Below are 57,671 nucleotides of genomic sequence, written 5' to 3' on the forward strand. Positions count from 1 at the left end.
TCGAGTTACTTACTTAATGACTACGATTTGCTTCCAACCCTGATGCGGATGTGAGACTAATCGTTTGAATATATTATCAAAAATAGAATCTTTGTAAATTGACCTGTTCAGTCGATAAAAATATTCATCTAAATATTTTTGGAGATGTTCCTTTTTGACGTGTGATTGAATCGTTCTTATTGCAGTTTTTACCTGATGAATAATAGTGTGCATTTCTTTGAAGTTTTTCCCAGGAACGCTTTTTTCTTGGACGATGTTATAGCTCTTTGCTATTATTTTGTAAGCTGTCCATTGGTCTGTTTTAATATTCGCATCTTTACTTATATGCTCGTCAAATAATGGTTTTATTGACTTTGCAGAATAATCATCAATAACATTTGCATAACCTCTTTTTATCTTTCCTTCATCTGTCAGCTCAACAGCACAAGCAACTTTTGCCTTTTTGCTATCGTAACTTCTACCTTGTTTTCCTGTTTCTTTTCCGCCAACTACAAATTCATCAACTTGTACATTTCCTGTCATTGGATACTGTTTTGAGGACTTCATCGCAAGTCTTACTTTTTGCATAAACAACCAAGAAGTCTTTTGAGTTATTCCATAGCGTTTTGCCGCTTGAGTTGAGGATATTGATTTGGTTGTACAAGTCATTTCAAAGGCAATACAAAATGCTTTTTGAATTCCAAATTTAACTCTATGAAAAAGAGTTCCTGCCGTTGCACTCTCTTTATATCTACATTTGGTACACTCTCTTTTATTGTGTTTTTCAAAATAAACATACTTCGTATTCTCGCAACGTTTACATCTATAGCCGTCTTTCCACTTCTCATTGGCTATAAATTCACGGCAACTTTGGTCGTCTGGGAATGTCTTTATGAACTCTAAAATATTCTCCCCCTGAAATATACTTTCCATATCCTTGTATTTACTATAAATATAAGTGTTTTTTAAGTAAGTAACTCTATAATAAAATAGCCATTTGTTTTATTGATGGAGAGTTCACCGTAAAGCGAATGAAGGTAGAAAAAGATTGTTTGTATCTCATGCCAGAAAACCCAAATTATCCACCCATAAAAGTCACTGAGGAAAACGAACTCATCATTTGGGGTATTGTAACCTACGTGATTAAAAAGCTGTAGTTACGAAAGACTCTTAAATTTTTGGTTCAAAAAAAACGACCTGCATCTATAAAGAGCAGGTCGTTTGTTATAATGTGAGAAAGTGTTAATGTTTTGGAGTAACTCCGTCCTCATTTAATTCTCTGTGGTCGTAATCAGCGATCATTTCGGCTTCATAGTCTACTTTTTCACCTTTAGAAACTCTGTTTATTATTTTCTCCATAATTTGGTAAATTACGGGAACCACAACAAGCGTTAAGAATAAAGACGATATTAATCCACCAATAATTACCCAAGCCAGTCCGTTTTTCCATTCGGCTCCAGCTCCTGATGCTAATGCAATAGGGAACATACCAAAAACCATGGCAATTGTGGTCATCAAAATAGGACGTAGTCTAGCATGATTGGCTTGAATTAAGGCCGTTCTTACTGTTTCACCAGCTTTACGTCTTTGATTGGTATAATCTACAAGCATGATCGCATTTTTACAAACCAGACCAATAAGCATGATGATACCCAAAATGGTAAATATGTTCAGCGTATTATTGGTCAAGGCCAAAGCCAACATTGCTCCAATAAACGAAAGTGGTATGGCAAACAATACTACAAATGGATGCACAAAACTGTCATATAAAGAAACCATAACTAAGTAAACCAAAATAATAGCCGCTAATAATGCAATTCCTAGCGTTCCAAAACCTTCGGACTGGTTTTCTTGATCACCGCCCCAAATGTAATTTACCCCAACAGGTTTTTTAAGCTTATCAATTTTTTCTTGCCATATTCCTACAATAGTACCAGAAGCAACCCCTACGTTTTGACCCTTTACCGTTACCGATGCTGATTTGTCTCTACGTTCTAGTTGGCTTGGTCCTGAACCTTCGGTTACGGTTGCAAATTGATTCAATTTAATTTGCTGACCCATATTGTTTATGAAGATCAAGTTGCTCACATCGGCAATACTTTTTCTGTCAAAAGCGTTGTATTTGATATTGATATCGTATTCGTATTCTCCCGCTCTAAAGCGTCCGTCGGTATTTCCGCTAAACGCCGTTTGCATCGTAATACCTACTGTTTGTAAGCTTAATCCAAGAGCAGCCATTTTATCACGATCTACTTTTACATTCACTTCTGGATTACCGTCTTCTACAGATAATTCAATTTCTGTAGCTCCAGGAATTGTGCGTAATTCTTTTTCGGCTGCTTTTGCAAATTGCATGGCGCTAGCTACATCGGGACCAGTTACAATTAAATTCAAAGTAGCATCTTCGGCAGTACCTAAAATACCAACAGGAACTGTTTTTACCTTGGCACCCACTAAAACTTTTTCTAGTTTACGTTTAGTTTTAGCAGCATATACGCTAGCTGGCTCATCACGTTTGTCTAGACCTACCATTTTGACGTTGATTTCTGATTTGTATGCGGTAGCTTGAGAAGCACCTAGTCCAGTACTGTTTTGACCCACAGTAGTAATTTGACTAAAAACATACTCTTCTTTAGCCAAGAAATCTTCGGCTTTTTGAGTCATAAAGTTGGTTTGTTCTAATGAAGCATCTTTTGGCATTTCTATTTGAACTAAGAACTCCCCACTATCTGATGTAGCAAAAAATTCTCCTCCAATAAATCCGCCTCCTAATAAGCTAATCATCGATCCAAAAAAGAGAACAACTACAATTATTACAGTTTTCCAGTAATGATCTAAACACCATTCTAATAACCCAGAAACCCAATTTGTAAAACGAGTCAAGTAACTTTCAAACCCAAGAATAACTCTTCCGAAAAGGTTTTTACCAGTGATGTGTTCTAATTTTCCGTATCTGGAAGACAACCACGGAATAATAGTAAACGATGCTACTAATGACAATAAGGTTGAGATAATTACCGTAACACAAAATTGTGTGATAATGTTTGAAACTAATCCTGTACTCATTGCGATAGGTAAAAATACCACCACAATTACTAAGGTTATCGATATTACGGTTCCACCAATTTCGGCAGTACCATCATAAGCAGCTCTCACTTTGTTCTTGCCCATTTCCATGTGCCTATAAATATTCTCCAAAACCACAATAGCATCATCTACCAGAATACCTACAACAAGAGACAATCCTAATAAACTCATTAAGTTTAAGGTATAGCCCATCAAATAAATCCCGATAAATGTAGCAATTAAGGATGCAGGAATAGACACCATTACGATCAATGAATTTCTAATACTGTGCAAGAAAAACAACATTACAAGCGCTACAAGAAGTACCGCAATAAGTAAATCATGAACTACTGCATCAGCAGCTTCAAGTGTAAAAATAGTACTGTCTTTGGCTACCTCAAGTTGCAGACCTACTGGTTTGTAATCTGTTTCTAAGAGTGCTAATGTTTTAACTAATTCCTCGCTTACAGCAACAGCATTTGCATCCGATTGTTTAATGATTTGAAGGATGATAGCACTTTTTCTATTTACACGTGCTACTTTTTCCGTAATCTTTTGAGCATCTTGTACATCAGCAATATCGCTTAGACGTACTTGGATGCCGTTTCTAGAAGAAACAATTAGATTTCTTAATTCGTCAACAGTTTTATATTTTCCGGCTAAACGAATTAATATTTTTTGCTCCCGAGTTTGAATGTTTCCGGTAGGGAAATCCAAATTTGAAGATAAAATATTTTGTTGTACCTGCGGAATAGAAAGTCCGTAGGCTTGCATTTTTACGGCGTCAAGATTTACCTGAATTTCTCTTTCTTGTCCACCAATGATGTTTACCTGCGCCACACCTTCAACACGTGAAATAACAGGAGCTAATTTTTTGTCAACAAGATCGTAAAATGCTACTTCGTCCATTTTTCCATTGGCACCAATGGTCATAATTGGTAAATCACTCAAAGAGAATTTTGATAATGAAGGTGTTTCAACATCTTCAGGAAGATTTCCTAAGATAGCATTTATTTTACGTTGTGCATCGTTCATCGAAATATTAACATCGGCCGATGAAGTCAGGGTAATAGAGACCGTAGATAAACTTTCGTACGACTTGGAATCAATTTTTTTGATGTTTTCAAGAGATGCAATCGCATCCTCAATTTTTTTAGTAACGGTATTTTCTACCTCACTAGGCGATGCTCCAGGGTAAATGGTAGCAATAGTAATTACGTTCGTTTCAAATTTTGGGATCAATTCATACCCCAAATTGCTGTAACTGAACAGTCCACCAAGTGTTAGGATTGTAAATAATACAATCACTAACGACGGACGTTTTATGGATATTTCTGCTAATTTCATATGTTTTAGTTTCAGGTTTCAAGTTTCAGGTTTCAAGTTTTGTAACTTTAAACTTTAAAGTTGAAACAAATTTTTAATCTATTTAATAACCTCCACTTTGCTGCCGTCTTGCAAATTGATTTGTCCGGTAACAATTACTTGTTCTCCATCTTCAAGGCCGTTTAATATCTCTACTTTATCACCTAGAATTCTACCAGCAGTAACTGTTTTTAACTTGGCACTTCCATTTTCAATTACAAATATTTGGTTGCTGCTCACACTACCTACAAAAGCATTTCTTGGAACAATTTTTAAGGATTGTTTTTGTTGGTTAGATGCAAAAGCAGCAGTACCATACATTCCAGCTTTTAGGTCTTTGTTCGCATTGTTTGTAATTTCTATTTCTACAGGGAAGTTCAGAGTTTCATCGGCTTTTGCAGCAATGAAAGTTATTTTTCCTGAGAAAGTTTTATCAGGATACACACTAGCAACCACTGTTGTAGCGTTTCCTACTCTTAATCCAGCTACTTGACTTTCATTTACGTTAACTTTCAATTTTAACTTTGATACGTTTACAATATCAAACAATTGTGTTGCAGGCATTCCTGTAATGATGGAACCTACTTCAATGTGTTTTTTATTGATAAACCCACTTATTGGAGCTTTAATTCTAGTGTCACCTACGTTGATGTTGGCTTGTGTCAATTGTGACTTAGCATTTACCATTTGTAGTTTTGCTTGGTCTAATTGTTGCTTGGTTATTCCACCGGTTTTAAACGCATTTTCAAATCGGTTGTAATCAGCCACTGCGTTTTGATAGATAGCGTTTGCGTTTTGAGCATTCACATTCACTACATCACTGCGTACAATAGCAAGAGTTTGTCCTACGCTCACGTAATCACCTTCTTTTGCAAGTATCTTAGTGATTTTGCCTGACTTTTCTGCTGAGAATTTTAATTCTTGTACTGGTTCAAAATTTCCGTTAGAAACAAAGTCAAGAGATACATCTTCTGTTTTAACAACATCTGTTCTTACGGATATAGTTGCATTTTTCTCAGCTACAATTGCAGTTTTAGCCTCGTTCTCTTTTTTGTTATTGGTAAGTACGTAAGTAATAATTCCTAAAGAGGCAGCAATTACAACTACGGTTATGATAATTTTTTTCATTTTGATTATTTATTGGTTAATGTTTTAAGTTCTCCTTTTGCTTTTATTAATTGTATTTCGGCTAATTTGTAATCTAATAGCGCTGATGTATAATTGTTTTGAGCAACAACCAGTTCGCTTTCTGCTTCAAGTAAATCAGTTAATGATGCAAGACCTTGTGCATAGTTGTTGTTGGTATTAGTCAAAACCTCTTGCGCTAGTTTTGCGTTTTCTTTTTGATTGTTGATCGATACAATACTATTCTCGATTTGCGTATTTGCATTACTGTATTGTAAATCCAATGCCAGTTTTGTTTCCTCCAAATCTACTTTTATTGAAGCAAGTTTGTTATTAGCTTGGCTTACTCTTGCTTTTGTTCCAAATCCTGAAAAGATAGGTATACGTAAATTCAGTCCTACTGAAGCAAAGTCTGACCAATAAACTCCATCTGATGGTTTCTTGAACCAAGGCATCTCTGGACCTTGACCAATGAAGTTATACCCACCCGTAAGTGATAAACTTGGGTAATAAGCTGCCTCTATAGATTTTTTTTGGTATTCCAATAATTGTTCGTTCTTTTTAAGTAACAAATATTCAGTTCTTGTTGTTGTATCTGGAGTAAGTGAAAGTGCGCTTGGAGTAATCTCAAATTCTGTTTGTGGAATAGAAATACGAGTATCTACAGGTAAACCCATAAAAAATTTCAAAGCGTTTTCTTGCAGTGTAACAGCGTTCAGAGTTTGTTGACGTAGTGTATTGATGTTTGAGATACGAACTAGCGTTCTGTCTAAATCAATTTTTTTAGCCAGTCCGTTATCATATTGTCCTTGAATGATGTCCTTAACTTTTGTGGTGTTTTTAAGGTTGTTATCAAGTACAGTTAAGTTTTGACGCGTTACATAAACTTGGTAGTATGCATTTGCTACGCGCTCTATAACTTGCTCTTCAGTTAATTGTGCGTTTATTTGGTAAAACTCACGAGTTGATTTTGCCGCCTTCAAGCCTATAAATACGGCTTGGTCATACAAAGCTTGATTAAGAGAAACTCCTGCAGTTGAGCTCCATTTTTGACCAAAAGCAGCTTGAATTGTAGTTCCAGGTTGGCCGAATCCAGCTCCGTCAATTACAGTAGTTTGTAAAATTGGGTTGTAATTTAAGCTACCATTTGCTGCAATTTGAGGCAAAGCCCTTGAACGAACTTCTTGAATTTCGTATTCCCCTCTTTCTACTTGTAATCTTGCTTTTTTTGCATCGGCTTTGTTTTCAAGTGCATACGTAATAGCATCTTTTAAGGTAAGGCTTTTTAGTTCTTGTGCATTGATGCTTAAGGAAAGCAGCACGGTCATTAGTATAATTGTTTTTTTCATTTTATAAGCTTGATTTGATTAAATTTTTCTCTAGTTCCAGTATGCCCTTGTTTGTTGCCATGGCTCTGGTATGGTATTCTAGCGCTTCCATTTCAAGCGCGAAGGCTTCTCTTTCGGACCGAATATTTTCGTTAATTGAAAAAATTAAAGTGTAGTAAAACTTGATGTAAGCATCTATATTTAAGTCATCTCGGTATAAACCTTCTGCTATTCCTTTTTCAATGTTTTTCCTAAAACAGGACTCGCATATTTCTACTTGATCAGATAATACTTTTTGATACACTTCTGGGTAGTGTTTTTTTAATTGGTATACCGGCGAAGTATCAGTGGTTTTGAACATATCATCAAACATTCGTCTAATTTCAAAATTCTCTTCTATGGCATTAAAATCTTGTGAGGTTATCGTGTTTATAATCGTGTTTACTTCAGTATGAATTACTTGAACACTCTCTTCGATAAGTAACTCTTTGTTAGCGAAATATTTGTAGATTGTTTTTTTTGAAATACACATTTCGCCTGCGATATCATCCATAGTGATGCTCTTGAAACCCAGTTTCAAAAACATGTCCTTAGCTTTTGATATTATTTTTTCCTTCATTTTTTTAACTTTTTGCATTGCGCCAGTCGCATTGGGATGTATTTCCCCATTGGTTTATTTTTTATACCGTGAATTCTAAGTTTGCAATTAATTTTAATTCTTTGTTGTTATATGCTACGCCATAAGTGCTAAGTGGATTTTCAGAAATATTGAAATCTTTTCTGTTTATTTTGCCAGTAATTTCAAAAGCAGCTTTTTTATCACCATTGTAGGCATTGAATCCTATAAACTCTGCATCAAGTTCTACCGCTTTTGTAACATTTTGTATGGTTAAATTTCCTTTTAAGAAATTGATATTGTTTGTAATTTTTTCAAATGATGTTGATTGAAAACGAATTATTGGGTATTGATTAACATCAAATAAATCATTCATATTTTGATGTTTTTTCGCCGTATGTAGTGGTTTTTTTTTATTGTTGACATCAAGTAAAAAAGCTATTGATGCATCTTCGATGGTATTGTTTTCAATGTCAATATAGCCGTCAAACGTATTGGTTCCTCCAGCAAGATAGGCTATAACATTGTGTTTCGTTTTTATTAAAACATCCGACTGCGTTCCGTCAAGTCTCCAAGTTGTTTTCATGAGGTGGTTCGTAATTAAGTATGATCTATAGAAATGATTTGTTCAAAATTAACTTTGATGGTAGTTAAATTTCTTTGCAAATATAGATAGGAAACTTTGAATACCAAATAAGTTTCCTTGGTATTTACATTTATTTAACATTTGAGGAACTTTAACATTGGCGGAATTTTCAAGTTTTTTGAGTTTCTTTGTATTCAAAAGTTTTGTAGTCAAGGCAAAAACAAACTTTAATTTTCTTAAAATAAAAAAATAACAATGCACAATATCGTTCAGTATCAAGAGTTCCTTTCTGCTTATTTACATTCTCAATATGAAACCAAAGAACCTAAAAACTTATATGAGCCTATACATTATATTTTAGATCTTGGTGGTAAAAGAATGCGTCCGGTACTGACTTTGATGAGTGCTGAGATATTTGATGCCGATTATAAAAAAGCGCTTCCAGCAGCCTTAGCGGTTGAGGTTTTTCATAATTTCTCTTTGGTACATGATGATATTATGGATGATGCCCCGTTGCGTAGAGGTCATGAAACGGTGCATGAAAAATGGAATATCAATACTGGGATCTTGTCTGGTGATGCAATGTTAATTCTTGCATATCAGTATTTTGAGCAATACGAGCCGTTAATTTTTAGAGATTTAGCCAAGTTATTTAGCAAAACAGCTCTTGAAGTTTGTGAAGGGCAACAATGGGATGTTGATTTTGAAGATCGTACAGATGTTACTATTTCTGAATATTTAAAAATGATTCAGTACAAAACAGCTGTTTTAGTGGCAGCAGCTATGAAAATGGGTGCTATCATTGCAGAAACCTCAGTAGAGAATGCAAATTTAATTTATGATTTTGGTCTTAACTTAGGATTGGCTTTTCAATTGCAAGATGATTTCTTAGACGCTTTTGGAAACCCAGAAACTTTTGGAAAACAAGTAGGAGGAGATATCATTGAAAACAAAAAAACCTATCTATACCTTAAAGCAGTTGCTTTTTCAAATGAAAAAGAAGCGCAGGAATTGAAAAGTTTATTTTCAATTCAACCAGAAGATAGCACTGATAAGATTGAACGTGTAAAGGCACTTTTTAATAGTTCTGGTGCTTCAAAAGCTACTCAGGATGCGATACAGGAATTTACGTTTAAGGCGTTTCAAACGCTGGACAAAATGAACATTAGTGCAGAGAAAAAGCAAATGTTAAGAGCCTTTGGTGAAAACCTAATGGGAAGGAAAGTATAATTCAAATTCAAAAACAATTTTAAATTTCAATAGCATTGTTGATATTGAAAATTGATAATTGTTATTTAAAAAGAAGTAAATTATACATAATAGCAATATTGAAAGTTAATTTTAATATTGTTATTGAAATTTTTAAAAATATGTTTGTAGCGCCTAAAAACACCGATTTACTACTTTCTGAAGCAGAAGGCGACAATTTGTATTTAAAATTAGTAGAACAATTGAACAAGGATTTTAATTTAGCTAATGAAGCTATAGATTTTCCGTTGAGTACCTCTCCAGCTGAATTGAAGTTGCAATTACATGAAAAAATCTACCGACTCATTCAATACAAGTTTGCTGAATACCTCAATTTACTTTATATCATTGATGTCTCCGAAGATGAAATTAAAAAACTCGACGGATCAGATTTGGTAATTCTAGCGGAACAAGTTGCTTTCTTAATTCTAAAAAGAGAATGGCAAAAAGTATGGTTTAAAAACAAATACAAATAAGCTTTAAAAGCAAAGGTTTAAGTAAATTCAAACTAAAAATAAAACCTCACAAAAGGCATAAAACGGCTTCCGTAAATATTGTTTTCATCTTGAAGTACATTGTAGCGCACACCCATAGTCGCACCTCCCGAGCGATAACCTGCTCCCACGAATAGACCTGTGTTCCAGAAACTTTGAGAATTGCTATTAGATCCGTCTAAGTTTACGTTTACTCTAAGTTGTTCTAATTCTGCAGAAAGCTGGATTTCTGGTAACGGATTTAATAACCCGATAACGCTTCCTCCGTATAGGTGTGAGGCAAAACTGTTTTGTTGCTTCAAGTATTTATACTGCAAACCAAGTCCTATAGATCCATATTCATTTATATTGTAGATGGCACTTGGAGCTAAAGAAATATCTGTAAACCCCGATCCGAAGCCAAGACCTATTCCGCCACCAAATTGTACTTTATCCCAAAATTGTGTGGGATGATTGATATCAGAATTGTTTTCTTGTGCTGGTGTTTCATTTAAAAAAAACAAGGCAAATAATACAAAAAGGTTTCTAAAACGATTGAAAAAACATTTCATAGCTATAAGTTTTTAGTTTTTTAACAATATTGAACGTAAAAGTATCTTAAAATAAATTATAAATTTATTGTATTATCGTACTTTTGCCAAACTATTTTAACAAAAAAGTATATTCACTACATATTATGGATAGGTTTTCATTTTTAAACGCAGCACATACCGAATTTTTTGCACAGTTATACGATCAATATTTAGAGAATCCAGATAGCGTGGAGCCAAGTTGGAGAAGTTTTTTTCAAGGTTTTGACTTTGGGATGACAACTTACAATGAGGAAAATCCAGTAGCACAGTTGGCAAATTTTGCCTCGACAAATACTGATGTAAGTTTAGTTTCGGATAAACTACAAAAAGAATTTAATGTTCTTAAACTGATAGATGGATACCGTACCAGAGGTCATTTGTTTACAAAAACAAACCCAGTAAGAGAAAGACGTACTGCATCGCCTACTCTTGATATTACTAATTTTGGCTTGTCAGTTGCAGATTTAAATACTGTTTTTGATGCTGCAAAAGCAATCAATATTCAGCCGTGTACGCTTCAAGAAATTGTAACACACTTAGATACTATTTACTGCCAGCACATAGGTATTGAGTATATGTACATTCGTAAACCTGAGGTTGTAGAGTGGATCCAGAAAAAATTAGGGGTTAATGATAATCAACCTAAGTTTTCTGCAGAGGAGAAAAAAGTAATTTTAAATAAATTAAACCAAGCTGTTTCTTTTGAAAACTTTTTGCACACAAAATATGTGGGGCAAAAACGTTTTTCACTTGAAGGTGGAGAATCAGTTATACCAGCACTTGATGCGCTTATCGAGAGAGCAGCAGAGAAAGGTGTTGAGCAGTTTGTAATGGGAATGGCTCACCGTGGTAGATTGAATGTCTTGGCTAATATTTTTGGAAAATCTACTCAAGATATCTTTAGTGAATTTGACGGTAAGGATTATGATCAAGAGTATTTTGATGGAGATGTTAAATACCATTTGGGTTTAACTGCTGATAAAGTTACCAGATCAGGGAAAAAAATAAACATCAATTTAGCTCCAAATCCTTCTCACTTGGAGACTGTAGGAGCAGTTATTGAAGGAATTACGCGTGCCAAACAAGATAAATATTTTCCAGAGGATTTCTCTAAAGTACTGCCTATTGCTGTTCACGGTGATGCGGCCATTGCAGGACAAGGAATTTTGTATGAAATTGTTCAAATGGCACAACTGGACGGATACAAAACAGGCGGAACCATTCATATTGTTATCAACAATCAAGTAGGTTTCACCACAAATTATCTTGATGCCCGTTCATCTACGTATTGTACCGATGTTGCCAAGGTTACACTTTCTCCAGTATTGCATGTAAATGCTGATGATGCAGAGTCTGTTGTGCATGCTATGCAGTTTGCATTAGATTTCCGTATGCAGTTTGGGTGTGATGTATTCATTGATTTACTAGGATATAGAAAATATGGGCATAATGAAGGTGACGAACCTCGTTTTACACAACCCGTTTTGTATAAAATTATTGCAAAGCACAAAAATCCTAGAGATTTATACGCTGAAAAATTACTATCAGAAGGAGTTATTACTGCTGATTTAGTAAAAACATTAGAAAAAGAATACAAAGACGATCTAGATCAAAACTTAGAAGCTTCTCGTAAAAAAGATTTAACAATCATTACCCCTTTCATGCAAAATGAATGGGATGGATACGAGCAGGTTTCTAATGATGTGATGCTGCAAAAAGTGGATACAAAGGTTGATAAAACAACTTTAGACTCTATTATTACAACGGTATCAAGTTTGCCAACAGATAAAAAATTCCTTAACAAAATCACAAAAATTGTTACTGATAGAAAAACAGTCTATGATAACAATACCATTGACTGGGGAACTGCAGAGACTCTTGCATATGGATCATTATTGACAGAGGGTTATGATATTCGAATTTCAGGGCAAGACGTTGAGCGAGGTACTTTTTCACACCGTCATGCAGTAGTAAAAGTGGAGGATTCAGAGGAAGAAGTAATTTTATTGGATCACATCCAAAACAAAAAAGGAAACTTCCGTATTTTTAATTCCTTCCTTTCGGAATACGGGGTACTTGGTTTTGATTACGGGTATGCACTAGCAAATCCTAATGCACTTACCATTTGGGAAGCACAATTTGGGGATTTCTCCAATGGAGCTCAAATCATGATTGACCAATACATTTCATGTGGCGAAGACAAATGGAACAACCAGAACGGTATTGTTTTATTGTTGCCTCACGGATATGAAGGGCAAGGAGCAGAGCACTCATCAGCAAGAATGGAGCGTTATTTACAACTTTGCGCGCGTCACAACATGTACGTTGCCGATTGTACTACGCCAGCCAACTTTTTTCACTTGTTGAGAAGACAAATGAAAACCAATTTCCGTAAGCCGCTAGTTGTGTTTTCACCAAAAAGTTTATTGCGTGATCCAAGATGTGTTTCTACAGTTGAGGAATTAGCCAATGGAGAATTTCAAGAAACTATAGATGACGCTACAGTAAACAAAGCAGAAGTTAAAACCCTAGTATTCTGTACGGGTAAATTTTACTATGATATTGTAGCCGAAAGAACCAACAACGGTCGTAATGATGTAGCTGTAGTTCGTGTGGAGCAATTGTTTCCATTACCGGTTGACCAACTTAAAGCGATAATTGCACAGTATCCTAATGCAGATGATTATGTTTGGGCACAAGAAGAACCTAAGAACATGGGAGCTTACAGTTATATGTTGGTGAATTTTGATTTGGTAAAATGGAGATTAGCATCTCTAAAAGCTTATGCGGCACCAGCAGCAGGAAGTTACACCAGAGCAAAAAGACGTCACGCTGATGCAATTAGAATGGTATTTGACAAAAATTTATTTAGATAAAAAATAGTTTAAAGTTTAAGGTTTAAAGCTACTCTTGGGTGACTTTGAACTTTAAACAATTCACACCTTAAACAATAACAAAGATGATTTTAGAAATGAAAGTCCCTTCGCCAGGGGAATCTATAAAAGAAGTTGAAATTGCAACTTGGTTAGTAAAAGATGGAGATTATGTAGAAAAAGACCAAGCAATTGCTGAGGTTGATTCAGATAAAGCAACACTTGAATTACCAGCTGAAGCTAGCGGAATCATTACATTAAAAGCAGAAGAAGGTGATGCTGTAGCAGTAGGAGCAGTAGTTTGTTTGATCGATACAAGTGCTGCAAAACCATCAGGCGATGCACCAGCGGCAGCAGTTGATCCCGAGACTTCGGGACCAAAAGCAGTTGTAGAAACTGTAGCTCCAAAAGCGGAACCAGTGGCACAAACACCACCATCAGCAGCTGAAGGACATGCATCTCCAGCAGCAAGAAAAATATTAGACGAAAAAAATATAGCGCCAACCACTGTCTCTGGTACAGGTAAAGGCGGAAGAATTACAAAAGAAGATGCTGTAAATGCAGTGCCATCAATGGGAACTCCTACTGGAGGATCTAGAGGTACAGAGCGTACAAAGTTGTCTATGTTGCGTCGTAAAGTGGCAGAAAGATTAGTTGCCGCTAAAAACGAAACAGCCATGTTGACTACTTTTAATGAAGTAAACATGACGCCAATCAACTTGATTCGAAATGAATATAAGGATGTTTTCAAAGCAAAACATGGTGGAGTAGGATTAGGTTACATGTCATTTTTTACAAAAGCAGTAACAAGAGCATTACAATTATATCCAGATGTTAACTCTATGATGGATGGCGATCATAAGATTGCTTTTGATTTTTGCGATATTTCAATTGCAGTTTCTGGACCAAAAGGATTAATGGTTCCTGTGGTTCGTAATGCAGAGAACTTGACTTTCCGTGGAGTTGAAGCTGATATTAAAAGATTAGCAATCAAAGCGCGTGATGGTCAAATTACAGTAGATGATATGACTGGTGGAACGTTCACAATTACTAACGGAGGTGTTTTTGGAAGTATGTTGAGTACGCCAATTATCAATCCTCCACAATCAGGGATTCTAGGAATGCACAACATTATTGAGCGTCCAATTGCTGTAAATGGTAAAGTTGAAATTCACCCAATGATGTATGTGGCACTTTCTTATGACCACAGAATTATTGATGGTCGTGAGTCTGTTGGTTTCTTAGTAGCAGTAAAAGAAGCTTTAGAAAACCCAATGGAATTATTGATGGATAACAATCCTAAAAAAGCTTTGGAATTGTAGTAATAAAGCTATTCTAATTCAATATACCCCTTTTAGGAAACTAAAAGGGGTTTTTTTATTTCAACAAATACAAACAATTGTTAAAGTAGTCAATGATTCCTTTTCCTTTCATCAAGATATCAGCACCTATTATTCCGTGAACGGGTTTGGCTTTGTGGGCCAATAAAGCCGTGTTTACGTGTGATAAATCAAAAATAACCAGATTGAAATGGTTGTCTTTCCATGTACCTAATTGAAGTTTGTTTTTTAATGCCAGTTGGGTTTCCATTCCGGTGGCGCCAGCTCCAGAGGCTTTAGTCTCTGAGTTCTTAGGTTGCAATTGAAAGACTTCTATGCTTTCAAAACCTATGCAGCTGTTTGAGGCACCAGTATCTAAAATAAAATTCCCTTTTATCCCGTTGATTTTTGCTTTTATCAACAAGTGCTGCGTTTTCATAATCTTGAATGGGATTTTCTTGTAGCTTACTTTTTTGAGAATTTTATCTAAGTTTTTCATAGTTTCTGTTGGGATTTTGAATCTTTATTTTGCGATAAAAAGTCGTTGAAATTAACATCTTGATAGTTTATAGGTATGGGAAACTACGTCTAATAATCGTAATTTTGCATCTCAAACCTGAAAAAATACACTTGGAAACAAATATAGTCATCACTGACACACATACACACCTTTATGCCGAAGATTTTGATCAAGATAGAGACCAAATGATTCAACGAGCCATTGATGCTGGTGTTTCGCGTTTTTTTATTCCTGCTATAGATTCTACATGTACGCAATCTATGTATGATTTAGAACAGAATTACCCGGATCATATCTTTTTAATGATGGGTTTGCATCCTACTTATGTTAAAGAAAATTATGAGCAAGAATTACAACATGTTGCAGACGAGCTCTCAAAACGAAAGTTTTATGCTATTGGCGAAATAGGGATTGATCTGTATTGGGATAAAACTCATTTACCACAGCAGCAAATTGCTTTTAGAAAACAAATACAACTTGCAAAAGAGTACAAACTCCCTATTGTGATTCATTGTCGCGAAGCTTTTGACGAAATATTCGAAATTTTGGAGGAAGAAAAATCTCCAGAATTATTTGGTATTTTCCATTGTTTTTCGGGAAGTTATGCACAAGCATTACAGGCTATCTCGTATAACATGAAATTAGGAATTGGAGGTGTAGCTACTTTTAAGAACGGAAAAATAGATCAGTTTTTAAATCAAATTGACCTTGAGCATATTGTTCTAGAAACCGATTCTCCTTATTTAGCACCCGTACCGTATAGAGGAAAAAGAAATGAGAGCAGTTATATTGTAAGCGTTGTAGAAAAGTTATCTCAACTTTATGGCCTTTCGGCAAATGAAATAGCGGCGGTAACTACCGCAAATTCTAAAGCTATTTTTGGGATTTAAACTAGATTTTACCTTATTTTAATATTTTTTTTGTTCATTTGCCCACACAAAAATTGAGAACCAAAATGCAGAAATTTGACGCTATTAGGCCCTTTTATGATTCGGAAATAAATGAAGCACTTCATGATGTGGTAAATCATCCTATGATGAAGGCATTGATGAATTTTACATTTCCAGAAGTGGCAGATGAGGTATGGAAAGAGCAACTGAAAAAAACGCATTCTATTCGTGATTTTCAATGTAATTTTATATATCAATCTGTACAAAGAGTGCTAGAGAAAAGCTCTGACGGCCTTACAACTTCGGGATTTGAAAACTTAGAGGCTAATACGTCTTATATGTTTATTTCAAACCATAGGGATATATTATTAGATACAACCTTGTTGAATACAGCTTTGTTTGAACATGGTTTAGTAATGACAGCATCGGCAATTGGTGATAATTTAGTTAAAAAATCATTTTTAAAAACATTAGCAAAACTCAACAGGAATTTCTTAGTTCAAAGAGGATTAACACCAAGAGAAATGTTGCAAAGCTCTAAATTATTATCTGAGTTTATGGGTAATTTGCTTTTGCATGAAAATCGTTCGGTGTGGATTGCACAACGCGAAGGAAGAACAAAAGATGGTAATGATGAGACAAATCCGGGTGTTTTAAAAATGATTGGAATGGCATCTGATGAGAAAAATGTGATGGACTATTTTAAGAAAATAAAAATAGTTCCTGTTTCTATTTCTTATGAATATGATCCTACTGATGCCTTAAAAATGCCTCAACTAATGGCCGAAGCTAATAATGAAGTGTATGTAAAGGAGAAAAATGAGGATTTCATGACTATTCTTAGCGGTGCTTTAGGCCAAAAGAAACGAATTCATATTCATGTAGGTACTGTTTTGGATGCTGAGATTGATCGTGTAAAAGCGGATAATGACAATTCAAACAAACAAGTCGCAGCACTGGCGCAAGAAATTGACGATACGATATTGAGTAATTACAAATTGTGGCCTACTAATTTTATTGCGTATGATATTGTTAACAAAACAGATAGATACGCTCACTTGTACACTGAAAATGAAAAATCATTGTTTGAACGCCGATTAGAAATGCGTATAGATCATGATAATCCTGTGGCACTTGATGGTTTTTTAGCCATGTATGCTAATCCTGTTGTCAATAAATTAAAATACCATGACATTGTATAAAGCTAAAATACTTTTAATTTATACCGGCGGAACCATTGGTATGCGCAAGGATTTTGATACAGGAGCACTCAAAGCCTTCAATTTTAGTAAATTATTGCAAAATATCCCAGAGCTAAAACAATTAGATTGTGATATTGAAACAGTTTCATTTGAGGTACCCATAGACTCCTCAAATATGAACCCAGCCGAATGGTCAAAAATGGCAACCCTAATTGAGCAAAATTACAGCTCCTATGATGGTTTTGTAGTACTTCATGGATCAGATACCATGTCATACTCTGCATCGGCATTGAGTTTCATGCTCGAAAATTTAGATAAACCAGTTATTTTTACGGGTTCTCAATTGCCAATAGGTGATTTACGAACTGATGCCAAAGAAAATTTAATTACTGCCATACAAATAGCGTCGTTACGAGATGAAAACGGACCTTTGATACAAGAGGTTTGCCTTTATTTTGAGTACAAGTTATACAGAGGAAACCGCACCACAAAGATAAATGCCGAACATTTTAAAGCATTTACCTCTCCTAATTATCCTGAGCTGGTAGAGTCTGGTGTACATTTAAAAATTAATCCAGAAATGTTTTTGCCAAAAAGTGCCAATAAAACGTTTCAAGTTCATAAGAAATTAGATAATAATGTTGCCATCATAAAAATGTTTCCGGGCATTAGTGAAGCTGTTTTAGCAGCTATTTTCGATATTCCAAACTTAAAAGGAATTGTTCTAGAAACCTATGGATCAGGAAACGCACCTACCGAAGACTGGTTTCTTGACTTATTACAAAAAGCAATCAAAGCAGGATTGCATATTGTGAATGTAACACAATGCTCTGGCGGAAGTGTAAGTATGGGACATTATGAAACCAGCACAGGAATGAAAGAAATAGGAGTGATTTCAGGGAAAGATATTACTACAGAGGCCGCAATTACAAAACTGATGTATGTGTTAGGTCAAAATATTGCTAACAAGGATTTTAAGGCTTTCTTTGAAACACCATTGCGTGGCGAAATGATTTAAAGTCAGATTTTGCTTTTCTAAGTCAGTTTTTTTTAAGTTATTTGCAAACCTAATTAGAGAGGTGTCCGAGTGGTTGAAGGAGCTAGCCTGGAAAGCTAGTATATGGGTAACTGTATCGAGGGTTCGAATCCCTTCCTCTCTGCGATAAAAAACCGTAAAGCACCATTAATATAGGCTTTACGGTTTTTTTGTATTTATATTTTCCGACATAGTCTCCGGGATACTCGAAGTGTAAAATATATATTCTTAAAAACTGTTTGCTGCTGGCTAATGTCTTTGACCTCGCGCCCAAGTTAATAGGCAACAAACACAATTTTTTATTGAGAAGTTAAATAATCATATTTGATATAAAGCAGTTTTATGTATCGTACATGTTGAACTTTTATGATTTCCTTTTTAAGTCACCCGCGTTGCAAACGGTCGCCAGATGGGGTAATACATGCTCATTTTTAGATTCATAAATGTAAACTTAGCTGTTTTTTATATTCAATATAATAGTAGCTATTTTATGAAGTGAATTGTTTTAATACAGTAATAAATGTGCTCATCATACATAGGAAACACTATCTTTGTTAATGTGACTGCAGTGCAACCTAAGATGTATAATCGATTAAATTAAGGAGGTTAGAATGATAAAAGTTTTTAAAAAATATAGAAACAGTTTTATTATAGGATGTGTCTTTATTAGTATCTCTGCTTTTGGTCAAGAGAGTGAGTCTCTTGATGAAAAAGCAGTTGTAAAACTGGACTCGGTATATAGAGAAGATCAGTTTTATTTCGCCATAACGTACAATTCATTGGTAAATCGTCCTACAGGAGTAAGTCAAAATAAATTTTCTTCGGGAGTGTCATTGGGGTTTTTAAGAGACATGCCTGTTAATAAAAAAAGAACTTTTGCAATAGCCACCGGACTGGGATTTACGTATAATAACTTCAATCAGAATCTTTTTGTTTCTGAGCAAGAGGGCTCATTTGCCTATAAAATTATTTCTGCTGATGTTCGTTTTGATGAAAATAAGTTTTCCCAACTCTCGGTCGATTTGCCTGTTGAGTTCAGGTGGCGTACGTCAACATATGATAGTCATAAGTTTTGGCGCATATATACGGGTTTAAAATTTAGTTATTTGTTGTTTGATCGCTCTCTTTTTGTCGGAAGTTCAGATCGTATCGTAGTTCAAAATAATGCTGATTTTAATGCACTTCAATACGGGGCGTATATTGCCACGGGCTACAATACTGTAAATTTGTACCTATATTATGGTTTAAATCCTTTGTTTCAAAAAGCTACATTAAATGGGGCTTCTGTGAATATGAGAGCATTTAATTTGGGGATTACCTTTTACATTTTATAACCACAAAAATAATAAAAACAATTGCGGTGCAGCGCCTAATGCAAAACCAATAACGAGTTCTTTATAGGTGTGCGCGTTCATTACCAATCGGGACGATGCTATAAGTCCGTTCAATAAAATGAGTAATGCAACGGTAATTGTATTTTGCAATTGCAAATGCATGCTTAAACCTATAATAAAAACAGTCAAAGAGCTTATGCTTAGTAGGTGTAAGCTTGCTTTAATGTTCATAAAAAGCAAGAGTAATGCAATTAAACTACTAAAAAGCCCGCCAATTAAAAAGAAATGCAATTCAGGATAACGATCAATCACGATTGTGTTTTTGATTAGCAAAATAATTAAAAAACAATGCAATAATAACGGAATCTTTCGTTGTGCAATTTTATAAACCATTACAGAATCAATTTGTCCAGAAACCTTTAGGATAAAAAAGCCCAATATAGGAATACACAAGGTTAATAAAGCCACTTGAAAGAGCACAAATAATTTTTCTTGAAACTGAAACGTGTTTCCACTATACCACATATATAGTAAAGCTGCTATAGTTGGTATAAAAACAGGGTGAAAGATATAAGAGAAAATAGGAAGAATTTTTTTCAAGACAATTTTTTTTGAAAACAAATATAATGAATCTTATAAGTGTAAAAAACACCCTTTTTCTTTTGCTACTTGTTTTTTGAATTCTAGAGGCTTTATCCTAGAATGAGCGTATTATTTTTGTGTATTTTTGATAAAAATTAATGCTTAATTGCAATTTTAAGCAAGATAATAAGGAGAACTATGAGTCGAAAAATTTTAGCAAGTTTGCAAACAATTCAATCCGTGCGTCATGGCGATTTTGGTAATGATGACTTAGATGCAGTTTCTATTGATAGCCGTTCGTTACAAAACGGAGTTCAAACACTTTTTTTTGCTTTGGTTGGCGTGCAGCATGACGCGCATGACTACATCGATGATCTTATTGTATCGGGTGTTCAAAACTTTGTAGTCACTTTTATCCCAAAAGAGTGCGAGGGAAAAGCAAATTTTTATGTCGTTTCGAATACGTTGAAAGCCTTACAAGAGTTTGCAGCATATTACAGAGCGCTTTTTCAAATTCCAGTTATTGGATTAACGGGAAGCAACGGTAAGACTATTGTTAAAGAATGGCTCAATTTTTTATTGGCCCCAGATTATAATATTATTCGAAGTCCAAAAAGTTATAACTCACAAGTTGGCGTGCCTTTGTCTGTAATGGCAATCAATGAAAAGCACAATTTAGGCATTTTTGAGGCAGGTATTTCAACTCGTGGCGAAATGCAAAACTTAGAAAAAATCATAAAGCCTACCATAGGAGTGCTTACCAATATAGGTACTGCTCATGACGAAGGATTTGCCAATACAACTGAAAAAATTAAAGAGAAATTATTATTATTTCAAAATGCTGAAGTACTAATTTATAATAAAAAAGAAACTGTTGAAGAGCACTTACAGCCAGACATACAAAGATTTTCTTGGAGTTTTTCAGATCCCTTAGCAACCGTACCTGTTACTAAAGAAGTGAAGGATACCAATACTATTTTACGCATTCATTACGGAGAAGTGGTTTTTGATGTCAAAATTCCTTTTTTTGATGAAGCTTCAATAGAAAATGCCATTTCTTGTATTTTAGTTTTGTTGTTTTTACATGTTGAGGTCAATACTATTCAGGAGCGTATAGCGCAATTATATCCTGTTGAAATGCGCCTGAAATTAAAAAATGGTATTAACAACTGCAATATTATTGATGATAGTTATAGTAGTGATTTCCAGTCATTGAAAATTGCATTGGACTTTTTAGAAAATCAAAAACAGTCTAAGAAAAAGACTTTAATTTTGTCAGATATTTTTCAAAGCGGTTTGTCTCTTGAGGAGTTGTATGATAAAGTTTCGCATCTCATCAAGGTAAATAATATTGATCGGGTAATTGCTATTGGTGAAACTATTAGTAGATTTCAAGATAAGTTTACCAATGCACTTTTTTTTAAAAACACAGCCGAGTTTATTGCTGCAATATCACAATTGGATTTTTATAATGAAACCATTTTAATAAAAGGAGCAAGAGCATTTCAATTTGAAGAAATAGTGTATTTACTCGAAGAGAAAACACACGAAACTGTTTTGGAAATCAATTTGAATGCCATATCGCACAACCTAAATTTTTTTAAAGCTAAGCTTAAGCCAAATGTAAAAATTATGGTAATGGTCAAGGCTTTTGGATATGGAAATGGCGGTCTTGAAATTGCAAAATTGTTAGAGTTTAATAAAGTAAACTACCTAGGTGTGGCCTTTGCAGATGAGGGAATAGCATTGAAAAAAGGTGGGATTAAAGTTCCTATTATGGTTCTTAATCCAGAAAGCACCAGTTTTTCAGCAATTATCAAACATAAATTAGAACCAGAAATTTACAGTCTAAAAGGACTTTACGCCTTTTTAAAAATTGCCAACCAAAAAGGATTGGAGAATTTTCCCATTCATATTAAGATGGATACTGGAATGCATCGATTGGGTTTTGAAGCGGCTACAATAGACGAATTGATTTTGGCTTTGCAAGGAAACAAAACAGTACAAGTCAAAAGTATTTTATCACATTTAGCAACCAGTGATGATCCTTCTCAACACGATTTTGCTCGATCACAAATAGCGCTTTTTGAACAGTTATCGTCAAAACTGATGGCTCAATTGCCAAATATTCCATTGCGACACATCTTGAACACATCTGGAATTAGTAATTTTCAAGATGCTCAATATGACATGGTTCGGTTGGGAATTGGTTTGTATGGAGTTTCTAATGACAACGAGGAACAACATAAACTTGAAAATGTAGGGACACTCAAATCCATAATTTCACAATTACGGACTATTAAAACAGGAGAAAGCGTAGGGTATGGCAGGCGATTTGTAGCTCTAAAAAATACAGTAATTGCCACCATACCTATTGGTTATGCCGATGGAATTTCAAGAGGATTGGGCAATGGTGTAGGTCATGTGCTAGTGCGCAATACTAAAGCGGCCATTGTGGGTAGTGTCTGTATGGATATGTTGATGCTTGATGTGACTGGAATTGATTGTAAAGAAGGAGATGTAGTAGTGCTTTTTGGAGAGCAGCTCCGAGTGAACGAAATTGCAGAAAAACTCAATACGATACCGTATGAAATATTAACGAATGTATCTCAACGGGTAAAACGTGTCTTTTATAGAGAATAGTTATAATTCTGTTAATTATTTGCTTATTCGCATTAAAAATTTATTTAAGTTCGTACTCACAAATAAATATTAACTTAAAACAGAAACGTATGGGAATGATTTCAGAATTTAAAGAATTTATTGCAAAAGGTAATGTTATGGATTTAGCAGTTGGAGTTATCATTGGAGCTGCTTTCAGCGCCATTGTAAATTCATTAGTAGCTGATGTAATTACTCCTGCACTATTAAATCCTGCACTAAAAGCAGCACAAGTTGAAAATTTAGCTGAACTAAAAACGGATGGTGGAATTTTATACGGTAAATTCCTTGCGGCAATAATTAGTTTTCTAGTAATTGCTTTTGTAGTTTTTCTTATTGTAAAAGCAATAAACAGCATGAAGAAAAAAGAGGTAGTGGCTCCTGCTGCTCCAGCTGGTCCTACTCAAGAAGAGTTGTTAACTCAAATTAGAGATTTATTAAAAAAGTAATTTCTGCTACATTATATATTCTAACTAAACCGCCACGTAATTGTGGCGGTTTTTCTTTGTTTAAATTTGCTTCTGCATTTGTTTTTTGGCATAAGCCAAATGGAGCATGTTTAATAAAAAGTTTGTTTTGTAACATTTTGTTATTTTTTGTGAACGGTGTTAAAATGTTTTTAATATTAATTACTTTTGTTCTTCAAATGTAAACCTAGAAAAAACACATACGATGAAAATAGCAGTTGTAGGAGCCACAGGAATGGTAGGCGAGATCATGTTGAAAGTTTTAGCCGAAAGAAACTTTCCAGTAACAGAATTAATTCCAGTAGCATCAGAACGTTCTGTAGGGAAAGAGATTGATTTTAAAGGTCAAAAATATACTGTTGTGGGCTTGCAAACTGCTGTTGACATGAAAGCGGATATTGCTTTATTTTCAGCTGGTGGTGAAACTTCTTTGGAGTGGGCTCCAAAATTTGCTGCAGCCGGAACTACGGTTATTGACAACTCATCGGCTTGGAGGATGGATCCTACCAAAAAGTTGATTGTTCCAGAGATTAATGCGGGTCAACTTACGGCTGATGATAAAATTATCGCCAATCCAAACTGTTCAACTATTCAAATGGTGTTGGTATTAGCGCCATTGCACCGTAAATACAATATCAAACGTGTGATTGTTTCTACTTACCAATCCATCACAGGAACGGGAGTTAAAGCAGTACAACAATTAGAGAACGAGTATGCAGGCGTACAAGGTGAAATGGCCTATAAGTATCCTATTCACCGCAATGCGATTCCACAATGTGATTCTTTTGAAGAAAATGGATATACCAAAGAAGAGATGAAATTGGTTCGCGAAACACAAAAAATATTAGATGACAGAACTATTGCTGTAACGGCTACTGCTGTTCGTGTCCCTGTTGTAGGCGGACACAGTGAGGCTGTGAATGTGGAGTTTTCAAACGACTTTGATGTGAGTGAGGTAAGAGCTATTTTACACCACACTGATGGAGTTGTTCTTCAAGATAACATTGATGCTTTTACTTATCCAATGCCACTTTATGCCGAAGGGAAAGATGCAGTTTTTGTAGGTAGAATTCGTCGTGACGAAAGTCAAGAAAACACTTTAAATATGTGGATTGTTGCAGATAACTTGCGTAAAGGAGCTGCTACAAATACCGTTCAAATTGCTGAATATTTAGTGGCTAATAATTTGGTATAATCCTGTTACGTATTTTACTAAGCACCTTTTGAAACGTGCAAAAATTTATAATCCATTTGTTTTTAAAAATGTAAATTTTTTGAAACAAATGGATTTTTTGGTGAAGGATTGTTATATTTGCGATTCATGAAAAAGAAACTTTCTATATTGCGTTTGCTTTTTACGGTTTCAGTATTGGTGTCCATGCTGTTTCAATCGTTGCACAAGTATGAGCATATAGCACAACAACTTGCTCATGTAGAATGTGTTCATGAAAAAGGAGATGGTCCAGAAATTACACACCAGCACCACAGTTTTGAATTGTGTGCCGTGTGTGATTATAAATTAAGTGGTTTTATTTCGCAAGATTTTTTATCTCTTGACACTTTTCATTTTGACAACTTTAAAAACACAATAGATGCGGAGTCTATTGTATCTATTTCCTACTTTAAAGGAAGCCTTTTCGGGCTTAGAGCACCCCCTTTAGTTTAAAATTAGTACACACAACAATAGCATTTTCATATCTTGGAAATGCAAGTGATGTTTATATATTTTGAACAAAAAAAATGCACACAAAAAACTTTCTGTTTTTCTGTATCTCTTTGTTTTGCACCATAGGTTTTGCGCAAAGCACAGTACGCGGAAAAATAACTACTACAGCTGGAATACCACTTTCTGGAAGTCACATACATATTGGTAAAAAGACAGTATCTTCAGATGCTGCGGGCAATTATGTCATTAAAAAACTGCCTTTGGGTAACCAAAAAATATTTGTTTCTTACATAGGTTTTCAATCTGTGGATACGCTTGTTACTTTATCGGGTGACCAAGTATTTGATTTTGTTTTAAAAGAAAAAGCCGATGACCTTCAAGAAGTGATTGTGAGGCAAAAAATAAATACGCTCAACAAATCCTTATTGGAACAAAAAATTAAAACAGAAACTATTGAAAAATATAGCAATCAAACACTAGGAGATTTACTTAAAGAGGTAGCGGGAGTTTCTAGTTTAAAAACAGGAAGTAATGTTGTAAAACCAATGATCAATGGATTGTTTGGGAGTCGCGTTCCTCTAATTAATAACAACGTACGTTTGCAAGATCAAGAATGGGGCACAGAACACGCTCCTAATTTTGACGTGAATGCAGCAGGAAAAATTACGGTAATCAAGGGTGCATCGGGTTTGCAATATGGTGGTGATGCCGTGGGTGGCTTAGTTATTATTGAGCCTATTCAGGTAAAAAAAGACACACTTTATGGCAAATCAATAGTGAATCTAGCCTCAAATGGTAGAGGTGGTTCTATGAGTTCTAGTTTGCACAAAGGCAACGAAAAGGGATGGAGTTGGAACGTATTAGGGACATTTAAATATGCTGGTGATAGAGAAGCTCCGGATTATGTATTATCAAATACAGGAAATAGGGAAGCAAATTTCTCTGGCGATTTAAAATTTACAGGTAAAAAGTATGACTTTGCTGGTTTTTATAGCTATTACAATACTACTATTGGGATTTTGAGCGCTTCACATATTGGTAATGTTAATGATTTGTACAACGCAATAACGAATAAAGTTCCTGCTGTGGTCAATGATTTTACCTATTCTATTAAAAATCCTAAGCAAGAAGTACAACATCACTTGGCAAAGCTGAATTACAACTATTTTTTCAATGAAACGGCTTCATTGGGGGTACAGTATTCTTTTCAGTTTAACAAAAGGTTCGAATTTGATTTACGCAGAGGCGAAAATAAAAACAAACCAGCACTTGATCTAGAGTTAGCAACTCATGCCATTAATGTTGATTATAAAAAAGTACTGCATGACTGGACATTAAAGACGGGAACGGTAGCTGCATTTCAAAATAATTTTGCGAATGTAGTCACTACAAATGTTAACCCTTTGATCCCAACATACAACAAAATAGATTGGGGAACATACGGCATTGCAACTTATGACGTTTCTGAAAGTTTAGTCTTTGATGCGGGACTTCGGTATGATTATTCTCAAGTAGATGCTGCCAAGTTTTATTTAAAATCAAGATGGAATGAACGGGGTTATCAATCGCAGTTTTCTCGTTTTATAACTGGCGAAGATGGTGATAAATGGCTCGTAAAACCCAGCTTTGCTTTTCACAACCTATCAAGTAGTGTGGGATTTCACAAAGAGTTTGAGAAAGATTTAAATTGGTATGCCAATGTTAGTTTGGCTACAAGAAATCCAAACCCATCGGAGTTTTTTAGTGATGGTTTGCATCATTCTACTGGAGTTATAGAGATAGGAGACTTAGCATTAAAAAAAGAACAATCTACCAAGTTTTCTACAACGCTGCAAAAAAAATGGACCGCTTTTTCTGTTGAGGTAAACCCTTATATTAATTACATTCGTAATTTTATGTTCTTGCGCCCAGTGGGTTTTGAAAATACCATTCGTGGTGCGTTTCCAGTGTGGGATTACCAGCAAACAAATGCGCAATTAGCAGGTTTTGATGTGCAAACCCATTGGAAAATAAACAACCATTGGCAACATGATTTTACAATGTCTTATGTAAACGGCAAAGACATATCAAACAGAGAAGCCTTGATAGACATTCCGCCTTTTGCCATGACTCAAAAAGTGCAGTTTTCAAAACCAAGTTGGATGAACCTAAAATTGGAGCTAAAGTATGAAGCACTCCTAAGGCAGAACAGATTTCCTGATAATAATTTTGAAACAAATATTATTGTAAACAATGAGTTGTTTCCGGTTCAGGTAGATATCAGTACACCGCCAGATGGTTTTCAATTGTTTCATTTTTACTCCGAAATTAAGTTCAAAAGCATTGGTAAAACCCGGACAACCTTAGCGTTTTCTGTTCAAAATATAACAAACACCACGTACAGGGACTACTTAAACAGACAGCGTTTTTTTGCTGACGAAATGGGTAGAAACTTCCAAATTCAATTAAAATTAAATTATTAAAAAATTAAAAAAATAACAAATCATGAAAAATTCAAAATTCGCAGCAGTAGCATTAATAGCTCTTTTTTCTTTTACCTCTTGTGAAAAAGATGATCCTATTGCAGTAAATGAGGAAGAATTAATAACTACAGTGACCACAACACTTGTGGCTGGAAATCAAACGGTAACATTAACCTCAAAAGATCTTGATGGCGATGGGCCAAATGCACCCGTTGTAACCGTATCAGGTGATTTACTTGTGAATACTACTTATACAGGAAGTACCACGTTCTTAAATGAGTCGGTTACGCCAGTAGACAACATCACTGCCGAGGTTAAAGAAGAGGGTTATGAGCACCAATTGTTTTATCAAGCGCCTACAACAATAGGAGTTTTCACGTATACAGATGCGGACAAAAACGGAAAACCTGTTGGGTTAACTTTTTCATTAAGAACAGCAGCAGCTCCAGCAACTGGAACCTTAACAGTAGTACTTAGACATGAACCAAACAAAGACGCTGCAGGAGTAGCTACTGGATCAATCACTAATGCAGGCGGTGCCACAGATGCTCAGGTGACTTTCCCAGTTCAAGTTAAATAAGGTTAAAACCAATTTATACCCAAAAAAACGCTATTCGAAAGAGTAGCGTTTTTTTGGGTTTAAGTGCAAAAAGTACGGGTTACTATTTCAGTTCTTTTTTTCGTATTATTGTATGTGTAATCAAGTTAAAACTTTTATTATCTAAAATAATGATGCTACAAAACCAATCTGTAATTCCTGATATTAAAGCCATTATAGCAGCTTCAAAAGACAGAGCAATTAGAGCAGTTGACAATGAAAGAACCTTGATGTACTGGCATATTGGGCAACGTATTTTCGAGGAAGAACAAAACGGAAAGGACCGTGCTGATTATGGAGAGTATCTAACGAAGTATATTTCACAACAGTTAGAACCTGAGTATGGAAGTGGTTTCTCAAAACGCCAAATAGAATTATTTAGACAGTTTTATCGCTCGTTTCCAATTGCGAACGCATTGCGTTCGCAATTGAGTTGGACGCATTATAAACTAATTATTCGTCTTGATAGTCAAGATAAGATTGATTTTTATATAGCCGAAACTGTAAAAAATAATTGGAACACAAGACAATTAGAGCGTCAGATTTATAGTAGTCTTTGGGAACGTCTTTTAATGAGCAATGATAAAGAAAGCGTACTCGCCGTTGCCAAAAATGAAAAACTGCCTTCGGATGCTAAAGAGATTATAAAAGATCCAATGTATCTTGAATTTCTGGGGTTAAAACGGGAAGCGGCTTACTATGAAAAAGATTTAGAAAGTGCTATAATTACTCATTTGCAAGATTTTTTATTGGAACTAGGAAATGGATTTTCATTTGTAGCAAGACAAAAAAGAATACACATTGATGGTGATGAATTTTTTACAGACTTAGTTTTTTATAATCGAATATTACAATGCTTTGTCATTATCGAAATCAAAACAGATAAACTTACGCATCAGGATATAGGACAATTACAGATGTATGTCAATTATTACGATCGAGTAGAAAAACTGCCTCGTGAAAATCCATCTATTGGTATTTTGCTTTGTGCAAATAAAAATGACGGCGTTGTAAAATTTACGCTGCCGGAAAACGAGAAAAATATTGTAGCCAGTCAGTATAAACTATACCTGCCTACTGAACAACAGTTGCTGGAAGCTGTGAATATAGAATTGCAAAATTTTGAGGAAGCCAAAGAAAATAATTGAGGAAACGACAGAACTTTAGAAAATACTTTACCCGAAAGAGTAGCGTTTTTTTTAACTTTATTTAAGACTTGGTCAAGTCTAGAACACTAACTATTTCCTTATTTTTGTAACAACCTAAAAAATTAACTAATGAAGAAATCCTTTTTAATAATGGCTGTAACCTCTGCAATGGCAACTTTTGGCCAAAATAAAAACGAAAAAATAACATACCCAACGACCAACAAAGGTACTACGGTAGATGCTTATTTTGATGCAAAAGTCCCAGATCCCTACCGTTGGCTAGAAGATGATAAATCAGCTGAGACCGGTGCTTGGGTCAAAGCCCAAAACGAAGTAACCTACGGGTATCTCAACCAAATTCCGTTTCGTGATGCGTTAAAAGCAAGAATGGAAAAGCTTTGGAATTACGAAAAAATAGGTGCGCCTTTCAAAGAAGGGAATTTCACATACTACTACAAAAACAACGGTTTGCAAAACCAGTCGGTGTTGTACAGAAAAGATGCCAAAGGAACCGAAACGGTTTTCTTAGATCCCAACACGTTTTCTAAAGACGGAACCACTTCACTTGGCGGATTGGATTTTTCCAAAGACGGTTCAAAAGTAGCGTATGCCGTTTCAGAAGGTGGAAGCGACTGGCGAAAAGTAATCATCATGGATGCCATTACCAATACAATTATTGAAGACACTATTGTCGATGTAAAATTCAGCGGAGTGTCCTGGAGAGGGAACGAAGGGTTCTACTATTCCAGTTATGACAAACCAAAGGGAAGTGAATTATCAGCAAAAACAGATCAGCACAAACTCTATTTTCATAAATTAGGCACAGCTCAAAAAGACGATCAAATTATTTTTGGTGCGGATCAAAAACGCCGTTATGTAGGCGGTGGCGTAACTGAGGACGACCGCTACCTTGTGATATCAGCCGCCAACTCCACCTATGGGAATGAGTTGTACATCAAAGATTTAACAAAACCCAACAGTCCTATTGTGACCATTGTAGATAATTTCAAGAGTGACAACAACATCATTGAAAACGAAGGCGGAAAATTATTCATAGAAACTGATTTGAATGCGCCCAACAAACGCATCGTTACTGTGGATATCAAGAATCCAAAACCAGAAAACTGGAAAGACTTCATTCCAGAAACAGAGAATGTTTTATCACCATCAACAGGTGGCGGTTATTTCTTTGCAAATTACATGAAAGATGCCGTTTCATTAGTAAAACAATATGATTACACGGGAAAATTGATACGCGAAATCAAACTTCCAGGAGTAGGAACAGCGGGCGGTTTTAGCGGAAAGAAAAAAGAGAAAAATCTTTATTTCTCCTTTACAAATTACATCACACCGGGTTCTATTTTTAGTTTAGATACACAAACAGGAACCTCTGTTGTGTATGAAAAACCAAAAGTAGATTTCAATACAGATCTGTATGAGTCCAAACAAGTGTTTTATACCTCAAAAGACGGTACCAAAATCCCAATGATTATCACCCACAAAAAAGGATTAAAACTTGACGGAACTAACCCAACCATGCTTTACGGATATGGCGGATTCAACGTGAGTTTGACACCAAGTTTTAGCATAGCCAATGCCATCTGGATGGAAAACGGAGGCGTGTATGCCGTACCCAACTTACGTGGTGGAGGTGAATACGGAAAAAAATGGCATGATGCCGGAACCAAAATGCAAAAACAAAACGTATTTGATGATTTCATTGCAGCAGCCGAATACCTGATTGAACAAAAATACACCTCTTCACAATACCTAGCCATTCGTGGTGGGTCAAACGGAGGATTGCTTGTAGGTGCTACCATGACGCAACGACCAGAGCTAATGAAAGTCGCTTTGCCAGCAGTGGGCGTGATGGACATGTTGCGTTACCATACCTTTACCGCAGGAGCAGGTTGGGCGTATGATTACGGAACAGCTCAGGACAGCAAAGAAATGTTCAGCTACATTCAAGGATATTCACCGGTACACAACGTAAAAACAGGAACCCAGTACCCAGCCACTATGGTCACAACAGGAGATCATGATGATAGAGTAGTGCCGGCACACAGCTTTAAATTTGCTGCTGAGTTGCAAGAAAAACAAGCAGGAACAAACCCAACCCTTATTCGCATAGACATCAATGCAGGACACGGCGCCGGAAAATCAGTAGCAGCAACCATACAAGAAAACGTAGACATCCAAGCCTTTACGCTCTACAACATGGGGATTATGACCATCCCTGCAAGTAAATAAAAGCAAAAGAGGTACGGTGCGGTTACTCTTTTTTAGGAGCTTAATCCTGCTGTACACTGTATCTTTTTTTGAATTTTAGGCTGGAAGCCTTCAAAAGGCTTCCAGCCTAAAAAATTCAAAAAAAGGATGCCGTTCCCATCAGGGCTAGGGCATTCAACTCCTCAGATGATTGTCTTCACGAGGAAAAAAGCCATCACCACACAAATTTCAAAAAACGCTATTCGAAAGAGTAGCGTTTTTTTTTGTTTTAGAGTAATTCTGTTTTAACAAATCAAGTTGAAAACTAAAAATTAATGAGGTCAATTGTAGGCGGGTCAATTGTAGGCGTAAAAGTAATTTTATCAAATATGGATATTAAAGAAAAATTCGGTCATAAAGTAAAAGAATTAAGAGAGAATAAAGGCTTTTCTATTGAGCAACTCGCTAATATTTCGAATGTTGACAGGAATTATATTTCTGATATCGAGAAAGGAAAAAGAAATGTTTCTATTGAAATAATGGAGAAAATAATCCTTGCACTCGATACTGAATTTATGGAGTTCTTCAACGATAAAAAATTTAAAATTAAAATATGAAAATAGTTTCATTTTTTGCTGGTGCTGGTGGTCTGGATCTTGGTTTTGAAAAAGCTGGATTTGATGTCATATGGGCAAATGAATACGACAAAGAAATTTGGGCTACGTATGAAAAAAATCATAAAAAAACGATTTTAGACAGGAGAAGCATTGTTGATATTCCTTCAAGTGAAGTTCCTGATTGTGACGGTATAATTGGCGGTCCGCCCTGTCAAAGCTGGTCGGAAGCAGGTTCAAAACGAGGAATTGCCGATAAACGAGGTCAGCTATTTTATGAATTTATGAGAATTTTGGCAGATAAAAAACCAAAGTTTTTTTTAGCTGAAAATGTATCAGGAATGTTATTGCCTGCTCATAAAGATGCTTTGGCAAATATAAAACAAATGTTTACCGATATTGGTTACGATTTGACATTCCAATTGTTGAATGTTTCTGATTACGGTGTTCCGCAAGATAGAAAACGTGTTTTCTTTATTGGGTATAGAAAGGATTTAGGAATGAAATTTACTTTTCCAAGACCAACTACACTTGAAAGTAAAATCACACTTGAAAAAGCGATTGGAGATTTAAAAGATACTGCATTACCAGCAAAATCAGGAAACTATACAAACGGAAGTGATTGCAAAGTATTGAATCACGAATATATGATTGGCGGTTTCTCTTCTATGTTTATGTCAAGAAATAGAGTTCGTTCTTGGGATGAAGTTTCTTTCACGATTCAAGCAGGCGGGCGCCACGCTCCACTACATCCACAAGCACCAAAGATGAGTTTTATTGAACAAAATATTCGGGAATTTGTTAAGGGCAAGGAAGGTTTATACCGAAGGTTAAGTGTCCGTGAATGTGCAAGAATCCAAACTTTTCCTGATACTTTTTCTTTTGAATATAATAGCGTTGTAGCGGGTTACAAAATGATTGGGAATGCTGTTCCTGTGAGAATGGGGAAGGTTTTGGCTCAAAAAATATATTCTGATTTAGAAGAGATAAAAGTTGTCAAAAATGTTACTTCAAAAAGTATTGTAACTGAAGTAAATGGAAATATTGTACTTGAAAAAATGAACGAAATAATTAAAAGTATATCTATATAATGGCAAAAATATCAACTCAAACAATTAATGGTAAAGCCTTTGAATACGCTTTGTTAAATGAATTTTTGGAACGTTTAAAAGTCGTAACTTCTGTTACAGTTATTGAAAATGAACCGTTTAAAACTGCTCTTAAATGTTTTGTGAGTTTTGACGAAAAAGAGCAAAGTCATTATAAATTAGTTGCAAGTTTTGCTGTTAATTTTCTGCTTGATATAGAGCCACGTTTGGCAAATGGAATTAACGAGAATGATGTTTTACAACTCGAAATTGTTGCAGATAAAGCAGGTCAAACTGGAGATGTTCGAGATGTATTAGCTATTAGGTCGTTGCAAAAATGGGAGATTGGAATTTCAGCAAAAAATAATCATAGAGCTGTTAAACATTCGCGCTTGTCAAATGATATTGATTTCGGTCAAAAATGGTTAGGAATTCCTTGTTCTGTTGATTATTTTGAAGAAATAAATCCTGTTTTTAGTAATTTGGCAAAGTTAAGAACAGCAAGTAAAGCAACACAAAAGTGGGATACTTTAGGCGATTATCATACGTCTGTTTATGTTCCCGTTTTGGATGCTTTTAAAACTGAATTATTGAGATTAGATAAAGAAAACTCTGGAATCGTAGCAGAAAGATTAGTTGAGTATTTAATTGGTAATCAGGATTTTTACAAAGTCATTAAAGGAAAAAACAAAGTAGAAATACAAGCCTACAATTTACACGGCACATTGAATTTACCTTTTGAAAATATTAAACCAAAAGCTAAAATTCAAAGATTAAAATTACCTAATAGATTGATTGAAGTTGTTTATCAGGATAATTCTCAAACAACACTTTTAGTAACTTTGAATGAAGGTTGGCAAATCTCTTTTCGCATTCATAACGCAAGTTCTCGAATTGAACCGTCATTAAAATTCGATATTAATTTAGTTTCTTCACCTCATTCACTTTTCTCAAATCAATTGTTTATTTGATAATAAAAATTCAAAACAAGCAATTGAAAATTGGGTTGATAAATTAACTTCTCGATTTGTAATGAAATTTGATTCAGAGTTTGAAACCGAGAACGACTTCATATATAATTATTTAGAAAATGGCTAATCCATTCCCTTCCTTAAATTCGATTTTTCTGCTATTTATTTTCCCAATATTTTATTAAGGTGTTCGGTTTTTTATACTGCAATCGGTAAATTTGAGAATAGAACATTAAATAATAAAAATTATGACAGTACAAATCAACACAGACAATAATGTAGAGGGACATGCACGCTTAAAATCATATATCCAAGATGAGGTAGCCACTACTTTGGCTCGTTTTGAGGAAAAGGTAACACGCCTTGAGGTGCATTTAGGAGATGAAAATAGTGACAAAGGCGGAGTAAATGACAAGCGCTGTACCATTGAGGCTAGACCTATAAACATGCAGCCTGTAGCAGTTACAAACCACGCCGATACTACTGAAAAAGCTTTTCATGGCGCACTTGATAAAATAAAAAAAGTACTAGAAACCTCTTTCGAGAAAAAGAGAGCGTTTTAAACCATAGCCTTTTGGCACACTAAAAAAAATGACACTGTCTTATGGAGATAGTGTCATTTTTTTTGTCAAGAATCTTTAGAATTGCAATAGTAGTTTTTATTATTTTAATAGTAAATTAGTATGCTCGCTGTGATTCCAAAAAGCATTGAAAAGTAGCCATTTGAGAAAACGAAACTTATTAGAACAAAATAATGGAAAACATAAAATTATTCGAAAGCCAAAAAATACGTTCCTCCTGGGATAATGAACAAGAGAAATGGTTTTTCTCCATTGTAGATATTATACAAGTTTTGACGGATAGTCCTAGGTCACGGAAATATTGGAGTGCACTGAAAACAAAACTGAAAAACGAAGGAAGTGAACTGTCCCATAATATGGGACAATTGAAAATGATGGCTGATGATGGTAAAATGCGTTTAACAGATGTTGCTGATACAGAGCAACTATTCCGTTTGATTCAATCTATTCCTTCGCCAAAAGCAGAGCCTTTTAAACAATGGTTAGCTAAAATAGGCTACGAACGAATAGAAGAGAGTCAAGATCCAGAAAAGGCGATTGATCGTGCTATGGAAAATTATTTGAAATTAGGATACTCTACAGCATGGATTAATCAGCGCCTGAAAAGCATCGAAGTTAGAAAAGAACTCACCGATGAATGGGAAAATAGAGGTGTAAAAAAAGGGCAGGAATTTGCCTCACTCACTGATATAATTACCCAAGCTTGGAGCGGAAACACAGTAAAGCAGTACAAGAATTTAAAAGGCTTAAAAAAAGAAAACCTAAGAGATAATATGACCAACTTAGAATTGGTATTAAATATGTTGGCGGAAGCAACCACAACAGAGATTAGTAAAGAAAACAATCCTAAAACCTTTGCAGATAATAAAAAAATTGCCCGAAAAGGCGGTGAAATTGCTGGAAATACCCGAAAGCAAATTGAAGAACAAACGGGTAAAAAAATTGTTAGCCCACAAAATGCTAAAGTTTTAAAAGAAGATAGTAATAAATTAAAAGAATAGTTGAAACAACAAATTAGAGGATGAACTAGTTTTAGAGCGTTTTAAACCATAGCCTTTTGGCACACTAAAAAAATGACACTGTCTTATGGAGATAGTGTCATTTTTTTTGGAAGTATACGTAAAACTATTGCTGTAACTGATTATTGATCAAACAGTAAGTTGGCTAGCGCTTCATCACGCTCATACACGTCTTCGTAAAAATGAATCACACCATCGGGATCTACCCAAGCGGTAAAATAACCTATGTAAACGGGAATTTTATTTTTTAGCGTGTACCATTTTTCATCGCCAGCATCCATGGCAGCACTAATTTTTTCAGGATTCCATTTTGGGTCGTCTTTCATGATGGCTGCCGCTAGTTGTCTTGGTTTTGCAACCCGAATGCATCCATGGCTAAAAGCGCGGTCTTCTCTGCTAAACAAACCTTTGGAGGGCGTATCATGCAGGTAAATTGAATTTGAATTGGGAAATAAAAATTTCACAAGACCTAGAGAATTATGATTTCCGGGTTTTTGTCGCACCAGATTTCCTTTCCGCTCCATATTGTGTTGCTTCAGATAATTGGGATTTTTGGCAATAGCGGGTAAGATTTCTTTTTTAATGATGCTTTGCGGCACATTCCAGTACGGTCTAAAAACAATATACTTCATGGGCGCGCTAAAAATCACGGTTTCATTCAAGGTCTTGCCCACCACAACTTTCGACTGGAGTTCGGGTTTTCCGTCTCTAAAAAAAGTAAGTTCGTAGGCAGGAATGTTAACTACAATCAGTTCTTTGGATTTTGTAATGTCTTTTGATATCCATCTGCAGCGTTCCATATTGATCATTAAAGTCCTAATTCTACTTTCGACAGGCACATTCATATATCGAATGTGTTTTGGTAAAATCTTTTTGTTCAAGAGATTGCCGCTTCTTTTCTTAAAATGCAGTATTCCCTCGGCTAGTTCATCGTCATAAACAGCACTTTTAGAATCGGTAGAAATATCTTTAGTGATAAACAAGCGGGTGCGAATGGCTGCTATGGTGGCTGCGCTGTCTCCAGGTTTGTAGGACGCAACAGTAGAGTCAATAGGAATGGGTTTCCAGCCGCCTTTTTTTTCTATTTTTCTATATTCTTCAAGAACGTTTTTTAATAGATAATACTGCTTGATGGCACCTTTTTCGTTTTTATGAATCAACTTAGGATCAATTAATAAGGAATCCAAATAGTCCACATAGGATTGTTTTTGTCTTGGTAGAAACCATCCTAGTTCTTTAGATTTCTCTGGATCAATACCGTGGAATACTTTGTCTACATAAAAAAAATAAATGGCAGAGCACAGCAGCTCCGTGTTGATGTTGGGTTTTTTAGTTTCGGCAGGACTTGTGAACAAAGCATCTAGTTTTTCCTTGTAGGGTATTTTGGCTCGCACGCCTTCTTCACTGATGTTGTTGACTTTGTTGTACATAACGCCAGCAAACTCGTTGATGCCGTTTTTATCATACCAAATGTACTTGAACTGATGTTTGCGGTACAATTGCGTCACTTCGGTTTGATACTGTTGCAGGGCGGGATGCTGGGTAAAAAAAGTTTGAATTTGAGTGCTATCAAAAGTGGCTTCAAATACAGGGGTGCTTTTTGTAGCGTTTGTGGCGAGTTCCTTTTTCTTGCAAGAAACAAAGGTCAACAACAAGATGAAAACAAGACAAAATGCGGTAACGTACAGTTTTTTCATAAGACCAAATAATATTTTAAAAACAGCGGTTTTGTGTTACAAAAATAAGGCAAATAGGAACCTCACCGACCATAATGGAATAGCGTCAAGCTTGTGACAAGACTACTATTCTTTGTTTTATTTTATATTTTTTTAAAAAGTAAAAATAGTAAATTACTGTAAATAAACGTTTTGCAAAGGAAATTTTGTTTTGTTTAACTGCATCAGGCTTACAAAACAAGAGGCTTAATCCAATAATTATACAACAAATGAGCAAATACTTGTAACTAATATCTAGTTTTTATGGCGCTATTTTGTTGTTTGGTGCTGTTGTGAGTATTGAATTGCTTTTTGGTGCCAAATAGTTTTGTATTTCAGGCTGTTGCCAAAGATATAAAGCTAATAATCCTGTATCTTTATTTTGACGGAATGCACCCTGTAGTATGAAAAAAATAATCTTAAATATAATAAACCATCTCAAAGCCATGCCTTACAAGAAAATCTTAAAGGGTGTTGGTGTTTTTATAATGGTACTTGTGGCTGTATTAGGTCTAGTTACCGGACTATTTTCATGGTATTTTACAAGCCATAAAAAAGAAATTGTAGCACTTGTAAATGCTAAAATTAACGAAAAAAGCACCGCGTCAGTAGTTATAGGTGACATAGATTATAAGTTGTTCAAGGGTTTTCCTAGCATGACATTGGCTTTAAGCCAAGTTGTAGTAAAAGATAGTATGTGGCAAGCGCACAAAAGAACGCTGCTTCGTGCCAAAAAAATCGAATTGCGATTGAACGTAATAGCGCTTTTGGGCAACCAAATCGAAATGGATAAAATTGAAATTCAGCAGGCCAAAATCCATCTTTTTAAAGGGAAAAACGGTTTAGACAATACGCTTTTGTTTCGGGTTAAACCCAAAAATAAAGAGGACAAGAAGAACTCGCCACCATCCATTGATCAAATAATTTTAAGCCAAGTTCGGTTTATATCTGAGCATCAAGAAAACCACAAACTGTTTGATTTTGATTCCATTTCTTTGCAAAGCAAAGTACAATATGATGGAGATAATTGGCATGCCTTTGCTGATTTGAGTACACACGCAAGAAGCATGGCATTTAACACACAAAGAGGTAGTTTTATAGAAAATAAAAAAGTGGAAGGCCTTTTGGGTTTAGATTTTAATGCCGAAAGGAATTCCATTGCTGTGGTGTCTAAGGAGCTCGCTATAGGAAATACATTTTTTGAGGTTGATGCCCGTTTTAATTTAGACCCTAATACATCACCTTTTAAAATTGCGTTAAACGCGACCTTGCTTTGGCGTGAAGCCTCGAGTTTATTGAGCAATAACATTAGTGAAAAGGTAAATCAATTTGATTTTAAAAATCCCATTCAGGTGGGCTGTACTATAAACGGAGACATGAGTAAAACTGGGGATCCGGAAATTTTAGTGCAAGCCAAAATTAAAAACAATGATTTAAAACTTCCTGATGGACTAATTACAGCCTGCACCTTTGATGCTACGTTTACCAATTAATTATAAAAAAGGAGCGGGTTTCAATGATGCTAATTCAGCCATTACTATTACCGATATGAAAGGAAAGTTTAAAACCATCCCTTTTGAAATTCCTATCGGAATCATTTTGAATTTGGAGAAAACAGAAGCAGCTGGAAGTTTTCGATCTAATTTCCCGATTACGCAATTGAATCAAGTGATCAATAAAGAATTGATGCATTTTTCTGGCGGTCAAGCTAAAGTGAACTTAGATTTTAAATTTGATGTTCAAAAGTTACGCATTAAAAAACCCAAGTTTACAGGGAATGTTTATGTTAAAGATGCTATTGTAAATTATGGCCCACGAAACCTGACATTTCTTAAAACTGATATCCAACTTGACTTTACAGAGAAAGCGTTGCTCATTAAAAAAATTAACTTCAAAGACAACCGCAACTCGGTTTTTATGGACGGTCGCATAGACAATTTCATGACTTTGTACTATGAAAATCCAGAAAAAATGGTTGTGAATTGGGATATATACGCTCCTTTTTTAGACGTGAAACAATGTATAGGAGCCTTAACGAGTAGCAGTGGTAAGCCAGCCATTCAAGAAAAATCACAGGATTCTTTCTCAAAAGAGTTGTATGAAGTGATAGATAAATGCCAAGTTGTACTAAAGCTAAAAGCAGATAAAATGACGTACAGCAAACTTGTGGCTACCCAAACCAAAGCAACAATTGTATTGTCAAATAATTCTTTACGCGTAAATAATGGCAGCGTGCAATGTGCAGGCGGAACTGTAGATTTTCAAGGGCAGTTGACTCCAGAGAAAGATCATTTTAAATGGCAGTCAAAAACAAAAATACAGAAAGTAAATCTGAATCAATTTTTAGAAGGATTGAACAACTTTGGCATCACATCTTTTGAACCTCGCAATGTCAAAGGGAAGCTTACCGCAACTGCTGCCGTGCAAGGACTGTTGCAAGCAGGCGGACATCTTAAAACCAACTCCATGACAGGTGTAGCAAAATTTGAAGTGGTAAAAGGAGCGTTGATAGATTTTAAACCGATAACTAACATTGCTAAGTTTGCCTTTCCTTTTCGGGATGTAAATAATATTTCCTTCAGTGATTTATCAGGTGATTTTAAAATAAATGGTGAAAAAATTCAGGTAAACGCTTTAAAAGTGAGTTCGAATGTGCTGAATTTAGATGCAAAAGGAGTATATTCGTATGGTAGAGGAACTCGCTTGGCTATGACTATTCCATTGCGAAATCCAAAAAAAGATCACTTACTCTTAACGGATAAAGAGCGAGAAGAAAAACGTACCAAAGGCATCGTCTTGCACTTACTAGCCGCAGATGTTGACGGGAAAATTAAAATTAAATGGAACAAAAATCATGAATAAAGCAATGTTTTTCAGTAAGTCTGTGTGTTTATTTGCAGTAGTAGTTTTTGTGTGGGGATCACCTTTTGCAACAGCACAACAGCAAAAAGATAAAGATGCCATTCATACTGTACTCAATAATTGGCACAAAGCCGCAGCAGAAGCAAACTATAAAGACTATTTTAGTTTAATGACTGATGATGCCGTTTTTATTGGCACCGATGCAACAGAGAATTGGGATAAAAAAGCCTTTCAAGCCTACGCAAAACCTCATTTTGATAAAGGCAAAGCTTGGAGTTTTACACCGCTGGAACGACATTTGTTTTTTGATAAAACCGGAACTACAGCTTGGTTTGATGAATTGCTTGACACCCAAATGAAAATTTGCAGAGGATCTGGTGTTTTGGTAAAAGTGGGTAACCAATGGCAAATACAGCATTATGTTTTATCCATGACCATTCCAAATGAAAATTCTAGTAAAGTGATTGAATTGAAAACAGCAAGCGAGTCGGTTATTATCGATAAGCTCAAAGTTAAAGTAATAAAAAACTAAGAGTTGGTACTTTTTTAAGCAACAAATAGGTTTCGTTTTCGAGAGTTTGTCTCTTGATTTTTCATTTTTTTGCTACTTTGACATTCTATCTTATATAATTCCTTAATTTTGCCCAAATATTCAAAAAAAGTGGGAAGCAAAAATAAATTAAAGAGGTTCAAAGAAAACGAGACATTCAATAACGTTTTTCAACCAACGAGAGAAGAAGTAGTAGGCGATTTATTTCCGTTGAAAGGAAAGTGGAATACTGATTTTTTTAAAAATGACAATCCATTAGTTCTGGAATTAGGCTGCGGAAAAGGCGAATATTCTGTTGGACTTGCCGAAAGATACCCTAACAAAAATTTTGTAGGTATTGATATCAAAGGAGCTCGTTTTTGGCGTGGAGCTAAAACAGCGGTGGAAACTGGCTTGTATAATGTGGCTTTTATTCGAACTCAAATTGAACTCATCAACCATATTTTTGCTGAAAACGAAGTAGATGAAATCTGGATCACTTTTCCAGATCCACAAATAAAATACAAGCGAACAAAACACCGAATGACAAATTCAGAGTTTTTGCAATTGTATAAAAAAATTCTCAAAAAAGACGGTGTTGTTAACTTAAAAACCGATAGTGAATTCATGCATGGATACACGCTAGGCTTGCTGCATGGTGAAGGACACGAAGTTTTGTATGCCAATCACAATGTGTATGTTAATGAAGGAAGTCCAGAAGAGGTAACTGCTTTTCAAACTTTTTACGAAAAACAATACTTAGAAATTAACAAAGCAATAACATATATTCGATTCAAAATCAAAGAATAGTTTTATATTTGAGGCAGATATTTCTGTACTAGCACTTTGACTATGAATTTAATCACTTCCTTGTTTTTGGGTTTTATTACCGCTTTTGTAGGGATTACACCTCCGGGCTTAATCAATATGACTGCCGCAAAAGTCAATATCAAGGAAGGAAAAAGTAGTGCCTATTGGTTTGTACTAGGCGCAGTGCTTGTTATTTTTCTTCAAGCAGCCTTAGCACTTTTTTTTGCTCAATTTATCAAAGAACGTCCAGATGTTATTGTGCTCTTGCGTGAAATTGGTTTTGGAATTTTTGCGTTACTCACTATTTATTTTTTGTTTTTAGCCAAAAAGCCCGTCAAGAAAAAAGGAAAAATAAAAAAACGCAGTACGTCCACACGTTTTTTCTTAGGCATGCTACTCTCTGCACTTAATTTTTTTCCTATTCCCTATTATGTGTTTGTAGGACTTACACTTGCGTCTTACAATTTGTTTTATTTTGATACCACACATGTTTTTATTTTTGTTTCTGGAGTGGTGCTGGGATCTTTTTTAGTATTTTACTTTTACATCACTTTTTTTCAAAAAATTCAAGAAAAAACGGATTATCTCATGCGCAACATGAACACTATAATTGGCAGTATTACAGGTTTGATATCTCTAGTTACCTTAGTTAATATTGTTCGATACTATTGGGGTTAGTTCCAATAACTAATTTTAGTACTCCACAATCATGACTGATACTAATTTCTTTGAACGTGTTTATGATATCGTAAGGCAAATACCTCATGGTAAAGTAACTTCATACGGCGCTATTGCAAAAGCGCTAGGAGCAGCGCGATCAGCCAGAATGGTGGGTTGGGCCATGAATGCATCACACACTCTTGAGGATGTACCTGCACACAGAGTTGTTAATAGAAATGGTTTGCTTACTGGCAAAATGCACTTTGATGGTACCAATTTAATGCAACAACTTCTAGAAAACGAGGGAATTGTAGTGCTAGACAACCAAATTGTTGATTTTAAGAATCATTTTTGGCAGCCCGAAACCGCTGTTGAGTAACAATTTTCAGTTGAAAATCAGTTATAATTCCTACTGATTGATAAATCAATAAATGCAATACAAATGCTTTAAAATATTAACTTTTCATCCTATCTTTGTAATCTGAAATCAGTTTAAATAAAGATAATATTCTGGTGTGCAAATACCAAGTGAAAACAGTTAACGAGAAATGAAATTAGATAGAAAAGACATTCTTAAGGCTTTAGAAACAATTACTATAGCTGGCGAAGGAAAAAACATGGTAGAGAGTGGTGCAATTACAAACGTAATCACTTTTGGAGATGAGGTGGTTGTTGATTTAGTCTTGCATACACCAGCGATGCACATCAAGAAACGCGCTGAAGATGATATCAAAAAAACGATCCTTGAATTGGTTTCGGCTGAAGCCAAAATTAAAATCAATACTAAAGTTGAAGTAGCTGATAAGCCAGAAATTAAAGGAAAATCAATACCAGGAATCAAAAATATTATTGCCGTAGCCTCTGGAAAAGGAGGAGTAGGTAAATCAACAGTTACAGCAAACCTAGCTGTAACATTAGCAAAAATGGGTTTTTCAGTAGGTATTTTAGATGCCGATATTTACGGGCCGTCTATGCCTATCATGTTTGATGTTGAAAATGAAAAACCAATATCAGTTACCGTTGATGGAAGGTCTAAAATGAAACCAGTAGAAAGTTATGAGGTTAAAATTCTATCTATCGGGTTTTTTACTGCGCCAAGCCAAGCCGTAATCTGGAGAGGACCAATGGCTTCTAAAGCTTTGAACCAAATGATTTTTGATGCTGATTGGGGAGAACTTGATTTTATGCTTATTGATTTGCCTCCAGGAACAGGAGATATTCACTTGTCTATTGTACAATCATTGCCTATTACCGGTGCCGTTGTAGTAAGTACACCACAAGCTGTTGCTTTGGCTGATGCTAAAAAAGGAGTGTCTATGTTCTTGTCTGAAGCCATTAACGTTCCTGTTTTAGGAATTATTGAAAACATGGCGTATTTCACACCCGAAGAGTTGCCAGAAAACAAATACTACATCTTTGGTCAAGAAGGAGCTAAGAATCTTTCAGAGGATTTAGGCGTACCTTTCTTGGGGGAAATTCCAATTGTACAATCTATTCGCGAAGCTGGAGATTACGGTCGTCCTGCAGCCATGCAAATGGCCTCAGTAGTAGAACATATTTTTGATGAGGTAACCCGCAATGTAGTGCGTGAGGTAGTAGCTCGAAACGAAAGTTTACCAGCCACCGAAGCAGTAAAAATAACAACAATGGCCGGTTGCTCAGCTGTAAAAAAATAATATTAGAATTTTTTGAAAATGATTTATAATCTTTCAATTTTCTAATCTTTCACTCTTTAAATAAAGAAAATGACAACAGAAGAATTAACAATAGAAGTTCAAAAAGCACTCGAAGAAATAAGACCTTTCTTGAATTCAGACGGCGGCGATATTACACTTATCTCCATTGAAGATGACAAGCATGTAAAGGTTCGTCTTGAAGGAGCTTGCACCAGTTGTAGCGTAAACCAAATGACGCTGCGAGCAGGTGTTGAAACAACCATCAAAAAATTTGCTCCTCAAATAGAAACTGTTGTCAATATTTTATAACATCAGTATGGCGTGACCCTTTTATTAAAATAGGCTACCAGTAATACAACTGAGAGGCCTATTTCAATAAAACGGTCAGGCTATCCGCTCCGCTTTGGCGGATTGCTTCTATCCTTCACGCGGGCGCAACTAACAACATAATCGTAACACACACACTAGAATAGCATGGATGTATTAATCAAAATAAAAGATAGAGAAGGAGTAGTGCATGAACTACAAGCTCCTACAGATATGGCAATGAATATAATGGAGCTTTGTAAAGCCTACGAACTTCCTGTAGAAGGAACTTGTGGCGGTATGGCCATGTGTGCTTCTTGCCAATGCTATGTTTTAAATGATGTTGCCCTGCCAGAAATGGGTGATGATGAAGAGGCCATGTTATCTGAAGCTTTTTATGTTAAATCAAACAGCCGTTTGGGATGCCAAATCCCAATTACCCAAGAGTTAGAAGGATTAGAATTAGAATTAGCTCCTGAAAATTAAGCAAAAGTTACCACTAGCATACAACCTCAAATAATGAAAATTATTTGAGGTTTTTTTTTATTCAAAATAAAAGAGATATATTCGTACAGTAAAAATCACATTTCAAATTTTCATTACGAATACATGGACCTTACGACCTATTCCCCTGGATTGCATAAACTAGTTACCTTGCAAGTTCAGGACTCTCAAAAATTAACGGATAGTGCCGGTTTCACTAAGGTTACAGAAGAAATTCTGACTCAATTTTCGCTAGAAAAAGTAGGTGTCGTAGTTCATGATTTCGAAAATAGGAGTTTCACCATTTCATTTTGCCTCAAAGAATCCCACATTTGTATTCACACTTGGCCTGAGTACAACCAGCTCACTTTAGATGTCTATTTGTGCAATTATTTACAAGACAATTCACAAAAAGTAAAAGATGTAATGGCTGCCTATGTTTCTTATTTTGATGGGGTGCTTATAAAAGATTTCGAAATTAACAGATAATACGCATGGAAGTTACCTGTACAAATTGCAATCATACCATACAATTAGATCTAAACTTTGATGTAAAAATCTATGCGTGTACCAATTGCGTTTATGTTTATCAAGAACGAGATGGTTTACGATTTAAAGATCAACTAAGACCTTACACCTTTACTGACCAATTTGAAATAGGTCAAGTAGGTGTTTTTAACAATACCGATTACACCATTACGGGGATTTTGGTCAAAGAAAATGAAGGATTTGAATGGACTGAGTACATCCTGCAAGGCAAAGAAAATTTTTTATATCTATCTGAGGCCGATGGGCACTGGATCATTCTTGAAGAAATAGTATTTGCTTCAAAAGTAGGGAATCATCCATTAACAGTTGATTATGAAGAACGAACTTTTGACAGGTATGATTATTTTTATCCCAAGTTAAGAGCTGCTCGCGGTTTTTTTGACTTTGATATTTTTGAGAAAGCAGAGCTCATTGAGTATATAAATCCGCCTCAAGTACTTTCTTTTGAACGAAATGGAAGCGCACAAAATGCTTTTTTGGGGAAACACATTTCTAAAGCTGCTGTAAAAAAAGCCTTCAACGCTTCTTATTTACCCACTAAAGTTGGTGTAGGAATGGTGCAGCCTTTTCTGTTTAACTTGCGTAATTTAGCCATTACTTTATGTTGTGTTTTGGCATTAATTTTAGTGTCTAACTGGTATTTAAACAAAGATCGTGTTCGAACAGAAGTGCTGGATACCCAATTAGCGTTGGCAAACTTTACTACTAAAGATTTTGTAAGTCCTAGTTTTACACTCACCGGTAGTGCTGCACCATTGAAGGTACAGTTGTATGCACCCGTGAGCAATTCATGGGTCAATGTTCAAGTGGCGCTGATCAACGAAAAAACAGGAGAGGAAGTGTATGCTAGTAAAGATATTGAGCGTTATTCAGGCTACACAGATGGTGAGTCATGGTCCGAAGGTTCAAGTTCGGAGGAGTTTAATTTATGTGGTGTCCCAGCGGGAACCTATCATTTAAACATAACCCCAATGAAAGCACCAGAGGATGTTACCAGTGATTTTATGAATGTAAAAGTGGTGTGGAGCGAGCCTTCATCCAGAAATATTTGGCTCATTTTAATAATCATGGTTATTTTTGTGCTGGTCTTGTATTATGTAGAGAAAAATTTCGAAGCTAAAAGATGGGGAGAAACTAACGAGTCTTTTTTTAATTCTTAAGTATGGATAAGATTTTAGATTTTATGCGCAGTAATGCTCTTTCACTTGTAATAGGAGCTCTTTTTTATGCATTGTTTTTATATTACAACACCTCTGGAAGTCAGTTGTGTGATTGCGAATCTACCGAAAATTATAGACCTTCCTCTTCAAATTCACGCGGTGCAGTAAACCGTTTTTATCATAAATAAATTAATTTTAAACTATCAAATATGGATTTTATCGCTTCAAAACCTATTTTAAACTCGCTTGTTTTTTCACTTTTAGGAATTATCATTTTATTGATAGCGTACTTTATTATTGAAAAACTAACTCCCGAGAATACTTGGAAACAAATTACAGAAAAAAATAATACCGCTGTAGCTATTGTCTTTGGTGCACTTATTATTGGTTTTTCAATGATTATTAGTGCCGCAATACATGGGTAAAAATTTTTTAAAGTTTGAATACCTGCTGCTTTTTGCTGTTTTTACAATTGCAACCTGTGGTTTGGTGTATGAGCTAGTCGCAGGAACGCTTGCCAGTTATTTATTAGGCGATTCCGTGAAACAGTTTTCGTTTATCATAGGGGTCTATCTTTTCTCCATGGGAGTAGGTTCTTATTTTTCTAAATTTCTAACAAAGAACATGCTCAACACTTTTGTTGAAATTGAAATCTTGGTTGGGCTTATTGGTGGTTTAAGTTCTGTTGTACTGTTCTTACTGTTTGAGAGTGTTTACTCATTTCAATTTATTTTATACCTTTTAGTGTTTGTAACAGGCTGTCTTGTAGGGCTTGAGATTCCTTTGTTGATGAACATTTTAAAAGACAAAGTGCAGTTTAGAGACTTGGTTTCTAATGTGTTTACTTTTGATTATATCGGAGCATTATTGGCATCCATATTATTTCCGTTAGTCTTAGTTCCTAAACTCGGAATCATGGGAACTTCCTTGTTTTTTGGGATGATCAACGTGAGTATTGCCATTGCCTTGTGCTTTCTTTTAAAATCTGAATTGAAGAGCGTATATCTATTAAGAACCAAGGCCATTGGAGCTTTCTTAATCTTGTTTGTAGTGTACTTGTTTTCAAATTCTATTTTGTCATATTCTGAGGGTAAACTGTATGGGGAAAATATTATTTACTCAAATTCAACTCCCTACCAGCGCATTGTGCTTACTCATAACAAGAGTGATTACCGCTTGTACTTGAATAATAATTTGCAATTCAGCTCAACAGATGAATACCGATATCATGAAGCGCTGGTGCATCCGGCTATATCTATGGCAAAGAGAGTAGATAACGTGTTGGTTTTAGGCGGAGGAGACGGTTTAGCCGTTCGAGAAATTTTGAAATACAAAGATGTAAAGCATGTCACTCTTGTAGATCTTGATGAAGGAATGACCAAGATGTTTCAAACCAATTCTGTTTTGACTAAATTCAATCAAAATTCCTTGAATAATGCCAAAGTAGAAGTACTCAACAAAGATGCTTTTGTATGGGCTAAGAATACCAAAAAACAATATGATGTAGTGGTGGTGGACTTTCCAGATCCTTCAAATTACAGTTTAGGGAAGTTGTATTCTTGGAGTTTTTACAGTACCCTCAAACAAATTTTAACTCCAGATGCCGTTGTGGTTGTGCAAACTACTTCTCCTTATTTTGCTCCAAAATCGTTTTGGTGTATCAATAAAACCATGATGGAAGTTTTCCCTCAGGTCGATGCGTATCACGCTTATGTTCCTTCTTTTGGAGAATGGGGATTTTCAATTGCTATGAATGGGTTTCAAACTAATTTTAACACCGTTAACAGGCAAGTAGAAGGGTTGCGTTTTTACAATTATCAGTTTTACAAATTCAATTATTTTGCCAAAGATATGATTTCAAAAGACATTGAAATCAATCGATTAGATAACCAAATTTTAGTGCGCTACTTTGATGAAGAATGGGGAAAATTATAATACCTCGAGACGCTTTTTTGTAAAAACGGTTGGATTAGCTTTATTAGCCGTTCCGTTTCTACAGGCATGTCAAGAAAAGGTAATTCAGGTTCTTATTCGTCTGTCTGGCACCAATCATATTTTGGGGCACCGATTGCGTACCAAAAACTTTCCAAAACCAACCAAGCAAATTCATATTCCCTATTTAATTGTGGGAGGCGGAATATCTGGGCTAAGTGCTGCTAGGCAATTTTCAAAAAAAGGAATTCATGATTTTTTAGTGGTTGAATTAGAAAATCATTTGGGAGGAAATTCATCAAGTGGAGAAAATAAGTATTCTAAATATCCGCTAGGAGCGCATTACTTACCACTGCCTAATAAAGCCGATCAAGAACTGCTTGATTTTCTAGAGGAAGAAGCCATTATTCAAGGTTATGACCATGAGGGTTTTCCAATATTTGATGCGCAACAACTCACATTTGCACCAGATGAAAGATTGTTTTATAGAAACAATTGGCAGGAAGGTTTGGTACCAAAAACAGGAAACACGCCAGATGAGGATGCACAAATTCAAGATTTTTTCCTGAAGATGAGTGCTTTTAGAACGGGTAAAGATAAAGATGGAGTGTATTATTTTGATATTCCGTTATCCAAATCTTCTCAGGACTCATCCATACGAGCTTTAGACAAAATGACAATGCTGCAATGGTGCGCGCAAGATGGGTATACAGCGCAACCACTCTTGAATTACATTGATTATTGCTGTAGAGATGATTTTGGTTTAGGGATCAAAGAAGTTTCGGCTTGGGCGGGTATTCACTACTTTGCAGCTCGTAAGCAAGACACGGCTCCAGATGGAAATGATACCGTACTTACTTGGCCCGAAGGAAATGCGCGTTTAGCATCACATTTAAAAAAATATGCTCATTCTAAAACACTAACCAATCACATTGTATTTGATATAAAAATTGAAAATAAGAAAGTAATTGCTGCCACATATGATGCGCAAAATCAAACTTCACTGGAGATAATTGCCGATAAGGTTATTATGGCTACACCTCAGTTTGTCAATCAATACTTTTTTAAGGATCGAAAAAAAATCACTCCCAATTTTCACTACGCGCCTTGGTTTTTGGCAACTCTAGTAGTTTCAGAACTTCAAGATAATAGTAGTTTTCCTTTGTGTTGGGACAATGTAATTTATGGTTCAAAAGGGTTGGGGTATATCTACGACCAACACCAAACTTTAGAGCAAATCCAACCCAAAAAAGTGATTACGTACTACTATAGTTTTTCAACGGTTGAGATCAAGAAAAATCGCAGACTGTTGTACTCCCAAAAAGAAAACTATTGGAAACAAATAGTTCTTAACGATTTAAAAATGGCGCATCCCACCATTGAAAGTTTTATAGAGGACATACACATTCATAGATTGGGACACGGAATGATTAGTCCTGTTCCGGATTTTATTTTTGGTCAAGCCAAAAAAGAAGCTTCAGCTAGCATTGATAATCGGATTTTCTTTGCTCATTCTGATTTGGCGGGCATTTCAATTTTTGAAGAAGCATTTCATCAAGGTATTAACATTGTAAACACAATTCTAGATGGAACAACCGTGGATTGATAAGCCCAAAACAGATGTTGTTTTTATTCTAGCACCTGCTTTTTTTGTGGTTGCTGTCGTTTTTCTATTTCAAGATGCCTTACAATATGTAGAGGAGCATTTTTCCTTTTATACCTGGTTGTTTCTGATTGTTTTTATAGATGTGGCGCATGTGTATGCTACCTTGTTTAAAACGTATTTTGTTCCAGAGGCATTTCAAAAAAGACGGTCCTTATTGATTTTTCTCCCGATTTTATGTTTTGTAATTGGTATGATTCTCTTTAGTTTTGGAAGCCTTGTCTTTTGGTCAGTCTTGGCGTATGTAGCTGTTTTTCATTTTATAAGGCAGCAATATGGATTCATGCGCTTGTATTCACGTAAAGAAGTTAAAACCAAGTGGAGTACTTTTTACGATGCTTTAGTTATTTATACCGCTACAGGATATCCTATGTTGTATTGGTTTTTCTCAACACCTAGAGCCTTCAACTGGTTCACGCCCCATGATTTTGTAAAACTCGAACATCAAGGATTTTTAAGTGTTTTGGGTTGGGTTTACGCACTAATTCTTGTAAGTTATCTAGTTTTTACGGGGTATAAATATGTAAAAGATCAGTATTTTAATATTCCAAAAAACGCCATTATTGTAGGAACTTTTTTATCATGGTATTTCGGAATCGTATATTTTAATAATGATTTGGTTTTTACTTTACTTAATGTGGTGTCTCATGGTATTCCGTATATGGCTTTGATTTATCTTAATGATATTCAAAAAAACACTACCAATTCATATCGCTTTTTAGGTTCTCTTCGCGGCCTTAGAGGTGTACTGCTTTTTATAGGTTTTGTGCTTTTTATCGCTTTTTGCGAAGAATATTTTTGGGAAATATTGGTTTGGAACGATCAGTTTGCTGTTGCTAATTATGATTTTTCGAGCTGGCAATTTATCTTGGTTCCGTTACTCACAGTACCTCAATTTACCCATTACTTGCTAGATGGTTTTATATGGAAATCCAAGAAATAACTTTTCAATTTGAAAAGAAAAATTGTTGCTAGTGCAAAAAAAATCCTGATAATGAATCAGGATTTGTATTATGTAAGGTAGAATTTTAACTACTCAGCTAGCATTTTTTCAGGAATTAATTGTTCTTCTATAGCATCCCAAAGTCCAATTCTTTTTTCTAATGCCATTTTTGATACTTCCTCTACATCTGACCATTTTTGTTCGTCAGTACCACATAGCTCTGTGATCATTTTCATGGCCATTGGTCCGTGTTCGTCACCGTCAAGTTCAATATGTCTTTCAAAATAATAGATAAGTTTACTCAAGTCTGTTTCAGGGAAATTAGCTTGAAAGTTTTTCAAGATTTCAGTAAACATACTTGGAATCAGATCTTCTCTACCAAAAGTGAAAGCAGCGGCAATTTCATGAGATTTACCTTCTTCAATAACTCGGAAAGTAAAGTCTAAAAAAGCTTTAATGTTGGGATGTAAATTACTTGTTTTAATAGCAACAAAAATGTTTTTTAAAGAGTCTACTTCTTGTAAAAAGCTTTTGATTCCATTGGTATCTGCTTGACACGCTTCCATGGCCTCAATATACATTTCATAGTGACTGGAACGTTTACCATCAAGAGTTAGATCTGATTCTTCGGCTAATACGATTTCATTGATTAAATATCTCGTTTCAGGATTTGGAGTAGCAAACCATGGCGTTGATGTGCAAGTAAGCTTAGATTGAAGCGCTTTTAAAAGTGACATAAAGTCCCAAACAGCGTAGACGTGATTCTCTAGAAAACACTGTAAATCTTCAATTGTTCTCACTTTATTGTACAATGTGTGCTGCAGTAATTGTTCTTTTTGTGATTGAATACTATTGTTTATAGTGGCAATATTCATAGGTGGTATTTTTGTGTAAAGATAAAAAAGCTTCTTGTTTCCAAGAAGCCTTTGTTATCATTTTTAAGTATACTTTAATAAACGTTTACTACTATTTAAAAGCTGGAATTCCAGTGATATCCATACCTGTGATTAGCAAGTGAATGTCATGTGTCCCTTCGTATGTGATTACAGATTCTAAGTTCATCATGTGGCGCATGATAGAGTATTCTCCTGTAATCCCCATCCCACCTAAAATTTGTCTGGCTTCACGAGCTATATTGATAGCCATGTCAACATTATTTCTTTTGGCCATTGAGATTTGAGCCGTTGTTGCTTTTCCTTCATTTCGTAAAACACCAAGTCTCCAAGTTAGCAATTGTGCTTTTGTGATTTCAGTAATCATTTCGGCCAATTTCTTTTGTTGCAATTGTGTTCCTGCAATTGGTTTGTCAAACTGAATTCTTTCCTTGGCATAACGCAAAGCGGTATCGTAGCAATCCATAGCGGCACCAATAGCGCCCCAAGCAATTCCATAACGAGCCGAGTCTAAGCAACCAAGTGGCGCTCCTAAACCAGATTTATTTGGTAAAAGGTTTTCTTTTGGAACCTTTACGTTGTCAAAAATTAATTCTCCTGTAGATGATGCACGAAGCGACCATTTGTTGTGCGTTTCTGGAGTAGTGAAACCTTCCATGCCACGCTCTACAATCAAACCGTGAATTCTACCTTCTTCATTTTTAGCCCAAACTACAGCAATATCTGCAAACGGAGCATTAGAAATCCACATTTTAGCACCGTTTAAAAGGTAATGGTCGCCCATGTCCTTAAAGTTGGTAGTCATTCCGCCAGGATTTGATCCATGATCAGGCTCGGTCAAGCCAAAACATCCCATGTATTCTCCGGTAGCTAATTTTGGCAAATATTTCATGCGTTGCTCTTCGTTACCATATTTCCAAATAGGATACATTACTAACGATGATTGAACAGATGAAGTAGAACGAACACCAGAATCTCCGCGCTCAATTTCTTGCATGATCAATCCGTATGATATTTGGTCTAAACCAGCACCTCCATATTCAACAGGAATGTACGGACCAAAACCACCAATTTCACCTAAACCTTTTATAATTTGTTTCGGGAATTCAGCACGTTGTGCAAAGTCTTCAATAATAGGCGATACTTCTTTTTTAACCCAAGCACGTGCTGATTCGCGCACTAGTTTGTGTTCTTCGGTTAGTAAATCGTCTAAGTTATAATAATCTGGTGATTGAAATAAGTCTGGTCTCATGGTTTAGAATTTTATAGCTACAAATTTACACAAAGAAATATAACAAAAGCATTAACAATTGTTATATTTTTAATCAAAAACTATTTTTTTTACTATCTTTATTATGAAGAAATAATTTATTTTTTAACAATTTGTTTTCATTTTGCAATTCAACATACGCCGAGATGTAATCATGTAGTGTAAAAAAAGGTTTGTTCATGAAATAGTTTGTACTTTTGACAGCGCTATTCGGTTCATAAATATCCTCTTTTTTTACGTCTAAAGCTTTAGAGACTCTTGCCCATTCTGCATCCGAGATAGCTTTTTTTCCATTTTCTCTACGGCTGTAATTGCACTGTGTCATCCCTATTAAGTCTGCCAAGGTTTCTTGAGATAATCCTTTATTTAATCTAGCTTCTTTTAATTTTTTTTTTGTCAATTTATTTTTTTCTTACAAAGAATGTAAATTCATCATATTTATGCAATACCCACTTTTAGTGATATTTCATCTGTTCTTTAAAATTGTAAATGCTGTATTCGTTGTAATTTAAGATTTAAATAATTTATTCAATGTGATTTACATAAAATCGCATAGGAATTCTAATAGTTACTTGATAAGTTTGAAAAAAATATCTTGTTTTAAGTCTCCTAAAATAAACTAAGTCGACGTGGTTGTTTAAAAGATTTATTTGTGGGAATTTTTTTGAGTATCAAAAATATTTATTAATCATCTAAAAAAAGTAAAGATGAAAAAATTAAGTTTAAACAATCTGAAAGTTATTAAAATGGGTAAGGAAGAACAGAAAACAATTAAGGGTGGAAACTGGCCTACTTCTGGAGTGTGTAATCGTTTATCTGGGCCTTATGTGTCATGGTGTCATGATTGTCCGCCATATGAAAGTGTGGACTAATGATTTAGCTTTACTAAACATGTTTAAAAGACTAGAATTAGTTGTAAATATTAGTTGATTTGAAGTTTTATATGCATAGTTTTTACTTTCAGTATCTAATTGCTTTCTGTGAAAAAATAAACTGCATTTTAATAAACAAATTTGTTTTACATTATAATAGTTATAAACTGTTTGGTTATTGGAGTTTATACATTTATGGATTAGTACTTTTAAAGTATTTTTTAAGGTGTTTTTATTCTAAAAATCATAATTTGCATAAAATCTATTAATTAGTAGACTCAACAACAACTTTTATTAAACTGAAAGTTGTTATTGTATTTATACCACCTCCGTTTTTAATAAAAATCTCCAGTATATGAAAAAAAATACCTTACTGCTCCTTGTCCTACTTTCTCAAACTTTATTTGGACAGGTTAAATTTACTGAAAACCAAAAACTAGCCGCCACCTGCAAAGTTTGGGGTTATCTAAAATATTACCACCCAAAGGTAGCCAATGGTGATTTTAATTGGGACAATCAACTTTTTGAAGTTTTACCAAAAATTGAGCAAGCCAATACCAAAGAAGAGTTTTCTAATGTATTGGAAAACTGGATAGTTTCTCTTGGTGAAGTAAAGAACGTCACACCAATCATTCAGACAAAAGGGATTGAATATTTTGACAAAAACTTTGACTTAAGTTGGATTAACAACAATGAATTATTTTCGAAGAAGCTTTCGCTGAAGTTAAAATTTATTGAGAACAATAGATTTCAAGGCAATCAATATTATGTTGATGCAGAAGAAGGAGCTGGAAATGTTTTTGTAAAAAACGAAAATTATGCAGCCTATCAATTCAATGATAAAAATCAACGACTTTTAGCTTTGTTTACGTATTGGAATCTTATGGAATACTTTTTCCCATATAAATATTTAATGGATACGAAATGGGACACCACTTTAGAGGAAATGTTACCTGATTTTATCGATGCTAAAATCCAAGACGATTTTTATAAAGTAATGCGAAAATTAACGGTTAAACTTAATGACTCTCATGTAGTTTTTTACAAATATGCTAAAAAAAGACATTTTTTACCTGTTGAGTGTAAGATAATTGATGAGAAGATGATTGTTACCGAAATTTTAAACATTAATCTGACAGAGACTGCAGGTTTAAAAATTGGAGATGTGATTTTGAAAGTAAATGAGAAAACAATTAAAGAAATAATTTTAGAGTATAGAGATTTAATTCCCGCTTCAAATGAAGCTTTTTACTTATCTAAATTAATTGAACCTTCACTTTCAGGATATTCCGATACCATTAAATTAGATTTTTTATTTAATGGTAATACAATAACAAAAACAATAAATATGGTTGATTATAATTTAAATAATTATGAACTCAATAACAATTCAAAAATAAGATTCAAAAAGAATTATTTTAAACTACTAGGAAATAACATTGGTTATGTAGATATGGGGGCTTTAACTGTTAAAGATGTTCCAGAAATGATTGATAAACTAAAATTAACCAAAGCAATAGTTTTTGATATGAGAAATTATCCAAATGGGACGTATGAAGAGATTTCTAAGTTTCTATACGCTCAAGAAAAAGTTTTTGCTATTTATACCAAGCCAGATTTAATGTATCCTGGAAAATTCATATGGACAGAAGGAACCACTTGTGGGTCTGTCAATGAGAATAATTATAAAGGAAAAGTCGTTGTATTGCTTAATGAAAAATCTATAAGCCAATCCGAATGGACAGCAATGTGTTTTAAAGCTGCTGGCAACACCACAATTATTGGTAGTCAAACCGCTGGTGCTGATGGGAATGTGAGTAATATTGATTATATGAAAGCTTTTCATTCACAGTTTTCAGGAATTGGCGTTTATTATCCTGATAAAAGTGAAACCCAAAGAATTGGAATCATTCCAGATATAGAGGTTAAACCAACAATAAAAGGGATTCAAGAAGGAAGAGACGAAGTTTTAGATAGGGCATTACAATTTATTGAATCAGGGAAGTAGTTTTATCCTGAGATAGTTGTTATTTATTAAGGTACATCATTTAAAATGCAAAACAAAATACTTAAAATCGAAAAAAATATTTGGGATTCTTTTAGTAAGGAGAATAGAATTGGATTGTATCTTGGATTATCGGGATTTATCTTATTTTATGATTATTTATATGAAGCATACCCAGTTGTAGAGTTTGAAAACAAACTATTGGCAGTAATAGAAAAAACTAATGAATTGATTGAAGAACAACAAAATTCAATTTCTCTTTGTTCTGGTGTTGCTGGATATGGATTAACTTTATTAAGACTTAGGAATAGCAGTATTGATATAAGCGAAGACTATTTTGTTAGTATTGATGCTATTCTATTAGAGGATTTCGAAATATTATGTGCATCAAATAACTTTGATTTTATGCATGAAGCTATGGGTATAGCTATGTATTTTATTGAACGATACAAGTCAAACAAAAATATTGCTATCACTAAAATTTTGAGCATTTTTGCTAAAAATTTAATTCTTAAAATTAATGGCGATTTCAAAAATATCCTAGTTAAGTCAGATGAAAGTCGAGGAGATTATTATTCCTTTGGCTTGGCACACGGCGTTGCTAGTTATTTAAATTTTTTAATTTACTTAAAAACTCATTTTACAGTGCTTAATGCTGATATTAGTAAGACTTTAAAAGTTTGTGTAGATTTTCTAGTTTCATATAAAAACTATGACACCAAAACAAAGCAGTATTACGCTAATGTAATTTCAATAGAAACCAATAAAATTATTCCTTCTAGGCTTTCATGGTGTCAAGGTGATTTAGGAGTTTCGAATGCGTTATATAATGCGGGTGTTTTTCTCGATGATACCTTGCTAATAAATGAGGCTATATCATTAATGAATCATAGCGCAACTTTAAGTCTTGAGGATTCTGCGGTTGATGATTTTGGTGTTTGTCATGGTTCTGCTGGTATTTTAATTCAGTTATATTTAGCATCCAAAAAATACAAAATAGATTACAGTAAAGAAATTGATCGCTGGTATGAGATACTAAAAAAACAGACCTGTAATTTTGAAGAATATCTGTGGTTTGATAATAGTAGTAAGCAGTATATTCCTGAAACAAACCTTTTAGTAGGTTCTGTTGGACTAGGGCTCACACTATTAACCATTGAAAATAAAATAGACACTAAGTGGCTGGAGGTTATTAATTTGTATTAATTAATTTGCTTATATCTAATGCTTTATATAAATAAAAATACACATAAATGATTTTTTTTAATACTATTATTAAGCGGGTTGCTAATTTCTCAATCCAATCTTACGAAGAACACAAACATAATTTTTCGTTTTTTTTTGAAACTAACGAATTGTTTAATCTTTGTATTTTAACATCTTCGGGTAGTCTCTACAATGATGTAACCAAAAATAAATCTGAAAAAACAGAAGGTTCTTTGTATAATTATTTTGTTAGAGCACATTTTAATCCTACTCCTTTTGGAGTTTTTAATAGTGTGGGTGTATTGCACTGGGGGAATGAAACTACAATAGCTAAAAATGAGACCCTCCGTTTAATGGTTAAATATGATAATTTGTTTGTATCGTCAAAAATAGATGAAAGCATTAGAGAAAACTGGCTTGATTTAAGCTATTGTGCCAACCCCTCTATTTATTTTTTGAATGATCAAAAAATAGGTTTTTATAAATCTAAAAATAAAGGAAATGACAAAATTGAAATTA

Annotated in this window: 55 protein-coding genes, 1 tRNA gene and 1 pseudogene (1 of these 57 running past the window's edge); 43 read left to right on the plus strand and 14 right to left on the minus strand. The window is 34.9% G+C overall.

Going from position 1 to position 57,671, the window contains the following annotated elements; all coding sequences use genetic code 11:
• Nucleotides 1-9 precede the first annotated feature (9 nt).
• Nucleotides 10-912, minus strand: a complete 903-nt coding sequence (locus FJV36_RS14065; protein ID WP_158728025.1) for an IS1595 family transposase — start codon at nt 910-912, stop codon at nt 10-12.
• A 50-nt stretch (nt 913-962) separates the two neighbouring features.
• On the opposite strand from FJV36_RS14065, the pseudogene FJV36_RS14070 reads away from it, so the two are divergent.
• Nucleotides 963-1,136: pseudogene (locus FJV36_RS14070) on the plus strand (LexA family protein); the annotation flags it as partial.
• Between the two features lie 85 nt (nt 1,137-1,221).
• Here the strand turns inward: FJV36_RS14070 and FJV36_RS14075 are convergent.
• The 5 genes from FJV36_RS14075 to FJV36_RS14095 all read right to left on the minus strand — a co-directional run bounded on the left by FJV36_RS14075 (nt 1,222) and on the right by FJV36_RS14095 (nt 8,065).
• A complete protein-coding gene (locus FJV36_RS14075; RefSeq protein WP_158728656.1) occupies nt 1,222-4,392 on the minus strand; it encodes an efflux RND transporter permease subunit in 3,171 nt (1,056 codons plus the stop codon).
• Nucleotides 4,393-4,470: 78 nt separating this feature from the next.
• Nucleotides 4,471-5,538, minus strand: coding sequence for an efflux RND transporter periplasmic adaptor subunit (locus FJV36_RS14080; RefSeq protein WP_158728655.1), 1,068 nt, complete (start codon nt 5,536-5,538; stop codon nt 4,471-4,473).
• Nucleotides 5,539-5,543: 5 nt separating this feature from the next.
• A complete protein-coding gene (locus FJV36_RS14085; protein WP_158728654.1) occupies nt 5,544-6,884 on the minus strand; it encodes a TolC family protein in 1,341 nt (446 codons plus the stop codon).
• Between the two features lies 1 nt (nt 6,885).
• The gene (locus tag FJV36_RS14090; protein ID WP_158728653.1) at nt 6,886-7,482 is read right to left on the minus strand and encodes a TetR/AcrR family transcriptional regulator; all 597 of its coding nucleotides are present in this window, start codon (nt 7,480-7,482) and stop codon (nt 6,886-6,888) included.
• A gap of 61 nt (nt 7,483-7,543) precedes the next feature.
• Entirely contained in the window at nt 7,544-8,065 is a 522-nt protein-coding gene (locus tag FJV36_RS14095; protein WP_158728652.1) for a YceI family protein, read from the minus strand.
• 255 nt (nt 8,066-8,320) lie between these two features.
• Between FJV36_RS14095 and FJV36_RS14100 the strand changes: the two genes are divergently transcribed.
• Both FJV36_RS14100 and FJV36_RS14105 read left to right on the plus strand, forming a co-directional pair.
• Nucleotides 8,321-9,295, plus strand: coding sequence for a polyprenyl synthetase family protein (locus FJV36_RS14100; RefSeq protein ID WP_158728651.1), 975 nt, complete (start codon nt 8,321-8,323; stop codon nt 9,293-9,295).
• Between the two features lie 140 nt (nt 9,296-9,435).
• Nucleotides 9,436-9,789 carry a hypothetical protein gene (locus tag FJV36_RS14105; RefSeq protein WP_158728650.1) on the plus strand — a complete coding sequence of 118 codons (354 nt, stop codon included), beginning with the start codon at nt 9,436-9,438 and terminating at the stop codon, nt 9,787-9,789.
• Nucleotides 9,790-9,821: 32 nt separating this feature from the next.
• Here the strand turns inward: FJV36_RS14105 and FJV36_RS14110 are convergent, their stop codons facing one another.
• On the minus strand, nt 9,822-10,358 hold the full coding sequence (locus FJV36_RS14110) for a hypothetical protein (protein WP_158728649.1): 537 nt from the start codon (nt 10,356-10,358) through the stop codon (nt 9,822-9,824).
• A gap of 125 nt (nt 10,359-10,483) precedes the next feature.
• On the opposite strand from FJV36_RS14110, the gene FJV36_RS14115 reads away from it, so the two are divergent.
• Both FJV36_RS14115 and odhB read left to right on the plus strand, forming a co-directional pair.
• Complete coding sequence (locus FJV36_RS14115; protein WP_158728648.1) at nt 10,484-13,255, plus strand: 2-oxoglutarate dehydrogenase E1 component; 2,772 nt, start codon at nt 10,484-10,486, stop codon at nt 13,253-13,255.
• 83 nt (nt 13,256-13,338) lie between these two features.
• A complete protein-coding gene (gene odhB, locus FJV36_RS14120) occupies nt 13,339-14,574 on the plus strand; it encodes a 2-oxoglutarate dehydrogenase complex dihydrolipoyllysine-residue succinyltransferase (protein ID WP_158728647.1) in 1,236 nt (411 codons plus the stop codon).
• Nucleotides 14,575-14,629: 55 nt separating this feature from the next.
• Here the strand turns inward: odhB and FJV36_RS14125 are convergent, their stop codons facing one another.
• Entirely contained in the window at nt 14,630-15,070 is a 441-nt protein-coding gene (locus tag FJV36_RS14125) for a retropepsin-like aspartic protease (protein ID WP_086454080.1), read from the minus strand.
• A 143-nt stretch (nt 15,071-15,213) separates the two neighbouring features.
• On the opposite strand from FJV36_RS14125, the gene FJV36_RS14130 reads away from it, so the two are divergent.
• The 5 genes from FJV36_RS14130 (at nt 15,214) to FJV36_RS14150 (ending at nt 19,553) form a co-directional block, all read left to right on the plus strand.
• Nucleotides 15,214-15,981 (plus strand): TatD family hydrolase, encoded by a 768-nt coding sequence (locus tag FJV36_RS14130; RefSeq protein WP_158728659.1) that lies wholly within the window; start codon nt 15,214-15,216, stop codon nt 15,979-15,981.
• A gap of 65 nt (nt 15,982-16,046) precedes the next feature.
• On the plus strand, nt 16,047-17,183 hold the full coding sequence (locus tag FJV36_RS14135) for a 1-acyl-sn-glycerol-3-phosphate acyltransferase (RefSeq protein ID WP_158728646.1): 1,137 nt from the start codon (nt 16,047-16,049) through the stop codon (nt 17,181-17,183).
• Nucleotides 17,170-18,201: an asparaginase gene (locus FJV36_RS14140; protein WP_158728645.1), complete on the plus strand. Its 1,032-nt coding sequence runs from the start codon at nt 17,170-17,172 to the stop codon at nt 18,199-18,201. The genes FJV36_RS14135 and FJV36_RS14140 overlap by 14 nt, the downstream gene beginning before the upstream one ends.
• A 55-nt stretch (nt 18,202-18,256) precedes the next feature.
• Nucleotides 18,257-18,343 (plus strand) — tRNA-Ser (locus FJV36_RS14145).
• 487 nt (nt 18,344-18,830) lie between these two features.
• A complete protein-coding gene (locus FJV36_RS14150) occupies nt 18,831-19,553 on the plus strand; it encodes a porin family protein (protein ID WP_158728613.1) in 723 nt (240 codons plus the stop codon).
• Here FJV36_RS14150 and FJV36_RS14155 read toward each other — a convergent pair.
• Complete coding sequence (locus FJV36_RS14155; RefSeq protein WP_158728612.1) at nt 19,548-20,153, minus strand: hypothetical protein; 606 nt, start codon at nt 20,151-20,153, stop codon at nt 19,548-19,550. The two genes, FJV36_RS14150 and FJV36_RS14155, sit on opposite strands and share 6 nt — an antisense overlap.
• Nucleotides 20,154-20,333: 180 nt before the next feature.
• Here FJV36_RS14155 and FJV36_RS14160 point away from each other — a divergent pair, with 180 nt between their 5' ends.
• Both FJV36_RS14160 and mscL read left to right on the plus strand, forming a co-directional pair.
• Nucleotides 20,334-22,778: a bifunctional UDP-N-acetylmuramoyl-tripeptide:D-alanyl-D-alanine ligase/alanine racemase gene (locus FJV36_RS14160; protein ID WP_158728611.1), complete on the plus strand. Its 2,445-nt coding sequence runs from the start codon at nt 20,334-20,336 to the stop codon at nt 22,776-22,778.
• A gap of 89 nt (nt 22,779-22,867) precedes the next feature.
• The gene (mscL, locus tag FJV36_RS14165; protein WP_158728610.1) at nt 22,868-23,245 is read left to right on the plus strand and encodes a large conductance mechanosensitive channel protein MscL; all 378 of its coding nucleotides are present in this window, start codon (nt 22,868-22,870) and stop codon (nt 23,243-23,245) included.
• On the opposite strand, the gene FJV36_RS14170 is transcribed toward mscL, so the two are convergent.
• Complete coding sequence (locus tag FJV36_RS14170; protein ID WP_158728609.1) at nt 23,223-23,381, minus strand: hypothetical protein; 159 nt, start codon at nt 23,379-23,381, stop codon at nt 23,223-23,225. The genes mscL and FJV36_RS14170 overlap by 23 nt on opposite strands.
• Nucleotides 23,382-23,468: 87 nt before the next feature.
• On the opposite strand from FJV36_RS14170, the gene FJV36_RS14175 reads away from it, so the two are divergent.
• From FJV36_RS14175 to FJV36_RS14225, 11 genes are all read left to right on the plus strand, one after another.
• Nucleotides 23,469-24,458 (plus strand): aspartate-semialdehyde dehydrogenase, encoded by a 990-nt coding sequence (locus FJV36_RS14175; protein WP_158728608.1) that lies wholly within the window; start codon nt 23,469-23,471, stop codon nt 24,456-24,458.
• Between the two features lie 126 nt (nt 24,459-24,584).
• Complete coding sequence (locus tag FJV36_RS14180; RefSeq protein WP_158728607.1) at nt 24,585-24,929, plus strand: hypothetical protein; 345 nt, start codon at nt 24,585-24,587, stop codon at nt 24,927-24,929.
• A 74-nt stretch (nt 24,930-25,003) separates the two neighbouring features.
• Complete coding sequence (locus FJV36_RS14185; RefSeq protein ID WP_158728606.1) at nt 25,004-27,391, plus strand: TonB-dependent receptor domain-containing protein; 2,388 nt, start codon at nt 25,004-25,006, stop codon at nt 27,389-27,391.
• 22 nt (nt 27,392-27,413) lie between these two features.
• Nucleotides 27,414-27,971 (plus strand): type 1 periplasmic binding fold superfamily protein, encoded by a 558-nt coding sequence (locus FJV36_RS14190; RefSeq protein ID WP_158728605.1) that lies wholly within the window; start codon nt 27,414-27,416, stop codon nt 27,969-27,971.
• A 152-nt stretch (nt 27,972-28,123) separates the two neighbouring features.
• Nucleotides 28,124-29,137, plus strand: coding sequence for a YhcG family protein (locus tag FJV36_RS14195; RefSeq protein WP_158728658.1), 1,014 nt, complete (start codon nt 28,124-28,126; stop codon nt 29,135-29,137).
• A 150-nt stretch (nt 29,138-29,287) separates the two neighbouring features.
• Nucleotides 29,288-31,387 carry a prolyl oligopeptidase family protein gene (locus FJV36_RS14200; RefSeq protein WP_370514384.1) on the plus strand — a complete coding sequence of 700 codons (2,100 nt, stop codon included), beginning with the start codon at nt 29,288-29,290 and terminating at the stop codon, nt 31,385-31,387.
• Nucleotides 31,388-31,680: 293 nt separating this feature from the next.
• Complete coding sequence (locus FJV36_RS14205; RefSeq protein WP_233264550.1) at nt 31,681-31,962, plus strand: helix-turn-helix domain-containing protein; 282 nt, start codon at nt 31,681-31,683, stop codon at nt 31,960-31,962.
• Entirely contained in the window at nt 31,959-33,050 is a 1,092-nt protein-coding gene (locus FJV36_RS14210) for a DNA cytosine methyltransferase (RefSeq protein ID WP_158728603.1), read from the plus strand. The genes FJV36_RS14205 and FJV36_RS14210 overlap by 4 nt, the downstream gene beginning before the upstream one ends.
• A complete protein-coding gene (locus tag FJV36_RS14215; RefSeq protein WP_158728602.1) occupies nt 33,050-34,018 on the plus strand; it encodes a HaeIII family restriction endonuclease in 969 nt (322 codons plus the stop codon). Before FJV36_RS14210 ends, FJV36_RS14215 begins: the two co-directional genes overlap by 1 nt.
• Before the next feature lie 248 nt (nt 34,019-34,266).
• Nucleotides 34,267-34,581: an HPF/RaiA family ribosome-associated protein gene (locus tag FJV36_RS14220; protein WP_086453357.1), complete on the plus strand. Its 315-nt coding sequence runs from the start codon at nt 34,267-34,269 to the stop codon at nt 34,579-34,581.
• Between the two features lie 191 nt (nt 34,582-34,772).
• Entirely contained in the window at nt 34,773-35,600 is an 828-nt protein-coding gene (locus tag FJV36_RS14225; RefSeq protein ID WP_158728601.1) for a Bro-N domain-containing protein, read from the plus strand.
• A gap of 140 nt (nt 35,601-35,740) precedes the next feature.
• Here FJV36_RS14225 and FJV36_RS14230 read toward each other — a convergent pair whose 3' ends face one another.
• Nucleotides 35,741-37,315 carry a murein L,D-transpeptidase gene (locus FJV36_RS14230; RefSeq protein ID WP_158728600.1) on the minus strand — a complete coding sequence of 525 codons (1,575 nt, stop codon included), beginning with the start codon at nt 37,313-37,315 and terminating at the stop codon, nt 35,741-35,743.
• 422 nt (nt 37,316-37,737) lie between these two features.
• Between FJV36_RS14230 and FJV36_RS14235 the strand changes: the two genes are divergently transcribed.
• The 16 genes from FJV36_RS14235 to FJV36_RS14310 all read left to right on the plus strand — a co-directional run bounded on the left by FJV36_RS14235 (nt 37,738) and on the right by FJV36_RS14310 (nt 50,906).
• Nucleotides 37,738-38,826, plus strand: a complete 1,089-nt coding sequence (locus tag FJV36_RS14235) for an AsmA family protein (protein WP_158728599.1) — start codon at nt 37,738-37,740, stop codon at nt 38,824-38,826.
• Nucleotides 38,807-40,195: an AsmA-like C-terminal region-containing protein gene (locus FJV36_RS14240; RefSeq protein WP_233264552.1), complete on the plus strand. Its 1,389-nt coding sequence runs from the start codon at nt 38,807-38,809 to the stop codon at nt 40,193-40,195. The genes FJV36_RS14235 and FJV36_RS14240 overlap by 20 nt, the downstream gene beginning before the upstream one ends.
• On the plus strand, nt 40,188-40,727 hold the full coding sequence (locus tag FJV36_RS14245; RefSeq protein WP_158728597.1) for a nuclear transport factor 2 family protein: 540 nt from the start codon (nt 40,188-40,190) through the stop codon (nt 40,725-40,727). The genes FJV36_RS14240 and FJV36_RS14245 overlap by 8 nt, the downstream gene beginning before the upstream one ends.
• A 129-nt stretch (nt 40,728-40,856) precedes the next feature.
• Nucleotides 40,857-41,534, plus strand: coding sequence for a tRNA (guanosine(46)-N7)-methyltransferase TrmB (trmB, locus tag FJV36_RS14250; RefSeq protein WP_158728596.1), 678 nt, complete (start codon nt 40,857-40,859; stop codon nt 41,532-41,534).
• 42 nt (nt 41,535-41,576) lie between these two features.
• The gene (locus tag FJV36_RS14255) at nt 41,577-42,212 is read left to right on the plus strand and encodes a LysE family transporter (protein WP_158728595.1); all 636 of its coding nucleotides are present in this window, start codon (nt 41,577-41,579) and stop codon (nt 42,210-42,212) included.
• A 31-nt stretch (nt 42,213-42,243) separates the two neighbouring features.
• The gene (locus FJV36_RS14260) at nt 42,244-42,573 is read left to right on the plus strand and encodes an MGMT family protein (RefSeq protein WP_158728594.1); all 330 of its coding nucleotides are present in this window, start codon (nt 42,244-42,246) and stop codon (nt 42,571-42,573) included.
• 169 nt (nt 42,574-42,742) lie between these two features.
• The gene (locus FJV36_RS14265) at nt 42,743-43,870 is read left to right on the plus strand and encodes an Mrp/NBP35 family ATP-binding protein (RefSeq protein WP_158728593.1); all 1,128 of its coding nucleotides are present in this window, start codon (nt 42,743-42,745) and stop codon (nt 43,868-43,870) included.
• Between the two features lie 69 nt (nt 43,871-43,939).
• Nucleotides 43,940-44,179 (plus strand): NifU family protein, encoded by a 240-nt coding sequence (locus FJV36_RS14270; RefSeq protein ID WP_073205171.1) that lies wholly within the window; start codon nt 43,940-43,942, stop codon nt 44,177-44,179.
• Nucleotides 44,180-44,344: 165 nt separating this feature from the next.
• The gene (locus FJV36_RS14275; protein ID WP_158728592.1) at nt 44,345-44,662 is read left to right on the plus strand and encodes a 2Fe-2S iron-sulfur cluster-binding protein; all 318 of its coding nucleotides are present in this window, start codon (nt 44,345-44,347) and stop codon (nt 44,660-44,662) included.
• Nucleotides 44,663-44,785: 123 nt separating this feature from the next.
• Entirely contained in the window at nt 44,786-45,148 is a 363-nt protein-coding gene (locus FJV36_RS14280) for an S-adenosylmethionine decarboxylase family protein (RefSeq protein WP_158728591.1), read from the plus strand.
• Nucleotides 45,149-45,153: 5 nt separating this feature from the next.
• Nucleotides 45,154-46,368, plus strand: a complete 1,215-nt coding sequence (locus tag FJV36_RS14285) for a DUF4178 domain-containing protein (protein ID WP_158728590.1) — start codon at nt 45,154-45,156, stop codon at nt 46,366-46,368.
• 2 nt (nt 46,369-46,370) lie between these two features.
• Nucleotides 46,371-46,556, plus strand: a complete 186-nt coding sequence (locus FJV36_RS14290) for a hypothetical protein (RefSeq protein ID WP_158728589.1) — start codon at nt 46,371-46,373, stop codon at nt 46,554-46,556.
• A 21-nt stretch (nt 46,557-46,577) separates the two neighbouring features.
• A complete protein-coding gene (locus FJV36_RS14295) occupies nt 46,578-46,793 on the plus strand; it encodes a DUF350 domain-containing protein (RefSeq protein WP_144891223.1) in 216 nt (71 codons plus the stop codon).
• Nucleotides 46,786-48,303, plus strand: coding sequence for a polyamine aminopropyltransferase (locus tag FJV36_RS14300; RefSeq protein WP_158728588.1), 1,518 nt, complete (start codon nt 46,786-46,788; stop codon nt 48,301-48,303). Before FJV36_RS14295 ends, FJV36_RS14300 begins: the two co-directional genes overlap by 8 nt.
• Nucleotides 48,281-49,906 (plus strand): NAD(P)/FAD-dependent oxidoreductase, encoded by a 1,626-nt coding sequence (locus FJV36_RS14305; RefSeq protein ID WP_158728587.1) that lies wholly within the window; start codon nt 48,281-48,283, stop codon nt 49,904-49,906. The genes FJV36_RS14300 and FJV36_RS14305 overlap by 23 nt, the downstream gene beginning before the upstream one ends.
• Complete coding sequence (locus FJV36_RS14310) at nt 49,887-50,906, plus strand: hypothetical protein (RefSeq protein ID WP_158728586.1); 1,020 nt, start codon at nt 49,887-49,889, stop codon at nt 50,904-50,906. The genes FJV36_RS14305 and FJV36_RS14310 overlap by 20 nt, the downstream gene beginning before the upstream one ends.
• An 89-nt stretch (nt 50,907-50,995) precedes the next feature.
• Here FJV36_RS14310 and FJV36_RS14315 read toward each other — a convergent pair whose 3' ends face one another.
• From FJV36_RS14315 to FJV36_RS14325, 3 genes are all read right to left on the minus strand, one after another.
• Nucleotides 50,996-51,781 carry a DUF3050 domain-containing protein gene (locus tag FJV36_RS14315; RefSeq protein WP_158728585.1) on the minus strand — a complete coding sequence of 262 codons (786 nt, stop codon included), beginning with the start codon at nt 51,779-51,781 and terminating at the stop codon, nt 50,996-50,998.
• Between the two features lie 91 nt (nt 51,782-51,872).
• Complete coding sequence (locus FJV36_RS14320; RefSeq protein ID WP_158728584.1) at nt 51,873-53,051, minus strand: acyl-CoA dehydrogenase family protein; 1,179 nt, start codon at nt 53,049-53,051, stop codon at nt 51,873-51,875.
• 73 nt (nt 53,052-53,124) lie between these two features.
• Complete coding sequence (locus tag FJV36_RS14325) at nt 53,125-53,469, minus strand: helix-turn-helix transcriptional regulator (protein WP_158728583.1); 345 nt, start codon at nt 53,467-53,469, stop codon at nt 53,125-53,127.
• A gap of 346 nt (nt 53,470-53,815) precedes the next feature.
• Between FJV36_RS14325 and FJV36_RS16590 the strand changes: the two genes are divergently transcribed.
• The 4 genes from FJV36_RS16590 to FJV36_RS14340 form a co-directional block, all read left to right on the plus strand.
• The gene (locus tag FJV36_RS16590; protein WP_255470413.1) at nt 53,816-53,941 is read left to right on the plus strand and encodes a hypothetical protein; all 126 of its coding nucleotides are present in this window, start codon (nt 53,816-53,818) and stop codon (nt 53,939-53,941) included.
• A 355-nt stretch (nt 53,942-54,296) separates the two neighbouring features.
• Nucleotides 54,297-55,949 carry a S41 family peptidase gene (locus FJV36_RS14330; protein WP_158728582.1) on the plus strand — a complete coding sequence of 551 codons (1,653 nt, stop codon included), beginning with the start codon at nt 54,297-54,299 and terminating at the stop codon, nt 55,947-55,949.
• Between the two features lie 45 nt (nt 55,950-55,994).
• On the plus strand, nt 55,995-57,152 hold the full coding sequence (locus FJV36_RS14335) for a lanthionine synthetase LanC family protein (RefSeq protein WP_158728581.1): 1,158 nt from the start codon (nt 55,995-55,997) through the stop codon (nt 57,150-57,152).
• 47 nt (nt 57,153-57,199) lie between these two features.
• Nucleotides 57,200-57,671 carry the 5' end (the start) of a lantibiotic dehydratase gene (locus FJV36_RS14340; protein WP_158728580.1) on the plus strand. It continues 2,432 nt past the right edge of the window, so 472 of the gene's 2,904 nt are visible here — the first part of the coding sequence; its start codon is at nt 57,200-57,202; its stop codon lies beyond the right edge, outside the window.

The organism is Flavobacterium sp. I-STPP5a, assembly GCF_009764685.1.
In the GTDB taxonomy this organism is placed as follows: Bacteria; Bacteroidota; Bacteroidia; order Flavobacteriales; family Flavobacteriaceae; genus Flavobacterium.

Bases quoted from the DNA above. Each gene is read 5' to 3' on its own strand.
- FJV36_RS14255 (WP_158728595.1), top strand. From the start codon at position 41,577: ATGAATTTAATCACTTCCTTGTTTTTGGGTTTTATTACCGCTTTTGTA.
- FJV36_RS14170 (WP_158728609.1), bottom strand. From the start codon at position 23,381: ATGTTACAAAACAAACTTTTTATTAAACATGCTCCATTTGGCTTATGC.
- FJV36_RS14305 (WP_158728587.1), top strand. From the start codon at position 48,281: ATGAAGAATGGGGAAAATTATAATACCTCGAGACGCTTTTTTGTAAAA.
- FJV36_RS14295 (WP_144891223.1), top strand. From the start codon at position 46,578: ATGGATTTTATCGCTTCAAAACCTATTTTAAACTCGCTTGTTTTTTCA.
- FJV36_RS14300 (WP_158728588.1), top strand. From the start codon at position 46,786: ATGGGTAAAAATTTTTTAAAGTTTGAATACCTGCTGCTTTTTGCTGTT.
- FJV36_RS14185 (WP_158728606.1), top strand. From the start codon at position 25,004: ATGCACACAAAAAACTTTCTGTTTTTCTGTATCTCTTTGTTTTGCACC.
- FJV36_RS14210 (WP_158728603.1), top strand. From the start codon at position 31,959: ATGAAAATAGTTTCATTTTTTGCTGGTGCTGGTGGTCTGGATCTTGGT.
- FJV36_RS14140 (WP_158728645.1), top strand. From the start codon at position 17,170: ATGACATTGTATAAAGCTAAAATACTTTTAATTTATACCGGCGGAACC.
- FJV36_RS14100 (WP_158728651.1), top strand. From the start codon at position 8,321: ATGCACAATATCGTTCAGTATCAAGAGTTCCTTTCTGCTTATTTACAT.
- FJV36_RS14335 (WP_158728581.1), top strand. From the start codon at position 55,995: ATGCAAAACAAAATACTTAAAATCGAAAAAAATATTTGGGATTCTTTT.
- FJV36_RS14065 (WP_158728025.1), bottom strand. From the start codon at position 912: ATGGAAAGTATATTTCAGGGGGAGAATATTTTAGAGTTCATAAAGACA.
- FJV36_RS14225 (WP_158728601.1), top strand. From the start codon at position 34,773: ATGGAAAACATAAAATTATTCGAAAGCCAAAAAATACGTTCCTCCTGG.
- FJV36_RS14110 (WP_158728649.1), bottom strand. From the start codon at position 10,358: ATGAAATGTTTTTTCAATCGTTTTAGAAACCTTTTTGTATTATTTGCC.
- FJV36_RS16590 (WP_255470413.1), top strand. From the start codon at position 53,816: ATGGGTAAGGAAGAACAGAAAACAATTAAGGGTGGAAACTGGCCTACT.
- FJV36_RS14085 (WP_158728654.1), bottom strand. From the start codon at position 6,884: ATGAAAAAAACAATTATACTAATGACCGTGCTGCTTTCCTTAAGCATC.
- FJV36_RS14205 (WP_233264550.1), top strand. From the start codon at position 31,681: ATGAGGTCAATTGTAGGCGGGTCAATTGTAGGCGTAAAAGTAATTTTA.
- FJV36_RS14175 (WP_158728608.1), top strand. From the start codon at position 23,469: ATGAAAATAGCAGTTGTAGGAGCCACAGGAATGGTAGGCGAGATCATG.
- FJV36_RS14200 (WP_370514384.1), top strand. From the start codon at position 29,288: ATGGCTGTAACCTCTGCAATGGCAACTTTTGGCCAAAATAAAAACGAA.
- odhB (WP_158728647.1), top strand. From the start codon at position 13,339: ATGATTTTAGAAATGAAAGTCCCTTCGCCAGGGGAATCTATAAAAGAA.
- FJV36_RS14075 (WP_158728656.1), bottom strand. From the start codon at position 4,392: ATGAAATTAGCAGAAATATCCATAAAACGTCCGTCGTTAGTGATTGTA.
- FJV36_RS14160 (WP_158728611.1), top strand. From the start codon at position 20,334: ATGAGTCGAAAAATTTTAGCAAGTTTGCAAACAATTCAATCCGTGCGT.
- FJV36_RS14190 (WP_158728605.1), top strand. From the start codon at position 27,414: ATGAAAAATTCAAAATTCGCAGCAGTAGCATTAATAGCTCTTTTTTCT.
- FJV36_RS14230 (WP_158728600.1), bottom strand. From the start codon at position 37,315: ATGAAAAAACTGTACGTTACCGCATTTTGTCTTGTTTTCATCTTGTTG.
- FJV36_RS14095 (WP_158728652.1), bottom strand. From the start codon at position 8,065: ATGAAAACAACTTGGAGACTTGACGGAACGCAGTCGGATGTTTTAATA.
- FJV36_RS14115 (WP_158728648.1), top strand. From the start codon at position 10,484: ATGGATAGGTTTTCATTTTTAAACGCAGCACATACCGAATTTTTTGCA.
- FJV36_RS14280 (WP_158728591.1), top strand. From the start codon at position 44,786: ATGGACCTTACGACCTATTCCCCTGGATTGCATAAACTAGTTACCTTG.
- FJV36_RS14125 (WP_086454080.1), bottom strand. From the start codon at position 15,070: ATGAAAAACTTAGATAAAATTCTCAAAAAAGTAAGCTACAAGAAAATC.
- FJV36_RS14290 (WP_158728589.1), top strand. From the start codon at position 46,371: ATGGATAAGATTTTAGATTTTATGCGCAGTAATGCTCTTTCACTTGTA.
- FJV36_RS14260 (WP_158728594.1), top strand. From the start codon at position 42,244: ATGACTGATACTAATTTCTTTGAACGTGTTTATGATATCGTAAGGCAA.
- FJV36_RS14285 (WP_158728590.1), top strand. From the start codon at position 45,154: ATGGAAGTTACCTGTACAAATTGCAATCATACCATACAATTAGATCTA.
- FJV36_RS14220 (WP_086453357.1), top strand. From the start codon at position 34,267: ATGACAGTACAAATCAACACAGACAATAATGTAGAGGGACATGCACGC.
- FJV36_RS14090 (WP_158728653.1), bottom strand. From the start codon at position 7,482: ATGAAGGAAAAAATAATATCAAAAGCTAAGGACATGTTTTTGAAACTG.
- FJV36_RS14275 (WP_158728592.1), top strand. From the start codon at position 44,345: ATGGATGTATTAATCAAAATAAAAGATAGAGAAGGAGTAGTGCATGAA.
- FJV36_RS14270 (WP_073205171.1), top strand. From the start codon at position 43,940: ATGACAACAGAAGAATTAACAATAGAAGTTCAAAAAGCACTCGAAGAA.
- FJV36_RS14240 (WP_233264552.1), top strand. From the start codon at position 38,807: ATGCTACGTTTACCAATTAATTATAAAAAAGGAGCGGGTTTCAATGAT.
- FJV36_RS14320 (WP_158728584.1), bottom strand. From the start codon at position 53,051: ATGAGACCAGACTTATTTCAATCACCAGATTATTATAACTTAGACGAT.
- FJV36_RS14315 (WP_158728585.1), bottom strand. From the start codon at position 51,781: ATGAATATTGCCACTATAAACAATAGTATTCAATCACAAAAAGAACAA.
- FJV36_RS14330 (WP_158728582.1), top strand. From the start codon at position 54,297: ATGAAAAAAAATACCTTACTGCTCCTTGTCCTACTTTCTCAAACTTTA.
- FJV36_RS14310 (WP_158728586.1), top strand. From the start codon at position 49,887: ATGGAACAACCGTGGATTGATAAGCCCAAAACAGATGTTGTTTTTATT.
- FJV36_RS14150 (WP_158728613.1), top strand. From the start codon at position 18,831: ATGATAAAAGTTTTTAAAAAATATAGAAACAGTTTTATTATAGGATGT.
- FJV36_RS14135 (WP_158728646.1), top strand. From the start codon at position 16,047: ATGCAGAAATTTGACGCTATTAGGCCCTTTTATGATTCGGAAATAAAT.
- FJV36_RS14245 (WP_158728597.1), top strand. From the start codon at position 40,188: ATGAATAAAGCAATGTTTTTCAGTAAGTCTGTGTGTTTATTTGCAGTA.
- FJV36_RS14215 (WP_158728602.1), top strand. From the start codon at position 33,050: ATGGCAAAAATATCAACTCAAACAATTAATGGTAAAGCCTTTGAATAC.
- FJV36_RS14235 (WP_158728599.1), top strand. From the start codon at position 37,738: ATGAAAAAAATAATCTTAAATATAATAAACCATCTCAAAGCCATGCCT.
- FJV36_RS14180 (WP_158728607.1), top strand. From the start codon at position 24,585: ATGAAAAAGAAACTTTCTATATTGCGTTTGCTTTTTACGGTTTCAGTA.
- FJV36_RS14080 (WP_158728655.1), bottom strand. From the start codon at position 5,538: ATGAAAAAAATTATCATAACCGTAGTTGTAATTGCTGCCTCTTTAGGA.
- FJV36_RS14105 (WP_158728650.1), top strand. From the start codon at position 9,436: ATGTTTGTAGCGCCTAAAAACACCGATTTACTACTTTCTGAAGCAGAA.
- mscL (WP_158728610.1), top strand. From the start codon at position 22,868: ATGGGAATGATTTCAGAATTTAAAGAATTTATTGCAAAAGGTAATGTT.
- FJV36_RS14265 (WP_158728593.1), top strand. From the start codon at position 42,743: ATGAAATTAGATAGAAAAGACATTCTTAAGGCTTTAGAAACAATTACT.
- FJV36_RS14195 (WP_158728658.1), top strand. From the start codon at position 28,124: ATGCTACAAAACCAATCTGTAATTCCTGATATTAAAGCCATTATAGCA.